Consider the following 57,671-nt stretch of genomic DNA (forward strand, 5'->3'; position numbering starts at 1 on the left):
CTTATCACACGAAAAAGTGGAAATCTCCGGCTCTTAGCGAATTTTTACAGATCGTTGAGCAGCATGTAACACATTGGCGTGCATGAGTTCAAGCCATCGCGGCATATGCTTATACAAATAATATTTTTTCCTTTTCGCCTATTCACTCAACATTCGCCCACAACCTGCATACATATGTATGGAATGATTGATTGTATGGAGGAGGTTCAAGAATGGCATTAAGTCATAAAAATCGTAGAGAGATTATTACCAAAGCGATCTGTGGTAAAGGTCGCAGATTCTCTACCGTAACCCATACCGTAACTCCGCCGAATAATCCGACGAGCATTTTAGGGGCATGGATTATTAACCACCAGTATGAAGCTGTGGCGGCGGGGGACGGCATTGAGGTCGTCGGGACGTATGATATCAATATTTGGTATTCATACGATAAAAACTCGCAGACCGATGTGGCCAAGGAAACGGTGTCGTACGTAGAAAATGTGCCGCTCTCGTATCTTGATCCGAAGCACCGGGCGTCTACAGTGGAAGTATCCGCCGAAGCTACACAGGAGCCGAGTTGTGTCGAGGCCAGTGTGTCTTCTGGAGGTGGCAGCGTAATGATCCGGGTCGAGCGGGAATTTGCGGTGGAGCTGGTGGCGGAAACGAAGATTGTTGTAGAAGTATTCCCGAATGGTAGCAGCGATGATTTTGAAAAAGACTTTGATTTTGGAGCGGAAGAGGGGGACTATGAGGAGCTCGACCCCGACCTCATTGACGACGAGCTCTGACAGAAGTAACCAAAAAGAGGGCCGCTTTACTCTTTGCGCCGGCTGATTCTGCGCAGGGGGCAAAGGCCCTCCTTTTTTGTTGTTGTGGGTTGAAATCCGTACGTAGTCCGTAGGGGGGAATACGATGCAGCAGCCGGGACAGGCGCTCATACGCTTCAGACAGATGCCAAATGATGAAAAAAAGCGTAGACTGGAGCGTTCAGGCATAGCGGTTCAGTGGATGGATAGCAGCCTTGCAGATTTTGCGATAGGCTACGCGGTGCAAATCCATCAACTGCGAGTGTTGGAAATTCGTAGACGTGCCATCGAAGGCCCTTCCAAAGTCCGCGCATACGATCTGTCTGAACTGGATCAACATTCACCGCTCTATGTCCGGATGGAGCGGCTGGCTGTACGTGCGTTGTACACACTGGGTTTGGACAGTGGTGAGGTGGTACTGACGCCGCTGGGGGAGCACAACTGTCAGGTGCGCGAAGTCTTGGCACAGCCATGGCTGAACGATAGACGTTTGGCCACGCTATATGAAATTGCTGCGCGTGAAGGGGATATTGAGGGTGAGAATCTTTCAGTGGAACGAGGGAGAGATCGACTACTCATCGGAATGGACCCCGAATTTCTACTGGTTCGTATGCCAGAGGGGCGGGTCGTTCCGGCCTCAAGATATTTGGGGCGTCTCGGCATAGCCGGCTGCGATGCTGTTACCCGCCGGGGACGAACACTGTATCCAGTCGCTGAGCTTCGTCCTGCGCCAAGTGGAGATCCGGCCCGTCTGCTGAAGCATCTGCGTCTAGCTTTTGCAAACGCAGCCCGGCGCATTGCTGACCGCACACTCATCTGGCAGGCGGGGGGGATGCCGCAACCGGGTTTTCCGCTGGGCGGACATCTGCATTTTAGCGGGGTTTCGCTAAACGGTGCCTTGCTCCGGGCACTGGATAACTATTTGGCACTGCCTTTGGCGCTACTGGAAGACAAGCGTGCGGCCCGGCGCAGACCGCATTATGGCAATTTGGGTGATTTTCGCCGTCAGTCGTACGGAGGTTTTGAATATCGTACACTGCCCAGTTTTCTTATTTCGCCACAGCTGGCGAAAGGTGTGATTGGAATGGCGTTTCTCATTGCTTCTCAATATCCGCGTTTGCAACGTAGGCCGCTGGGTCAGGAGGAGGCTCACAGAGCCTTTTATGAAGGAAATCAATTTGTGCTTAGGGAGTATGTGGAACCTCTTATTTTGGATATGGTTTCACTGGAAATATACTCGCAATATGAAGCTTATGTAGAACCATTGCTGGACAGCCTCCGTAAGGGGAAACAGTGGGATGAATCACGGGATTTGCGCCCGTATTGGAAGCTTACGTAAAATCAAGTGTCGACACCAGAAACGGTTTCATGTTATCGACTGTCATTTTTGATATAATAAGAGATAATTATAAGTTTAAACGGAACAAAGTGTGGGGGTTAGTGAACGGTATGTCCAAATATACACCGATGATTGAGCAGTATTTATCCATAAAAGAGCAGGCTAAAGATGCATTTTTGTTTTTCCGTCTGGGAGATTTTTACGAGATGTTTTTCGATGATGCAATTCTTGCATCCAAGGAGCTGGAAATTACACTTACGGGTCGTGAGGGTGGCGCCACGGAAAAAATTCCGATGTGCGGCGTGCCTTATCATTCAGCTGAAAATTACATACAGCGTCTCATTGAGAAGGGTTATAAGGTGGCCATCTGTGAGCAAATGGAGGAAGCCTCAGCTACGAAGGGGATGGTGCGTCGGGATATTGTCCGCGTTGTGACCCCGGGAACGGTAATGGAAGGCAAGGTGCTGGGTGACAAATCCAACAACTACATGGTATGTGTCACAGAGACGGACGGGATGCTAGCGCTTGCCTCGTGCGACTTGTCAACAGGTGAATTGTATGTGACTTCTGTGCCTGATTCGAAAGAATGGCTACTAGATGAAATTAACATTTATGAGCCTTCCGAAATGTTGGGAGATGGTCATCTGCTGGATTTTGTGACATCCCGTATGTCCCCCGTTGGACGGCGTGTTGTGTATACGGCCTGGGACAAATCCAAGGATGATTTGGTTCGGGATCAATTTGGGGAAGCCATGTGGGCAAGGCTTACGGAGGAACGCAGACGGTGCGTATCGCGCTTGATTTCCTATTTGAATGAAACGCAAAAAAGATCGCTAGGCCAATTGACCCAAATCTCGGTATATGAGCCAAACCATTTTATGATTCTGGATCCATTTACCCGCAGGAACCTGGAACTGGTGGAGACGGTACGGGAACGCTCCAAGAAAGGCTCGCTGCTGTGGCTGTTGGACCGCACAGAGACTTCCATGGGAGCGCGTCTGTTGCGTCGTTGGATTGACAAGCCACTGTTGAGCAGCAGTCTTATTGAGGAACGCTTGGAGGCGGTGGACAAGCTATACCACCAGTTTATTTTCCGAGAGGATGTACGTGCTCAGCTTAAAGAGATTTACGATCTGGAGCGTCTAGTTGGGCGGATCGCCTTTGGTAGTGCTAATGCACGTGATCTGATCGCTCTCAAGCTGTCGCTGGCCCAAATTCCTTCTTTACGCGAGCTGTGCGCTGGATCTCCTTCGAAGACGATGAGACGGATTGCACAAACGCTGGATAGCTGTACAGACCTGTGTGCGTTGATTGAGGAAGCGGTGGCGGATGAACCGCCAATTTCCGTAAGGGATGGAGGTCTTATTAAGGAAGGCTACCATCAGCGTCTGGACGAACTGCGCGAGGCGAGTGTGAACGGTAAACGTTGGATCGCTGAGCTAGAGGCCAAGGAACGTGCAGCAACCGGCATTCGGTCACTTAAAATTGGATACAACAAAGTATTTGGTTATTATATCGAGGTGACCAAATCCAATTTGGCTTCATTACCAGAAGGTCGATATGAACGCAAACAGACGTTGGCGAATGCGGAACGGTATATCACACCTGAGTTGAAGGAAAAGGAATCTCTAATTCTGGAAGCCGAGGATAAAATGGTTGATCTGGAGTACACGCTTTTTACCGAGCTTCGCAGTAAACTGAACGCTGAAATTCCCCGTTTGCAAAAGCTGGCAGAGCAAGTGGCTGAAATTGACGTGTATCAGTCGCTGGCATCGGTTAGTGCGGAACGGGGATTCGTGAAACCTGAGCTGACTACAGGATATGATTTCGTAGTGGAGCAGGGGCGCCATCCCGTGGTGGAAGCCGTAATGAAAGATGGCGGTTTTATCGCCAACAGCACGGTGTTGGAGGAAGGCGATGCGCATATTCTACTTATCACCGGGCCGAACATGGCTGGGAAAAGTACGTATATGCGTCAGGTTGCGCTTATTGCAATTATGGCTCAAATTGGCTGCTTTGTCCCAGCTGCACGTGCCAAGGTGCCGATGCTGGATCGCATTTTCACACGGATCGGCGCGGCGGATGATCTCATCGGCGGGCAGAGTACGTTTATGGTCGAAATGGCAGATATCCAAGTAATGACGGACAAGGCAACTCCGAGAAGCTTGATCATTATTGATGAACTGGGACGAGGTACGTCCACTAGTGAAGGGATGGCAATTGCACAGGCAGTCATCGAATTTGTCCATGACACGATCGGCTGTAAGGCGCTGGTATCCACGCATTTCCATGAGCTGGCGCATTTGGAGCAAGGCCTGTCTTCGCTGCGAAATTACTCTATGGCCGTGCAGGAAAGCGGCGACAAGGTGAATTTCCTCCGCAAGCTCATACCGGGAGCGGCTAGCAGTAGCTATGGCATTTATTGTGCTCGGCTTGCAGGCTTGCCCAATAACATTATTGAGCGAGCGAATGGACTGCTGAATGGTTTTGAACAGGCAGCAGCTCAAGTAACGGCAGGTACCGAGATAGTAGTAGGAGGGAAGGAAGGGACTGAACCTCGTACAGCCTCAGGGACGGAAGATATTTCTTCTTTGACCGAATATAATTCAGGCCAGACATTGCGAGAAAGCGGAGAAACAGCATCATCAACTCAGTCTTTATCACAGCAGGCCACCCTGGTAAAAGAAGATACTCTACAGACTGTGGAGGATTCCAGCAGGTTGGAGCAAGGAGCAACCGAAGTGGTACAGCTGTCCATTTTTGGAGAGCAGGAGCTTGCCGTCTCCAAGCCCCATGCAGAGACAGTAGAGGCTAATCCGATTGTGCGCCAAATTTTGCGCAAGGTGAAAAATGCTGATGTCATGAATATGACTCCTTTACAGGCAATGCAGCTATTAAATGATCTTAAAAACAAGGCCAATGGCCTGTAGTTCAAATAAGTGACATTTATTCCTATTTTTCATCACACTTTGAAGTCAGGAGGAGGTTAAAAGGATGTCTAAAATTCGGGTACTGGATGAACATATTGCGAACCAGATTGCTGCCGGTGAGGTCGTGGAACGTCCAGCCTCCGTCGTGAAGGAGCTGGTGGAAAATGCGATTGATGCAGGCGGTACGCGGGTGGACGTATGGGTAGAAGAGGGCGGTCTGCAAAGTATCCGGGTGACGGATAATGGAAGTGGCATTGAGCCTGAGGATGTGGAGACGGCATTCTATCGGCACGCGACAAGCAAAATTGGACATGGTCGCGACCTGTTTCAGATCACAAGTCTCGGCTTTCGGGGAGAGGCGTTGCCAAGTATAGCGGCTGTATCGAAAGTAGAGTTGCTTACAGCAGCCGGAGATGACGGGCGTGCCCGTAAATTGGTGATTGAGGGCGGTAAGCTGGTGCTTCACGAGGATGCCGCTAGTAGGCAAGGGACGGATTTTACCGTACGGGAGCTGTTCTATAATACACCTGCACGGCTGAAATATATGAAAACAATCCAGACCGAGCTGGGACACATCTCGGATGTATTGTACCGAATGGCGCTTTCGCACCCTGAGGTTGCCTTCACATTGCGGCATAATGGCAATACATTGTTGCAAACGCTGGGTAATGGTGATTTGCTCCAGGTGATTGCCGCTATTTATGGAACTTCTGCGGCGAAGTCCATGCTGCTGCTGGAAGGAGAGAGCCTCGATTACCGAATTAGCGGCTATATCAGCCGCCCAGAGTGGACCAGATCGAATCGGAATGCGATATCGACGGTAGTGAATGGACGTTTTGTGCGTAGCTACGGGCTTAATCAGGCGTTGCTCAAGGCGTATCATACCTTATTGCCTATCAATCGTTTTCCGCTGGCTGTGATCCAACTGGATATGCATCCTTCTTTGGTGGATGTTAACGTTCATCCTGCCAAGCTGGAGGTAAGGTTCAGCAAGGAAGCTGAACTGTTTCAGTTGGTCGAGGATTCGGTAAAAGCTGTTTTAGGGCAGCAAGTGCTGATTCCGAAGGCAGTCAAGCGCGAGATCGGTGGCAAGGACAGTGGCTCGTTTGTGCAGGAGCAGTTTCACTTCTCAAAGGGAAATGCTACGGAAGGGGATGCTCCTTCCGACAAAGACCGAGGGGGAGCACTGCCACTTTCCGTGACCTCGCCGGAGAACCAGGTACCGGGCCAATCCAATTACTTGAACAGAAACGAAGAGAATAACAGAGGTAGCCAGGAGCGTGAGCAACGTCCGAGCAGGGATAGCCTCTCAGCTATTGGACGGGCAAACAACCTTTCAGGTAAAAGTATTAGTGATGATGAACTGGATGCAGATTTTGTGGAAGAAAACAACGGTAGTGAAGTTAGAGGGGACGTGCCGCTCCCTGATGGAGCGACTGTACAGTCGCCTGAAGGAGATAATGCCGCAATAGGCCCATCTTCTTTATACAGTGGAGGGATAAAGGAAACGGCTGCTTCTGCAGCTTACCCATCTTCTGTGCCGCCGATTGCAGGACACGCTACGGATTCCCGTCATTTCGCGGATCAGAAGCCTCGCCAGCAACGTCTGAATGCAGAGCAATTGGCAGCGGTGTCGGGAGAAGTTCCAGAGCTGCCCACTTTTCCTGAACTGAATTTAATCGGTCAGCACCACGGGACATATCTGATTGCACAGAACGACCAGGGCTTGTATTTAATTGATCAACATGCCGCACATGAACGAGTCAATTATGAATTTTATTATGAAAAATTCGGTAATCCCGAGTCAGTATCGCAGGAATTGCTACTGCCAATTACACTGGATTTTACGCCTTCCGAGACAGAAAAGTTGAAAACAAGGCTGCACTGGTTTGAGCAGGCGGGGGTGTATTTGGAGCATTTTGGCGGTCAAACTTTCCGTGTCAGCTCTTACCCGTACTGGCTTCCCCAAGGGGAAGAAGCGGATGTTATTGAGGAAATGGCCGGATGGGTGCTCGAGGAAAGAGCCATTGATCTTGCAAAGCTGCGGGAAGCAGCCTCGATCATGTGCTCCTGCCGGGCTTCGATTAAGGCAAACCAGAAGCTGACTGACCGACAGGCTAGCGTGCTGCTAGAGCGTTTGGCAGCATGCAAACAACCATATACTTGCCCTCATGGGCGACCTATTGTGGTTTCCTTTTCCACATATGATTTAGAGAAGCTGTTTAAAAGAGTAATGTAAGGGAGTATATATATGTTGCAGGATCGGGAAAACCATGAAGAAGAGCGGTCGAGGCTACGGGAGAAGAAAGTCGAATTACTGGTCACGACAGGAGATTCCCCCTCGGCTGAGGTTGTGGAGCGAGCGAAGCTGCTTGCAGCCGAGTTAGGGGTGTTGTATGCCCCTCGTCGTGGCATATCGGTAGCTAAGCTAATCGCGGCTCACAGAGTCAGCCAAGCATTGGTTCTGGTGCAGGGCGGAGTGAGGCTGATTAGTCCAGAACAATCACCGATGGTTTTTCACCCGAGTATGGGCTTCATTCGCGCCAAACGGGTATTAAAGGGTGAACCTGACCCGATGTTGACGGCTGCCCGGCTCGTCCCGGGTGATACTGTACTGGATTGCACCGCAGGACTTGGTACGGATTCTCTTCTATTTTCAATTGGAACGGGAAGCTCTGGACAAGTCACGGCTGTGGAGAGTTCTTTCCCCGTCTATGCTTTAATCAAGGATGGAATGAGGCATTACCGTTCCGGCAACGCTGAAGTAGATCAGGCCTTTTCCAACATTGACGTTCGTTTTGGTCATCATTTAGACTATTTGCGCAGTTTGCCGGATCGCAGTATAGATATTATTTATTTTGACCCTATGTTTCGTGATCCGTTGCTCGATTCCAGCGCAATCGGTCCATTGAGAGGGCTGGCTAATCCAGACGCGTTGAATGAGGAAAGTATTGTTCATGCGAAACGGATTGCACGAAAAACAATTGTATTAAAAGAAAAACGGGGTAGCGGGGAATTTGCCCGCCTCGGCTTCCGTGTAGAGCAGCGGGGCACAACGAAAACAGTGTACGGAGTGATTGATATTGACAGTGGCACCTAAGCCTAAATTACTTGTTCTTGTTGGCCCGACTGCGGTTGGCAAGACGAAACTAAGCATCGAGATGGCTCGACAATTTGACGCGGAAATTATTTCCGGGGATTCCATGCAGGTATACCGTCATATGGACGTTGGAACTGCCAAAATTTCCGAACAGGAAATGGAAGGAATCAAGCACCATTTAATTGATATTCATGAGCCTGAATACCCATATTCAGTAGCCCAATTTCAGGAAGACTGTCGTCGTCTCATACCTGATATTCAATCTAGAGGAAAGCTACCGTTTATCGTAGGCGGAACAGGTTTATATGTAGAATCAGTCTGCTATGAATACCAGTTTTCCGAGGTAGGGGCTGACGAAGCTTTTCGTCAGGAACAGCTTGACTATGCCGAACAGTTTGGAGCAGACGCGCTTCATGCGCGACTACAGGCGGTTGATCCCGAAAGTGCACTTCGTCTGCATCCTAATGATCGTCGTCGTGTCGTTCGGGCACTGGAAATTTACCATGTTAGCGGAACGACACTTAGCTCTCAACTTGCCAGTCAAAAAAAGGAATCTCCCTACCAACTCTGCATCGTAGGTTTGACAATGGATAGGCAAATGCTATATAAACGTATTGAAGACCGAATTGACGGGATGCTCGATCAAGGGCTTGTTGCTGAGGTAACCTCCTTAATGGAACGGGGAGTGCGAAGCGATGCCATCTCCATGCAAGGTCTAGGCTATAAAGAGATATCCTCCTACCTGCGGGGAGAGGTGTCTTTGGAAGAGGCGGTGACTTGGCTAAAACGGGATACGCGTCATTTTGCGAAGCGACAGCTCTCGTGGTTTCGCCATATGAAGGATATCCAGTGGGTAGATGTCACTGATTTCGGAAATTTTTCTGCTCATGCAGCCCGAATACACGAAATTATAGCAGGAAAGTTCCGGACAGACCTTGAATATACTTCAAAACAATCCAAATGATTATTGGGGGTACGGCTAAAATGAACAAGTCCATTAATATCCAAGATACGTTTCTGAATCAATTGCGCAAGGATTCTATACCTGTAACGGTATACCTCATCAATGGATTTCAGGTGCGAGGGACGATTAAAGCATTTGACAATTTTACGATCGTTATCGACTCGGATGGAAAGCAACAGCTGATTTACAAGCATGCCATCTCCACCTTTACACCGCAACGCAATGTATCGCTTGTACAGCAACAGGATAACGCTAGCGATAACTGATTACGGCTTGACGGTCGCCCGGGTTCATGAAACTTTTCAGGCGTCCGTCTCGTCTAACTGTATAGGAATGTGACCGGGAGCAACCTGATCAGGGTTGTTCTTTTCATTCCGTTTACTTTCATGCTGCCGACAGCAAGCTTTAGGCTTATGTTAGGTATCATATGATTATTCGCGAAAGGGAGTCAGGGGAATGCCAAACGATTCATTGTCCAGATCCGGCAATCGCAATAGAACCACATCTAAAGAGAAGCCGAAGGGCAAGAAAAAGAAAATAACAGGTAAGCGAGTGGGGTGGACGCTTTTTATTACAGCGGCGTTAGCCATATTTTGCGCACTTGGCGGGTATTTATTTGTCATGATAAATGGTGAAAAAATTTACGAAGCCAACAAGGACAAAATTACAGTGAACGAGACATCGAAGGTTTATGATCGCAACGGTGTCCTCATGGGTGAGTTGTCTGTGCAAAAAAGCGATCCTGTCAAAAGTGAAGAAATTCCACCATTGCTCAAAAAAGCTTTTATCGCAACAGAGGATAAGCGTTTTATGGAGCATCAAGGGGTTGATATTTGGTCTATCGGTCGGGCGGCCGTAAAGGATATCGTGGCTCGTTCTGCAGTGGAGGGCGGCAGTACGCTGACTCAGCAGTTGGCCAAAAACTTGTTTTTGACACGTGACAAAACCTTTTTCCGTAAAGCGACCGAGGTATCCATCGCAATGGCGCTGGAGCGGAGGTTGACTAAAGATGAGATTATTACCCTTTATCTGAACCGGATTTGGTTTGGACGCTCGTATTCTGGAATTAAGGCAGCGTCGGAAGGCTATTTTGGCGTGTCAGACTTAAACAAATTAAAATTGTGGCAGGTTGCTACACTGGCAGCTATTCCGAAAGGGCCATCCAAGTATAATCCGATCAGTAACCCGGAAAACTCGAAGGCACGACGTGCGGTGGTTCTCCAGCTGATGTTTGAGCAAGGGATGATTGGAAAGCAAGAGATGGAAGAGGCCAAGGCTGTAAATTACAATTACAAACAACCAGAAAAAGTTCAAAAGTATCAAAATTTCATGGAATACGTCATGGATGAGGCAGAGGATGCACTGCCAGGAGTTAGCGGCAATGATTTGATTATTGGTGGTTATAAGATTCATACGACAATGGATGCCCAGGCCCAAAATGCGCTGGATCAGGCGATGGCAGATGATGACATGTTCGAAAAAAGTCCTGACGATCAGCCTGTTCAAGCCTCGATGGTCATTATTAACAACCAAACAGGTGGAATTGCCGCGATGGCACCCGGACGAGATTATAAAAAGGGAACCTTCAATCGTGCGACACAGAGCCGCAGACAGCCAGGATCGGCTTTCAAGCCGATTGTAGCCTATGCGCCAGCTCTTGAATCCGGTAAATTTACGGTGGATACCCCTTTGAGTAACGAACGCCAGAGTTTTAACGGATACAGTCCGAAAAACTTACATGGTTACTCATCAACCATCAGCATGCTCGATGCCATTACGAAGTCTGAAAATATTCCGCCTGTATGGTTGCTGAACCAAATCGGTGTGGAAAAAGGGGTTCAATTTGCCGAGAGCGTAGGCATTCCGATGGACAAAAATGATCACTCACTTGCTATCGCATTGGGTGGATTAAGCAAAGGAACGAATACCCTTGAAATGGCGCAGGCCTACAGCGCTTTTGCCAATAAAGGACAATTCCAAAAGGCTTATTCCATTAAAAAAATTAATAATAGTGATGATCAGGTAGTTTATACTCATGAAGAGGAATCTAAATCTGTAATGAGTGAAAAAACGGCTTATGAAATGACACAAATGATGCAAAATGTAGTCAATAGCGGCACAGGTCGCAAAGCACGTATTGACTGGCCTGTAGCTGGTAAAACGGGTACGACCCAAAGCGGAATTAGCGGTAACAGTGGTAACCGGGACATCTGGTTTGTCGGTTATACGCCAGAATATACCGGAGCAGTATGGATGGGTTATGATAAGCCGGACAGCAAACATATGCTCAGAAACTACAGTGGGCAGTCGGCAGCCTTTTTCGGAAGAGTCATGGGTGAAGCTCTCAAGGGACACCCGGTTACGCAATTCAGCGAGCCGAAGGGATATGAACCACCAGTTGAGCAGAAGCCAGAAGAGCCGGTTCAGGCTACCGCTCCAAGCGGGCTGAGCGGGTCTTATAGTCAGGACACCCAAATTGTATCGTTGTCCTGGACTGCGGCGACGGGGGATAATGTACAATACCGTGTGTATCGCAAAGGGACTTCTGATGCAGGCTTTGCAACAATCATGGAGGCCATGAAGGGCACGAGTGGTGAAGATACGTCTCCTATAGCTGGAAACACGTATGAATATTATGTAGTGGCTTATGGAGCGGATGGTAAAGAATCCGAGGCTTCTAATACGATCCGTGTGGAAATTCCGGCAGAGACTACTCCGGTTGATCCACAACAAGGGACTGATCCAAACGAGAATGGAACCTTACCGGATAATGGCGGGGCTACAGACGGACAAAACGGTACAGATCAGGGAAATACAGATCCTGGCGGTACCAACAACAATAATGGCTCAGGTCAGGTTCCGGCATCTCCTGGAGATACTAGTGGGAATGGTGCTGGAGGCACAGGCAACAATAATAGCAATTCCGGCAATGGAAACGATACAAATCAGGAAAATGGTCAGACTACTACACCGGATGCAGGTATTTCTGATGAAGGTACTATGGTAAATCCAGAAAATACGGATGCATCTACGACTGAAGTCACAACGGATGGAACTCAAGAAGGCAATTCTAACGGTCATTCGAACTCCAATCGTGGACGTCACAATCGGGATTAGCAAGTATTGCTTTATGTAAGTTGAATTTGCTTCAAATCAAAGGTATTTTCGGACCGTTTCACGGTCTGAGAATACCTTTTTTTTCTTTGGTAAAGGGGTTCTTTTTGAGTGTACAGTTTAAATATGGTAAGCTGGTTTTACCAATGTTGGAGAGGAACATCATTTATGAAGCGCAAATTCGGAGACCGGGCCAACTGGCGCAGAATCACCAATCGCAAGTTTGCTTGCCGGTATGTAGAAAGTGACGCGTTTACAGGATATGTGACCCTGTATACAATTTTGAGTCTCAAGGAGCCGTTATGGAAAAGTTACGGTGGTCATACGTTTTGCATAGCCGATAAAGGATATTCCTGGCTACAATATTATCCAAAAGGTGAGCATTATGTGGTGACTGCTATGTTCGACAACCGGGAGCAAATCGTTGAATGGTACATTGATACCTGCCGAAATCAGGGTGTGACCGATCAAGGAGTCCCATGGTTTGACGATTTGTATTTGGATGTTGTGGTGCTTAAAAACGGTGAAATCTTCCTAGTGGATGAGGATGAATTGGAGGAGGCGTTACAACGGGGGCATATCTCAACGCAAGAGGCAGAATTGGCCAACCGTACAGCGGCTGATGTGTTACATCAGATAGATGTCCACGTGTTCCCCTATTTTAAAATGTCGCTGAAACACCGGGCAGAATGGTTTCACAACGGTGATTTCAAGAGAGAACGGTGAAAGTTTTGCAGTGGATTAAAGACACTGGACCCAAACGCCCTGAGTTTAATAGCGGGCAGAGTCGCCTTAAGAAGATATCTATGGTATCCAAGCGTCTTGTACTTTGTTTGATGATTTTCATTTTGGTCGGATTGGTATGGGCAGGTATCCGAGTGTGGGACATGAATACAGCCGCCTCTACCACTCCGCTCAAGCAAGTGCAAATTGGTATCGTACTAGGTGCTTCTATGTGGGGGGCTGAGCCCAGTCCTGGATTGAAGGAAAGGCTTGAAGAAGCATTGCGCTTATACCGCAACGGGACGGTACAGCGTCTAATTGTAAGTGGGGGACTGGATAAACCAGATTTTCCGTATACGGAGGCTGAGGGCATGCAACGCTATTTAGTAGATAGGGGGGTCCCTGTACAGCATATTGTGTTGGAAAACCATGCGACCAGTACTTACGAAAATCTGCTCTATAGCCAGCGCATCATGAATGAATATGGATGGACCTCCACCGTGATCATCACACATAGCTATCATGGCCCTCGGGCGATGGAGATTGCTCAATTCTTGAAATTTGATCATCCTCAGATGGCACTGACGGAATCCAAAGTGCTGAATATGCCAATTCATCAATCAAGAGAAGTATTGGCATACGCTAAATGGACGCTGCAACGGTGGTGGATCAGCGCTCAAACTTGGGTTGCCTGAATTAAAGAAAAGGCTTTGTGCACGTTCCCGGTGCTTTTATGCTAATAAGGACATGCCAGACCGAATACATTAATAGGGTAAGCTGTGCCTGAAGAAATGTTGAGGTGATGGATGCATGAACGGACGGGGAATCGCCGCGGGCAAGCGGTCGGAGGAGAGACCTTCCAGACAAATTAATGTCGTGCTGCGTAGCCCGGAGCCGATAGCTTCGGTGACTGTGGACGAGACGGAAGCAGTGGCTTCAACCAAGTCACAGGCGCTACCGCAGTATCTCAGTCTTTATCAGGAAATTCAGAAAGAACTCGATCATCTCGTCGGCTTGGATAACATCAAAGACCTGGTATTTGAGGTATATGCCTTTTTGCAAATCGCCCATATGCGTACGGATGCGGGATTATTGAGCAATGCACACGTATATCACATGATTTTCAAAGGAAATCCAGGTACAGGGAAAACGACAGTAGCCCGCATTATCGCTAAAATGCTGCAAAAAATGGGTGTACTGAGCAAAGGTCATCTGATTGAGGTAGAGAGGGCTGATCTGGTCGGTGAGTATATTGGCCATACGGCACAAAAAACGCGAGATCTGGTAAAGAAATCTCTTGGCGGCGTGTTGTTCATTGATGAGGCTTACAGTTTGGCACGCGGAGGGGAAAAGGATTTTGGAAAAGAAGCGATTGATACCTTGGTAAAGTCCATGGAAGACCAAAAAAATCAATTTATTTTGATTCTCGCTGGATACTCGGGGGAAATGGACTTTTTTCTACGAACAAATCCTGGCCTTCCTTCTCGCTTTCCGATCCAGTTGGATTTTCCTGATTATACTGTGGATCAGCTTATCCAAATTTCCGAGATGATGGCCAAGGAGCGGGATTATATTCTCATGCCTCAGTCCATAATTAAAATGAAGGAGCATTTGCTAAACGAGCGTAATGACAGTCTTCATGCATTTAGTAATGCACGATATGTTCGTAACGTGATTGAAAAAGCGATTCGGCACCAAGCTGTCAGGTTGCTCAATCAGTACCGGAGCGGGCAACCTGGCAAACAGGAATTGATGACGCTGCGTCCAGAAGATTTGAAAATGGACAAAAGATAGGCGATAATAGGAATCTGAATCACATCGAATGGTATGACATCGAGCGGGGGCCGGCCTGAACATCAGGTCGGTCTCTGTTCGAGAGTTGACATGAAAATAAAGGAGCAAACAATATGGCGAACTCCACTCATGATACACAAACCGAAATGCAGGACAAGGCGGTACTGGTTAGTCTAATTACGGATGAAGTTAAACGATCTGGCATCAATACGGAATACTCGTTGGATGAGCTGGTGAAACTGGCTGAGACAGCGGGAGTTGAAGTGTTGAGCGTCCTGACACAGAATAAGGAAGCTAAGGATTCAAAATGGTTTATTGGCAAAGGAAAAGTAGAGGAACTGCGCGCAGTTGCTGAAGAATTGGGAGCGAATACAGCTATTTTTGATCAGGAGCTCTCGGGGGCCCAAGTACGCAATCTGGAAGAAAGTCTGGATCTCAAAATTATTGACCGGACACAATTGATTCTGGACATTTTTGCACAACGTGCAAAAACACGGGAAGGTATTATTCAGGTTGAACTGGCGCAGTTGTCATATTTACTCCCACGTTTGTCTGGACATGGAAAAAATCTCTCGCGTCTCGGTGGTGGAATCGGGACACGTGGTCCTGGTGAAAGCAAGCTGGAGACAGACCGCCGTCATATTCGTGATCGAATCAGTGATCTGAAACGCCAACTGGAGGAAGTGACCCGCCACCGGTATTTGCACAGGGAGCGCAGACAAAAGAGCGGCATTGTTCAGATTGCACTTGTTGGCTATACCAATGCGGGCAAATCGACGCTGTTGAAGCAACTGACAGCAGCCGATGTATATATTGAGAATCAACTGTTTGCGACGCTGGATCCTACCTCCAGAACAATGGAGCTACCGAGTGGAAAAGAAGTTATTCTTACGGATACGGTCGGTTTTATTCAAAATCTCCCTCATGATTTGGTCGCTTCCTTCCGTGCTACTTTGGAGGAGGCGAATGAGGCTCATCTCATTTTGCATGTCGTAGACGCGTCTTCGGATATGCGAGACGAACAGATGAAAGTTGTAGAGACGATCTTACAACAGCTAGGGGCTGCGGACAAGCCTCAGATCGTATTATTTAACAAAAAAGATGCCTGTACCCCTGAGCAACTGGAAATGCTTCCTTCTGGGGAGGGCTATTTGAAAATTAGCGCTTTTGATGAAGGCGATTTGCTGCGCATTCGTGAACTGATTCAAGAGCATCTGAGCGGTGATACGCTGAGATTCCGCATTCCTGCGGAACGTGGGGATTTAACCTCGGTGCTTTATCGAATCGGAGATGTACTGCTGACAGAGTATGATGGAAATGATGTCATTTATGAGGTTGAAATTCAAAGAGGCGAGTACGAAAAGTATGGTCATGCACTCAGCGAGTTCACAGAAGGTTAACATGTAATGATGTTTTTGGGTCAATAAAATGATAATGCTCATCGTTAAAACTGAACAATAATATAACATGAATAGCCTAAGGCTGCGTAAGAGAGAGGGTCAAGAAGGTAAATGGTAGTTTTTAGTCCAGAAATTCAGCAAATTCAGGAAACGGCAGAACATAAAATACAAGAACGTATACAGCACATAGATCATATTGTAGATTCAAATCAGTGGAAGGTAATTCAGGCATTCCAGCGGAAGCAAGTGAGTGATTTTCATTTTGCAGGTTCTACGGGATATGCTTACAATGACCGGGGACGTGAGGTGCTGGAAGAAGTCTATGCGGATGTGTTCGGTGCGGAGGCAGCGTTGGTGCGTCCGCATTTTGCCTCGGGTACTCATACAATTGCCACTGCTTTATTTGGTGTGCTGCGTCCAGGGGATGAACTGTTATACATTACCGGGAGGCCTTATGATACCCTGCACAAAGTGATTGGTAAGCCCGGCGACGGGACAGGATCATTGCAAGATTTTGGAGTTACTTATGGAGAAACCGCACTGACAGCGGAAGGTAAAGTGGACTGGGAAGCGGTGGAGGCTGCTATCCATGCCAATACCAAAGTGATCGGTATTCAGCGTTCACGCGGTTATGATTGGAGAGCTTCGTTTAGTGTAGCAGATATTGAAGAAATGACAGCACGTGTGAAGGAAATAAAACCTGACGTCATTGTCTTTGTTGACAATTGCTATGGTGAATTTACCGAGAAGTTGGAACCTACTCAGGTCGGTGTCGATTTGATGGCAGGTTCGTTGATTAAAAATCCCGGTGGTGGCATTGCAGAAACGGGTGGATATATCTGCGGCAAACAAAAGTATGTAGAACTGGCATCCTACCGATTAACTGCACCTGGAATCGGTGGAGAAGTAGGTGCCATGTTAGGTACTACACGAGGCATATTTCAGGGACTATTCCTTGCTCCAACACTGGTTGGGCAAGCGGTTAAAGGGAGTGTATTCGCAGCTGCGGTCTTTGAGGAGATGGGATTTGAGACCAAACCTGCCTGGCATGAAGAGCGTACGGATTTGATTCAGGCTATTTCTTTTAGCGGACCAGAACATCTAATTGCTTTTGTACAGGGTATTCAGCGTGCGGCTGCCGTGGATAGCCATGTGGTGCCGGAGCCGTGGGATATGCCGGGTTATGAGCATCCAGTTATCATGGCAGCAGGTACGTTTATACAAGGGGGAAGTTTGGAACTATCTGCAGATGCTCCGATTCGTGAGCCTTATATTGGTTACATGCAAGGGGGCTTAACCTACTCTCATGTTAAATTTGGAGTGCTTATGGCTCTGCAAACGATGAAAGAACGTAAATTATTGTGAGTTTTTCTAACATGTCATTGACACTTTGCATCAGCTAAATGTACAATAAGGTGAATAATAGATCACTGGAAGGTTGATGACAAATGGGCGACGAAATTCGCAGAAATATGGCCTTATTTCCAATAGGTATTGTCATGAAGCTAACGGACTTGTCAGCACGTCAGATTCGTTATTATGAACAGCATAACTTGATAGTTCCTGCCCGTACATCGGGAAACCAACGTCTTTTTTCTTTTAATGACGTAGAGCGTCTACTTGAAATTAAGGCATTGATCGAGAAGGGTGTTAACATTGCGGGAATTAAACAAGTCATGAATCCGGTTACCAAGGAATCGGAGGAAGCTACGGTTATTACTGCAGATACGGAAGTCAAACGCCGTGAAATGTCCGATACTCAGCTTCACCGCTTACTGAAACAACAACTTGTTGCAGGCAAAAGACCAGGACAGGTATCCCTAATCCAAGGCGAATTATCACGGTTTTTCAATAAGAGATAATGCTTTGACCTACCTCTTGGTACAAGGTCGCCTTACTTTAAAATCAGGTCTCATCATTTAAGTATTTATAGAACAACTGATTCGTATATAGTCGTTGCAGAAAGGGAGAGGTTAGAGTGAGTTATAGCAGAGAAGATATTCTTCGGATTGCGAAAGAAGAAAATGTACGTTTTATTCGTTTGCAATTTACAGATTTGCTGGGCACTATTAAGAACGTTGAAATTCCGGTTAGTCAACTGGAAAAGGCATTGGATAATAAAATGATGTTTGACGGTTCTTCCATAGAAGGTTATGTGCGTATTGAAGAATCTGATATGTATTTATATCCGGATTTGGACACTTGGGTGGTATTCCCTTGGGTAACCTCGGATCGTGTAGCTCGTTTGATCTGCGATATTTACAAGCCGGATGGAGTTCCGTTTGCAGGTGACCCGCGGGGCATCTTGAAACGTGTACTTAAGGAAGCAGAAGAGTTGGGATACACTTCGATGAATGTCGGACCAGAGCCTGAATTCTTCTTGTTCAAAACGGATGAAAAAGGCGAGCCAACTACAGAACTGAATGACCAAGGCGGGTATTTTGACCTGGCTCCGATGGATCTGGGTGAAAACTGCCGTCGTGAAATTGTACTCAAGCTTGAAGAGATGGGCTTCGAAATTGAAGCATCTCATCATGAAGTTGCACCTGGTCAGCATGAAATTGACTTTAAATATGCAGATGCGATTAAAGCTGCCGACCAGATTCAAACGTTCAAGCTCGTTGTTAAGACGATTGCTCGTCAGCATGGTTTGCATGCTACCTTTATGCCAAAACCTTTGTTTGGTGTAAATGGTTCCGGTATGCACTGCAATCAATCGTTGTTTAAGGACAATGAAAACGTATTTTATGATGAAACGGACGAACTCGGATTAAGCCAGACGGCCCGCCATTATATGGCTGGTATTCTTAAACATGCACGTGCAATGGCAGCGATCACGAATCCAACGGTAAATTCCTACAAACGTCTCGTACCAGGTTATGAAGCGCCTTGTTATGTGGCTTGGTCTGCAAGCAATCGCAGTCCAATGATTCGGATTCCTGCGTCCCGTGGTCTGAGCACTCGCGTTGAAGTTCGTAACCCTGACCCGGCAGCGAATCCTTATTTGGCCTTGGCAGTGATGCTGAGAGCAGGTTTGGATGGTATCAAACGTCAGTTGGCTCTGCCAGCTCCGATTGATCGTAACATTTACGTGATGTCTGAGGAAGAGCGGATTGAAGAAGGCATTCCAAGTCTGCCAGCAGACTTGAAAGAAGCTTTGTCTGAGCTTATTCGGAGCGAAGTTATCTCTGACGCACTGGGCGACCATGCTCTGGCCTACTTCTATGAGCTTAAGGAAATTGAATGGGATATGTATCGCACCCAAGTACATCAATGGGAACGCGATCAATATCTGACTCTTTACTAAAATGGGAAATCCCTTGGCGCTCTAAGCGTTGAGGGATTTTTTTATTTGTGGTAGGTAAAAAAAATTATTAAGTTTTTTTATAATTGCCCCCTAATTGCCCCCAAAAATTTTATTATCAGAATAAATTTTCAGTAACAGACTCATAGTTCTCCATGCTATTCATCTCTATTTTTTGGAGATGTGTGCATAAACGTTGGCTGTTATTTGGATGCTACTATGTCCAAGTCTCTCCTGTACATACTTCATTGTAGCCCTAGCTTCAAGTAGCAATAGCGCATGATGCTATATATGCGTTTGCCCGAACAGAAAACATAACGCCAATCGCTTTCAAGGGGAAAATTTTTAAACTAATGTTGAATGCAAAATATGTGTTGGATGTCTTGAAAGTCTTAGAAAACGAAGTAACTACACTCGGGTATACTGGCTCTTCTAAACCATTCACTCTCGAGAGTGACGAGTCGAGTTTCTGCATTGTTCTTCCTTATAGGGTGACTGGTTAGATGAGTAAATACAATGGGAGAAAATGATCTTTACTACTTATTACAACGGCAGGCCGGTCTAAGATTAAGGAAGTTCGATTGCTGGAAGCTATGGATAAGAGACAGATTTCTGTTTTTGAAAATATGCTAAATAATATTTTAGGAGCTTCAGCTAAACAGCAAGTGTCTTTTGGATAAGGGTATTTTGAGGATTGAAAACAGATAGTAGAATTTACAGGAATATAACTAAAAGTCCACATGTTAAAAAGAAGAACCCAAAGAGTATCGAAACAGAGCCTCTAAATTTCATGTCATCAATGTAAGCATCACTCGGTTCAGAGTCACCTTTGATCTTCCAGGCTTCGTTTGCACGCCATCCCCAAGTGGGATTTCGTTTACTTAAAATACCAAGCGAGAAAAAAATAATCGCAATAAAAATAAGCATGAATCCCATTTGATCAGCCCCTTTAAGTAAACTATACCAAAAAAGAACGACAGATGGAAAGTATCGTCTCTCAAGGACAGATAGAAGAAAATAAGAGGGCTTTGCCCTCCATGTGATGGTTCAATTTTAATCTGAGTAGGCAACAGCATTAAAACTTTCTATTCCTATTCGGGTAGCATCTGCTGTGCAAAATAGATATAAGGTATACACCAATTCATTTGAAGGTGGTAGAGGGATATTGTAATCGGAAGCATTTATGGTGACGACCTGTACAGCGTTTGGGTTTGCTTCGGAGACACTTACAGAGTAAAGGGCGTAAGCAACAAGCGAATCGAAATTGCCTCTAACAATGGAAAAAGAAATAACGGAGTCAAATGGTGGAGGGGTAGGAAATGCAAGCTCAGCTATCCCGGATAATTGTACACGCATGTTTTCCCCTGCGCCCGTTACATCTAAGCCAAGCTCAGCAATGGCAACGGGTGTATTGGCTGGCAAGGGAATAGAGATTGTATTACCGTAACTTGCGTTTTGTGATGTTTGAGCATCTAACAATCTAGTCATTATCTCATCTCCCTTTTTGGGTAAAGGATTTGCAAGCTGGAAATATAAAAATACAGACAGTGTAGGATTTGGACCGGTTGATTGAACTAGATATTAAGCTTCAGAAGAATGAGCTGTAATAATGCTAACACGATAGGGTCAGACCTATGCCTATTTTCCCGAAATGAAGTCAACAGCCCAATCTTTTTGGTTAATTGCACAATATGCTACTTTGACTAGACTTTGGAGGTGACCATTAATTATGTTTCGACATTATTGTTGGCAGAAGAATATGCATCGGAGAAAATTTAGAAGATGTGTAGTTAAAAAAGTCAAAGTGTTACCGAAAGTTATTGTTAAAGGGATCCGAGGACCTCAAGGACCTCAAGGACCTCAGGGACCGCAGGGACTGCCGGGTCCACAGGGAGTTCCAGGCGCTCAAGGCCAGCAAGGGCTACAAGGTTTTCAAGGTTTTCAAGGAATTCTCGGACCAACAGGACCAGCAGGAGCAGTAGGACCAGCAGGAGCAGTAGGACCAGCAGGAGCAGTAGGGCCAGCAGGACCAGTGGGGCCGGCAGGAGCGGTAGGCCCAGCAGGTCCAGCGGGGGCGGTAGGACCAGCAGGAGCAACGGGGGCAGCAGGGCCTGCAGGCGCCGGGATAACAGACTTCTTAAGTGTTTTCCGAGCAGATCCTGGCACGGGAACTGACACAGTTCCGGGTAACTCACCAATTACCTTTACAGGAGTTTTAGCTAATGTTGGTGGTGCATTTACTTTCACTCCTCCATCTACAACGATAACAATCAACGAAACGGGGAGCTATCTAATAGATTTTACAATTCATAACCAAGGTAATGCTGACTTTAACCTTACCGTAAATGGAATCCCTGTTACCCCTGTTCCCTTCACGGGTAACGGTGGCGGACCAATTTCGGCAGAAGTCATTATTACTGTAGGGGTCGTTCCTACAACTATTCAATTGGTAAATGCAAATGCAACCCCGGCCCAACTTCATAACTTTACCAATACCACTCTTACTATATTAAAGTTGACTGTTTAAGCCATTCTTAATGATATATAGAACATTATATGTAGCCGCCTTAGAAAAGACTGTACGATTTCCATCGTCAGTTTGTCTAATTACACTCATAGTAAGCAGACGCATTTATGAGGGGATTGTGTAGCATGGCAAGAGAACGTAGTGGCAGTAATAAGATCCATTAAACACTACCACTACTCCAAAGCCTATCTTCAAAAATGAAATGGATAACTTTGTAAAAAGATGATATTATTCAGACATAGAAATATGAATGCTAAGAAGGTCGGGAAACTTCTCCCACCTTCTTTTTGTTGTGACAAATCGGAACTATTGCTTTGATCCGTCAGGTACGACAACTCATGAGCGGCAATCAATATAAATTTTCTTTTTTGATTAGTCGCGAAAAATGGAAGCTACAGAAGAACGGGCCGAGGTCGTTTGGCCTAAAGTTGAGCATTGCATAAGGAAGCCTTTAACCTTGTGTTGGTAGAAGGACTGACGGAGGAAGAATACAAGAATGTAGACGAAGAGGGCATTTAGGAGTTGGATGGCCTCACATGAAGTGACCCCTGCAAAGTAAACAGCTATCAAAAAGCAATAATTAAGTAGCCTGAGAAGGAGTCAGGTTGTTTAGTTTCTCTTGAAAGCGTTCATGGTTGTAGAAATGGATATACTTTTGAACGGCATGCTCCCCTGACCCATCGGCGAACCAGCGAGGGGTCAATCTCCATTTCTCGTGCCACGGTTTTATATCCGATTCCCTTTTTGAGGTACAGATCTACTGTCTTATTCTTGAAGCTCACATCGTAAGTTTTTCTTATTTCTCCCATAGAAAAATCCCCTCCATAATAGACAGATTAGATGGCTTGCTCTTTTCTGTCTACTATGAGGGGAACTTATCACACTTGATAGAGTCTTTTGTATGAATTGTATAAGTACTTGTTTTTATGATGGAAAGAGAGTTTCGGAATCTGGTTCTCCGCCGGCACCAAGCCAACGGTCAGGGCCTGCAAATGAGAAAGTCTTTCCGTTCCCGGTTACTTTGATATTAGCGAGTCTCCAACCTGATTTATTTCCAGATCCATCAGTCCTAATGGTAACTTTTCTGATGTCACCAAGGTTGCTGGTACTGATTCTTGTAGTATCAGAATCTCCTTTTTCAAAGCTGCCAGTGAGTGCGGCGGTAACATAGTCGCCATTAGAACCATACAGAGTTATAGAAATATTTGAGTCTGTACCTGAATCCGCAATACTGCCTGTGTTTACGGTAACAACATATTCAACATTAGCAAAAGGTGTAACAGACTCTATGCTTCTATTAGAGTCTTGTAATGAGCTATAAGTGTCGCTTGTGACCTGATCCGCGAAAGAAGGTGCTGCGAAAGCTACAGATGATATGAGCATTGCTGATGCTAATAAAGATACTTTTTTCATTAATTAGTTACCACCTTTCTAGTATTTGTATTTAATGTTATACATGTGTAATATGTTTGTACATAGTTCTTTGGTTGTGAAGAAAACTTTTTTCCTTGTCTTTGTTTGTTGTATTTCATATTTATGTGTCGAATATTCTTATTTTTAATGAATCACGGAATGGTATGAATATTTATTTATAGAAGGTTTTTTTGTGATTTAGCCAGAATAGCTTAATTCGAGGCGATCAGCATGAACCACGCTAATCAAATGTGTATTTTTCATGTCAGACAAAGCTCCCCTTACTTTGACAGTCATTAAGCTGTATGTTTATTGACGAAGATTAAAAGAAGGAGAGGAGTTATTGCTCCGTTGTCAGCTTCTGCAGATGCAGCAACTGTAACGCTTGACACTTACAAAAATTTTTCAAATCAAGAAATAGTTTTATCACAATCAGTAATATTTAAAGATGACACGGCATATACAGATGTATCTGATACAGTGAAAAGAGTGAAATTTTCAATTAATGGTTTGGAAAATCTTTTTAATGCTAATTATTATAATCGGTTGGTCTGGACAAGTGATGAAAATACACCGAGTATAGAAAATACGTTATCAGTAAAAATTGCTCCAAAAATAGGGAGTCTTTACGGTTCCAGTAGTTATGAGAACCTTTCTCTGATAAAACAAAAGATCAACTCCGATTCAAAAGTATATGGATGGATTCAATTAGAATCAAAAGAGTGGACTAAAGCAGGATCAGCTAAAAGCTCTACTAACCTTAATTGGTCGGCAGAGCTTTTAACTGTTCACGGCTTTTAGAATATATCCAGGTATTCTTTCTGGAATTTGATGAAATCTTGCACACTGTCGTGATAGGTAAATCTACCGCCATTTTTATCAATAATCCAGTTGATCTTCTCGTCATTTAACAAGATTCCATACATACAGTGATGAAGCAGCTCAATTTGCTTTTCATCTCTAATTCGGATCAAATGTTTTTCTTCTTCGACAATGAGGTACCATTTCGTTTCTGTTTCATCTACATCTACGTCTACATCAGCATCTACATACAGTATTGATACCGACAAGGGGAATGGCCAGTCAAACCAATGTCCTCGTTTGTCTTCTCTATAACCTTCAAATGACATGGTTATTTCCCCCTACTTGGATAATTTCCTGATTAGTTTAAATGTATCTAACATGCTGCGATTGTACGCTTAATTGGAAACTGTTTTACGGAAGTGGCAGCTATCCTCAGCCTTTGGCATCTTGGCACCAATCTGGTGAATGACCTGCTGTTTGAGGCTGGTACTAGCTGGGATACGTCTGTTTAGGCTGGGCTAACGGAGTGTGAACTCCGGATTTTATTGTAAATTTCTCATTTGCTCAAGTTTTTAAAGACAATGCTGGTTCAAGGAAACATTTGCGGCAGCCCTTTTTGACATTGGACGACACAGGCTTTTAGGAATACACACATTAAGTTTACTGCTAGTTCTTGTCTTATCCTACTGGCTCAGGAATATCGCCCCCATATTCTTTCCATGGCTTCACGTACACCATCGTAAGCTTCTGAAAAAGTTCAGTATCACTTGGGCAACCGTCTAATCCGCTATTGTTGCGCAATAGCTGTATCCTCTTTTATCGTTCCTTGTTCTGATCTGTATAGTATACGGAAAACGACAGGTAACAAAGAAGTTGAGCGCTTTGTTACCCGATATCAAAACGCTACTACCAATACTCTACAGTTATTCTACTGAGCAATGACGTGGGCCCAACATGAAGGAACTGGAGTTGAAAACAGGTAGCAGTGTAGTGGACATAAAGGCGCGTCTGCTGGCTTTGGAAGAGGGGGACAACAAGAGCGATATACGCTCTATATTGTAATCATAGAGGGCTGGAATGGTGACCCAAAGATCATTACATTTTCTCGTATGGAAATACGCGCTGTATTAAACCTCCAATGATATGGAGCTTATTTTTTGTACTCGGAATATAATTTGCTTATAACACATCAGGGGGCTGCACTCATGTCTTGAATGTATTTTATTTCTGGAGTGGTTTGTTTCTTATATTTAAAATAAATGGATGGAAAAGATCGGATGTATATTGCTACATCGTTACTTACTTCATTAACTTTAAAGGGGATCTGAAAAAAGTTTAAAATTGTAATTCATGGATTGTTGCATTTGTATATATAATTACATCTTTTCCCATTCTAGATAAGGTGGTAGAATGAAAAAAATAGGTATGGAAGGCGTTTTATTTGAAGTGTGATAAATATAATTGGGGGCAATTTAAAGAGGGAGCGTATCATTGGCCCTATAAACTACGTTAACCCTCATTTCTGGAGGGTCAAAATTGAAAACCCCTTATTCACAGTCTGTTTTACACCATAACCAAATTTTAATGTGGCTTTGTGTTCTTTCGTTTTTTAGTGTGTTAAATGAAATGGTTCTTAATATCTCTTTACCTGATATTGCTGATGAATTCAATAAAACACCAGCCGTTACAAATTGGGTAAATACTGCCTTTATGCTAAGTTTTTCTATAGGAACCGCTGTATACGGAAAGCTATCTGATCAGTTAGGTATTAAAAGGTTGCTCCTGTTTGGAATCATAGTGAATTGCATAGGATCATTAATTGGATTTATGGGACATACTTTTTTTCCAACACTTATCTTGGGGCGATTTATACAAGGGATTGGTGCAGCTGCATTTCCTTCACTTGTGATGGTCGTAGTTGCTCGCTATATCCCAAAAGAAAACAGGGGCAAGGCATATGGCCTCATCGGGTCTATCGTAGCAATCGGTGAAGGGATAGGACCGGCTATTGGTGGGATGATTGCTCATTATATTCATTGGTCTCATTTACTGCTTCTTCCTGTTCTAACGTTTGTCACTGTTCCCTTTCTGATAAAATTATTGAAAAAGGAAGTCATATCAAACGGTTCACTTGACATTGCAGGAATCGTGCTTATATCTCTAGTCATTGTAATGTTTATGTTGTATACAACGTCTTACAGAATTTCTTTTCTGGTGATAAGTATTCTTTTTTTCTTGATCTTTTTAAAACATATCAGACAAGTAACCAATCCTTTTGTTGATCCTTCATTGGGGAAAAATACTGCATTTATGATAGGAATCTTTTGTGGCGGACTTATGTTTGGTACCGTAGCTGGATTTGTTTCTATGGTCCCTTATATGATGAAAGACGTTCATCACTTAAGTACCGCAATGATTGGCAGTGGAATTATTTTTCCTGGAACGATGAGTGTTATTTTCTTTGGTTTCCTTGGAGGAGCACTTGTTGATAAGAAAGGTTCCTTACATGTGCTAGCAGTCGGCGTTGCATTTCTTGCCGTCAGCTTTTTGATAGCTGCTTTCTTTATTGAAATGACACCTTGGCTGATGTCTATTATTCTAGTCTTTGTTTTCGGTGGTCTTTCTTTTATTAAAACAGTAATATCCACTATTGTTTCAAGTAGTTTAAGACAAGAAGAAGCTGGCGCAGGAATGAGCTTGCTTAATTTTATAAGCTTTTTATCAGAAGGAACAGGGATTTCAGTTGTAGGAGGCTTATTATCAATACGTTTTATTCATCAAAAATTTATACCAATCATTAATTTTCCATCTGCTTATTTATATAGCAATATGTTATTGATTTTTACAGTGGTCATTATAATTAGCGGGATTTTAACTGTTATTGTATATAGACGTTCAGTTTCAGATTCCTGATAAGAGCAGAAAAGGTTTACATGCTGAAAATGATCGCATCCTCACGTTTGAAGTAAGTGGATACTCTAAATAATTCAAAAGCTCTGCTAACCTTAATTGGTTGGCAGAGCTTTGTTTGCTGATCAGTTTGATTTTAGGCTAATTTGAATGCTTAAACTTATAATACCAAAAAATTGCTTTTTCATGGGCTGTGGAAAAGTTAGAATATAGCATAGTATCAACTCCGCCGATTACAAAGTTATTTTTAGCATAGAATCGACAAGCTAAAACATTCACATCCTGTGTTTCAAGCATAAGACCAACAAGGTTATTCTGCTTAGCCCACTCGGTTGCTTTACTCAATAAGGCTGCTCCGATTCCCTTGTGTCTCCAGTCTTTAGCGACGGCAATATCCTCAATTAGAGCATAGCCATTCCAATTAGTACAAAGTTTAATTTGCCCAACACAGTCGTTCTCATCATAATATAAAAAAATAGATTTTCCTTGTTCATCAATATAACTGATGTCAACGTCATCATCCTCATACTGTTTAAAATATGGTTCGGGGAAACTTTCTTCTATATATGTCCAATTATCGTTCTCGTATTTAGGTATAATCCTTCCTGACACAATAAAGCCGTTATTCTCATTTGACTTCTTAAAATCTCCCATATTCGAAAGTGACATTTTAATTATCATGGCTTGTCTCCTCCTGGTTTAATTTCTCTACGTACACTATTCTAAAAGAGAGCCACCATTTCCTGTCTGTTAGATTTATAATAAGAGCAAAATTGTAGCGACTGTTCAACTATGTCTGATATTCTACGATCTCGTCCGCTTGCTTCAACGATTCATAGCAGTAGTTAGGTGTACCGTTTAACACAAAAAAAGCAGGAAGAATCCTTCCTGCTTTTGCTTGAAAACGATTATTAACGTCTGCGTTGTCTATCATTCACGCTAAACAGATTAACAGCCAGTGCGTTACCTCTTGCACGCGCAACGGCTCTTTGATTCGAACGGATGTTTGATCTTCTTCTTCTCAAATCACGTCTGCAATGTCTTCTGCTCATATGATCACCTCCCTTCAAGGAAATGAAGGTACGGATGAATCTTAGTGGTGTTTATGCTTACGCTTGGAAATTTTGATATTCAAGGCATTGGTTGCTAGTGCATTTCCGCTTCCTGTTTTAGCAGCTGCGGCTTGAAAGACTTTAACGACCAGATATCTGTTTTTCCCGATGCGATGCTTATACGTTTTAACTCTATTTCTGATCATCTGCATATCTCCTTTGCTTAGGTCTGCTATATACTATGTCAATTGTGATAGTAATGTATCAGCATAAATCTATTAAAAGCAAAAAGAAGCTGGTACCTATATTCCTAATGGTTAACAAAAAAACTCATGCGAACCTGTCTTCGCCATTTCAACTTTACGTTGCAGGAGAATGTTACAGGCAGGTCGGCATGAGTCTAATAGTGTAGATAAAGATAATAAGGAGTTAGTATGAAAATTATTTACTATTAAGAGTGTTAAGTTTTTTCTCGTAGTACGCCTCTTGAGCAAGAATATGATTCAGTTGTTCAGAGAGCAGTTTATATTCTTGGCTGTCTTCTGGGTAATTGTTTCTTTCGGAAATTACAGCTTCGAGTTGCTTTTCTAAATACCTGAAATGGATAAGTATTTGTATGTACTGAATACGATCGTAGGTTGTTATGTGTGATTTCCCTTTTGCATATAAATGATCCATTGTTGGTATTACACAGCTTATGGCGATAAATATCACAACAAACGCTGAAATTATAATTTTTTTCATTTAATTCCTCCTACAGAGCTATGAGTAATTAATATACCATATTTATCTAAAACAAAGAAAGATCTATTAGTTTTGCCCATAACAGTATAGCTGCTCAAGATCAGTGGGTGATTATTTGAGATGAGGAGGCTGATTTTATAGTAGAAACAATAGGAATAGGTTGCTGAAATGAAAAAATAGTTGTGAGATACATAATAACAATACAAAACCGGCTTGCCCTAGGCAGCCGGTTTTGTATTAGTGGTTAGAATAACGGGGAAGAAAGAACGAGAAATCAGTGGAAGTCCCGGAAGAGTCCTACAACCTTGCCCAAAATGCTGACGTGTGTCAGGCGAAGCGGTTCAAAGGCTGGGTTTTCAGGTTGAAGCCGGATATGATCTTTTTCTTTGTAGAAGGTTTTAACTGTAGCTTCGTCTTCATCTGTCATAGCTACAACAATATCGCCATTATCAGCGGTCTGCTGCTGACGTACGATTACATAGTCTCCGTTAGCAATCCCAGCCTCAATCATGCTTTCGCCTACAACAGATAACATGAATATTTTATCCTCACCAACAAAGTGTTGGGGAAGAGGAAAGTAATCTTCAATATTTTCTGTCGCCGTAATAGGAAGACCAGCGGTTACTTTGCCGACGACGGGAACACGACTAATGGAGTAATTAATCAAGTTGCTGTTATCCGATTCGTCTTGACCGAGTAACTCAATAGCCCGTGGTTTTGTAGGATCGCGTCGAATGAGTCCTTTTTTCTCTAAACGATCCAAATGACCGTGAACCGTAGAACTGGAGGCTAATCCGACAGCCTCGCCTATTTCGCGTACAGAAGGGGGGTATCCCTTTAGACGCACTTCATTGCGGATAAATTCAAGAATGGCCTGCTGGCGGCTCGAAATCTTAGACATACCGTATCAACCCCATTTAGTAACGTTTGGGAAAATTATAACATAGAACCCCCGTTCGTACAAACATAAGTTCTAAATAATCCCTAAAAATAATCACGAACTTTTGTTCTCTTTTCTATTGAACAAAACAAATGTTCGTGTTATATTGTGAAAACATAAGAACAAACGTTTGGAGGTCGCAGCCAATGATGAAATATAGCACTTATCAAAGTATTTTTCCGATGAATTCAGAAAATTTGCAGGAGACCCGAAAAGAGGGTAGAGCGCGTTTTATGCAAATTATTACTAATACTCTTTTACCTAAGCTTCTTATTTTAGTGATTATTGCTTGGATTGCAGGGGCAGGTGTACTTACGGTTTTCGCGGCACCTTCAGCTTCCAAGGAAGAAGTGACTAAACTGACCGTACAACCTGGAGATACGTTGTGGGAGATTGCCGCAAATCATAAACCGGAACGAATGGATACACGGGTATATATAGAAGGAATTGTGCGGATTAACGGTTTGGAGGATCGGGGAGTGCAGGCAGGTCAGGTACTCAAGCTTCCTAACTTCTGATCTATAGACTATTAGAGCTTGTCAGGGAGCGTAATGCGGGAGCCTTGACAAGCTCTTTTCTACATGTCAAAGTGTATTATATCTTTGCTTTTATGGAGGGGACACAATTTGGATATAGACAGCTTGGTACAGCGCATCAATGAATTAGCGCGCAAAGCAAAATCCGAGGGATTGACGGAAGAGGAAGCCACAGAGCGCGCCAATCTTCGGGAAATTTATTTAGGTAACATTCGTCGTAATTTTCGGCAGCAGCTTGAAACGATTGAATTTGTGGACGATGATACATCGAAGGGAAATGATGGGCTGAAGCATTAAAGTTGTTAAAGCGCCCAAGCCTGCAATTTGCCTTTTGTTTTAGGTACCGTTTTCGGTATCTATATAGATCAGCTTTGAGGCAATTGTTTTATTGTAATATATCTGGGAAGGAATTGAGAGATGGCCAGATCATTTGAAAGAAAAGTACGCAAAAACACAGCGCATTTAAATAAATCGCGCAAAAAGCAAGGCATTCAAACCATTAACGGCGCAGGTTCTGCAATGGATATTTTCCGTGGCCGTAACATTACTGTGCCAATTATGCTGGCTGGTCTTTCTGTATTGTACATGCTTATGAGTTACTTTTTGACTAAGACTGGCATGCGAGGAATGGATTGGCTTGTATTCGGCCTGTACTTGATGCTGGCTGTTATCTTTTTCATCCGTCGTCCTTATCTGAAAGTGGGAAAGGATACTCTCTATATGCTGAAAGGTGGTAGAGAACGTCCAATGACGGCAGGGGATATGAAAGCCATCAAGATTGAAAAGGGTTACGTAACCGTTGAAAGAAAAGGTAAGGGTGGTAATTTCATTTTCACAAAATCATTAGGTCGCTATGACACGGATGCCATTGCAGAGCGACTTGAGAAGTTTGCGCTATCCAATCAGATACAGGTGGACAAGAAATAACTGATTTAACCTGTAGCTCTGTAACAAAGGCCGTATGATGTTATTTCATATAACATGCTGCGGCCGCTTGCTTAATATGGGCACACATAACGATTCAAATACTTAACCAAGCAAATAGGTGTACATATACTGTGGAAAGAGAGTGGATAATTCAGATGACGATTCAGGCGGTAATGTTTGATCTTGATGATACCCTTTTATGGGATGAACGTAGTGTAGAAGAGGCATTTGATGCAGCGTGCCAAACAGGCTCCCGTGAAGCAGGCGTTGATCCTAAAATTCTGGAGGAAGCCGTACGTAAGGAAGCACGCGCTTTGTATGAATCCTATGAAACCTTTAGTTTTACTCAAATGATCGGCATTAACCCGTTTGAAGGATTGTGGGCGAATTTTACAGCAGGTGAGCAACCTGAATTCCGCCAATTGGAACAGTTGGCCCCTGTTTATCGAAAGGAATCATGGCGCAGAGGACTCCAGCAACTAGGGATAGATAATGAGAAGTTGGCGGAAAAGCTGGCTACCCAATTTGCTTCGGAAAGACGCGCGCGTCCACATGTATATGAAGAAACGTTTGAGATTCTAGAACAATTGAAGGGACATTACAAGCTGTTATTGCTGACAAATGGCTCCCCTGATCTACAACAGGAGAAACTGGATGGAGTTCCTCAATTAGCTCCTTTTTTTGATCATGTTGTCATTTCAGGTTCATTTGGTCGAGGCAAGCCTGATCCGTCTATATTTCAGCATGCTTTGGGGCTTCTTGGTATTGAGCCTGAACATGCTTTAATGGTAGGAGATAAGCTGACGACTGATATTCAAGGAGCGTTGGCAGCAGGTATACACTCGGTATGGGTGAACCGAAACGCTAAAACCAATACCACAGAGATCAAGCCGAAGTTCGAAATCAAGCATCTGTCTGAATTGGACGGAATTATTCAATCGTTAAAGTAAGAATTCTATAGTCTTTAGAAACGAGTATTAAAAGAACTCCCTTCGCTCGATTGTTATAGAGCAGAGGGAGTTCTTTTTATTCACACAAGGATAAATTCGTAATTATGCTTTAATGAAGGTTGGATCTTCATACGGTTCGGCAATCCAGCCATTTTCTTCGATGAACAATCGGATTGCGACGATCTTTTGATTCTCCATTAAAGTGAAGAAGTGAGGTATATTTTCAGGTACGGAGATAACGTCCCCCGGTGAAAGCTCTATGTTAAAATAGCCGATCTCTTCAGGGCCTTTAATGATGAAGATGCCTTTACCAGCGACAATGGCACGGATTTCATCCTCGGTGTGGGTGTGAATTTGCTCAAACTTGGCCAGCAGCTCGTCCAAATTCGGCGTTGCTTCAGATAAAGTGATAACGTCCCATATTTTATATCCGCGACGTGCGGCTAAATCCTTGATTTCGGGTTCAAATGTTTGGAGAACAGCGGTCTTTTGATCATCTGTTAAGGTAAAGTTCTCTTGCAGCTCCCCGGACAATTTGGAAGCATCCCAATGTTCATACAATATCTCGTGACTCTCCAGAAATTCACGTACTTGTTCTTCACCGCTAATTCGTTCGTTCGTATTACGTATTAAGATTTCGGCCATATATTTATTCCCTCTTTTCCACTTGGATTAATGTTGTATAAAGAATACCATGTCTTGAAACGTTGTACAATACAGGATTTCAACATTTTATAATGTAAATGACTATAGCTAAAGGGTCAGGGTTAAGTACGTTTTATAATGCTACAAACTATAAAAATGGATTAGAGAAGTCGTTTTTACAAAGAACAACCTGTATAAAACGTATGTTTTTACTTCAATCTATCTAAATGATACGGTTTCTGCTAAACTAGGATTTAACGTTTTGCGGGGGTGAAGAAATTTGGATAAAGTTAGCTTGCAGGATGCATTACAACGAAGAATACTCCTTCTTGATGGGGCCATGGGCACCATGATTCAACAGGAAGACCTTTCCCCCGATGATTTTGGTGGGGAAGAGCTAGAGGGCTGTAATGAAATGCTGGTCTTAACGAGACCAGATGTCATTCAAGGGATTCATGAAGCTTACTTGGAGGCTGGGGCAGACCTAATTGAAACGAATACATTTGGAGCAACATCCGTCGTTTTGGCGGATTACGATATACCAGAACGTGCCCGTGAAATTAATCTGGTGGCAGCCAAACTGGCGCGTAACGCGGTGGATAAATACAGCACTGCGGACAAGCCTCGTTTTGTAGTAGGAGCTATGGGTCCAACCACGAAAACCTTGTCTGTCACAGGTGGTGTTACATTTGCTGAGCTGATTGACAGCTATCAAGAGCAGGCCTTGGCGCTTATTGAAGGCGGCGTGGATGTGCTCCTTTTGGAGACCTCACAGGATACGCTTAACGTCAAGGCTGGAAGTATCGGAATTCGGCAGGCCTTTGAGCAGACAGGTATCGAGCTTCCGCTAATGATTTCAGGCACGATTGAGCCTATGGGAACAACGTTGGCCGGACAAAATATTGAATCCTTTTGCATATCGCTGGAACATTTACATCCAATTTCGATTGGGTTGAATTGTGCTACAGGTCCAGAGTTTATGCGTGATCATATTCGCTCTCTGTCTGAAATGTCCTCTGCAGCTATTAGCTGTTATCCAAATGCGGGCTTGCCCGATGAAAATGGCCAATACCATGAATCGCCTGATTCATTAGCACGTAAAATGGCTGCTTTCGCTGAAAAAGGCTGGCTGAATATTGCTGGGGGTTGTTGTGGTACCACGCCTGAGCATATACGAGTTATGAGTGAAAGTATGGCGCAGTTTGAGCCGCGTCCGCTGGTAGGTCATCATCCTCCTGCCGTATCAGGCATTGAGCCTGTATATATTGAACAGGACAATCGTCCGTATATGGTTGGTGAGCGAACGAATGTTCTAGGCTCCCGCAAATTCAAGCGTTTGATCGTGGAAGGCAAATATGAAGAGGCATCTGAAATTGCCCGCGCTCAGGTAAAAAGCGGAGCGCATGTCATTGATATTTGTGTGCAGGACCCGGATCGCGATGAAATGACAGATATGGAAGCGTTTTTGAAACTGGTTGTAAACAAGGTAAAAGTACCTTTGGTGATTGATACCACGGATATTAAAGTCATTGATAAAGCACTTCAATATTCGCAAGGTAAGGCGATTATTAACTCCATTAATTTGGAGGATGGTGAAGAGAAATTTGAGAAAATGGCTCCTCTTATTCATAAGTACGGCGCCGCTGTTGTTGTTGGAACCATTGATGAACGAGGACAGGCTATTTCACGTGAGGATAAGCTTGAGGTAGCTAAACGTTCTTATGATCTGTTGGTGAACCGTTACGGTTTGGCAGCAGAGGATCTAATTTTTGATACGCTCGTATTTCCAGTAGGAACAGGTGATGAGCAATATATTGGTTCAGCTAAGGAAACGATTGAGGGCATTCGCATTATTAAAGAAGCCCTTCCCGGGGTTCATACCATCCTGGGCATCAGTAACGTATCTTTTGGTTTGCCGGAAGCGGGTCGTGAAGTGCTCAATTCCGTCTATTTATATGAATGCACCAAAGCAGGTCTGGACTATGCGATTGTAAACACTGAGAAGCTTGAACGCTATGCATCCATTCCAGAGCATGAGCGGAAACTTGCGGAAGACTTGATCTATAAAACAAATGACGATACTTTATCCGCTTTTGTAGCAGCTTTCCGTAACAAGAAAGTGGAGAAAAAAGAAAAGATATCAAACCTTTCGCTCGAAGAACGACTGGCTTCCTATGTAGTCGAGGGAAGTAAGGAGGGACTCATTCCGGATCTGGAGCAGGCGCTCGTGAAATATTCTTCGCTGGAGATTATTAATGGCCCGCTGATGAAGGGGATGGAGGAAGTAGGACGACTGTTTAACAATAACGAACTGATTGTTGCAGAGGTGCTGCAAAGCGCTGAAGTGATGAAGGCGTCCGTGGCCTATTTAGAGCCGTTCATGGAGAAGAATGAATCCTCAATAAAAGGTAAGATTTTGTTGGCTACAGTCAAAGGTGATGTGCATGACATTGGTAAGAATCTGGTGGAGATTATTCTATCCAACAATGGTTACCATATCGTGAATCTGGGTATAAAAGTACCACCAGAACGCATTATTGAAGCTTACCGTGAAGAAAAGGCCGATATGATTGGCTTATCCGGACTGCTTGTTAAATCGGCACAACAAATGGTGCTGACCGCACAAGATTTAAAAAATGCGAATATTGATATTCCAATAATGGTGGGTGGAGCTGCTTTAACACGTAAGTTCACTAAAAATCGTATCCGTCCTGAGTATGATGGTCTGGTCGCCTATGCAAAGGATGCTATGGATGGTCTGGATATTGCCAATAAGCTTATGAATCCTGAGTCCCGCAAAAAAATGGCTGAGGACATGGAGGCTGAGCGGGAGGCGGAAGCGGCAATCGTCGTGGAAGCCAAGCCGCTCCCTAAGCTCACTCGAGCTGTGCGCTCTAATATTGCTCAGGATTTGCCCGTTTATATTCCACCAGATACGGATCGCCATGTACTGCGCAACTATCCACTGAATTATATTTTGCCTTACGTGAATATGCAGATGCTAATGGGGCATCATCTTGGTTTAAAAGGCAATGTTGAACAGCTGCTGGCTTCGGAAGATCCGAAAGCGATTCAGTTGAAGGAAACCGTGGACAGCATCATGTTTGAAGCTGTGACAGACGGAATCATCCAGGCACATGCTATGTATCGTTTCTTTCCAGCGCAGTCCCAAGGAGATCAAATTCTGATCTATGATCCCTCGGATGTGAGCAAGGTACTGCACACATTTACATTCCCGCGCCAGCAGGTAGAGCCTTATCTATGTCTGGCTGATTTCTTGAAATCAGTGGAATCCGGAGTTATGGACTATGTAGGTTTCATGGTCGTTACAGCTGGTCATGGGATTCAGCAGATATCTACCCAGTGGAAAGATAAAGGAGATTATCTGCGCTCGCATGCACTTCAAGCGGTAGCACTCGAAGTAGCAGAAGGGTTAGCGGAACGTCTTCACCATATTATCAGGGATAGCTGGGGGTTCCCGGACCCTGCCGATATGACAATGAAACAGCGACACGGTGCCAGATATCAAGGCATTCGGGTATCCTTTGGCTATCCGGCATGTCCAGATCTAGAGGATCAGGGGCCGTTGTTCCAGTTGTTAAAACCTGAGGATATTGGCGTTGAGCTGACGGAAGGGTTTATGATGGAACCGGAGGCTTCTGTATCAGCCATGGTGTTCAGCCACCCTCAGGCGCAGTATTTTAACGTCGAAAAGGTTTAACACCTTTATCAGATGGGATAGCAAATACCCTCCGAGCTTCGGAGGTTTTTTGCTGGTCAGCAGGAAGAAGGTTAAAGTTATGGAATTTTATTTTCTCGGTACAAATGCAGGGGTGCCTACGATTCAGCGAAATGTAACGTCCATCGCTCTTCGTTTGCTGGAAGAACGAAGAAGCATGTGGCTGTTCGACTGCGGCGAAGGCACTCAACAAGAGGTATTGCGTTCGCCGCTCAAACTAAGCAGACTTGAAAAAATATTTATCACCCATTTGCATGGGGATCATCTTTTTGGTCTGCCGGGACTGCTGTCGAGCAGAGCGTATCAAGGAGGAACGACACCACTGACGGTATATGGACCGCCTGGAATCCAGCAATATATCGAGCTATCTTTAGGGATCAGCCAATCGCGTATCAATTACCAACTACATATTGTGGAGCATACGGGCGGGGTTCTGTTTGATGACGGACAATTCCGGGTAGAGTCAGCTTTGCTGGATCATCGGATTGACAGCTATGGCTACCGAGTTGTAGAGATGGATAAGCCCGGTAAGCTTAACCAAGAGCTGTTGGAGCGATATGGTATTAAGCCTGGCCCGGTGTACGGTAAGTTAAAGCGTGGGGAAAGCGTGGAGGTAGAGGGTGGAGTTATTTTGCATCCTCAGGATGTACTGGGTTCGCCGAAAAAAGGGCGTATCATCACGATTTTAGGGGATACGAGACCTTGTCCGAATACGGTAGTGCTGGCTCAAGATGCAACTGTCGTCGTTCATGAAGCCACTTTTCTGCATGAACTGGCAGATACAGCTTACGAGTATCATCATAGTACAGCGCTTCAGGCAGCGGAAGCTGCAAAAGCCGCAGGTGCGGGTCAGTTAATCATGACGCATTTTAGTTCTAGGTATAAAGATCAGGAGCAGCTTCAGCCATTGCTGGAGGAAGCGCAAAGCATATTTCCTAATTCATTGCTTGCGGAGCAGCATGTGTTGTTACCGGTACCCGATATCGGTTAATAAACGATTGCAGAAGATATGTGCATGGGTGCCGGGGCTTGCCTCGGTGCCTTTGTTTTTCACCGAAATTATTTTCCGGGAAAGCGCAGGATGCGACAAGAGATGAGAACCCGTGCTGGGTGGTGGGGGATGAATTTGTTCTACCACATATGGAGGCGTGTCATATTCGAGTTTCTATATATCGAATTTAAAGGATTATATTTCTTGAGCATGACCAGGAAATACAGGAGATTTCCTTTGAGGAAATAGCGCCTTCGATGGATTTCGACGAAGAAGTGAACTTATGTCATGGGAAAGCGACGGCTTTTAGCGAGGAATGGCGCTATTTTGGACGGTTTACCAGCAATTCATGGACTTCATAAGCATTTTTGACTTAAGATAGATGATATGAATAGAGACGGCCGATTATTTTATGACCTGAATAATTAAGGTGGTTAAATAAGAAGGAGAACATCGTTCATGGGATGAATTATAGTTTTTAATGCTATGATGTGAATGGATTTGAAGTAGGGGAGGGGATTGCGATAAAATCGTTACTAATTGATCTGGATGGAACACTTTATCATGGAAATCGGATGATCAAGGGTGCGGATCTGTTCATATCCCGATTGCGTACAGACCAGATACCTTATGCTTATGTTACAAACAATGCTTCACGTACACCCGATTCGGTGGCTGAGCATTTGGTTGGTATGGGAATTGAAGCGGCCAGCCATGAAGTATATACTTCGGCGTTAGCAGCTGCACAATATGTTGCACAGCAAAGTCCTGGAGCTCGTGTATTTTGTATTGGTGAAACAGGATTACGCGATGCACTCACAGGAGCCGATTTGCAGCTTGTTGAGAACCATCCTGATTATGTGGTGCAGGGGATAGATCGTCAATTTACATATGATGCGCTGGCCGCTGCCATGCGCTGGATTCGGGAAGGAGCAACTTTTATTTTGACAAACCCAGATCTCCAATTGCCTTCACATGATGGGCTAACGCCAGGTGCAGGTACGATTGGAGCTGCAATTGAAGCGGCTTCACAGGTAAAGCCTATTGTCATCGGCAAGCCTTCAAGCGTATTGATGAACTATGCGCTGAACCGCTTAAACATTAGGGCGGATGAAGCTCTGGTTGTGGGCGATAATATGCTTACAGATATTGCGGCAGGTGCAGCAGCAGGTTGTAAAACAGCTCTGATCCTGTCGGGCGTGACGACCCGCGCTAATATGGACGAGCATGTGCGTACCGTTGGAGTGAAACCTGACCTGATGTTTGACAATCTCGCTGAACTGCAGGACTGGATGAAAGAAGAGCTGAAATAATAGAAAGTATATGTCTTACAAAACTTGCGAGAATTAAAAGCTATGTAGCTACGAAAGGAAAGATGTTGTTATGCCGGAACTTCCTGAAATGGAAAACTACAGAATCTTATTATCGAAACAAATTTTGGACATTCCGATTACTGGAGTTACGGTTAGCCGTGAAAAGTCCATTAATACTGAAGTGGAAACGTTTGAAAAGCAATTGCTGGGAACGACCGTTGTATATTTAGAGCGTCGAGGCAAGCATTTGATTTTTCATTTAAACACGGGCGGGCGGCTCGTACTTCATCTGATGCTCGGAGGACTGTTATATCTGGGAACGGAGGAGCAACGTCCAGATCGTACAGTTCAGATCGAATTAGATTTTAGTGGAGTAAAGCTTTATTTTATCGGACTGCGCTTAGGTTATCTGCACCTGCTAACGGCTAAAGAAACAGAAGAAGCTTTGTCAGACCTGGGACCTGATCCGTTAGACCGTCGCATGACGTTGGAAAAGTTTACAGCACGGCTGAAGGGACGCCGGGGGATTTTGAAAACAACGCTGGTGAATCAGCAGATTTTTTCGGGTATTGGCAATTGTTATTCAGACGAAATTGCTTATATCGCCGGATTTACACCGGGTTCCAAAGTACAGAACATTGTGCAGTCGCTAGAAAAAGTGGAAAAGCTATATCATGCCACTCAATCCGTACTACGTGAAGCTACAGCGGAAGGCGGGTACATGGAAATGCCCCTAATGGAGGGGGACACGCTAACAGGTGGATTTGATCATCAGTGTCGAGTATATGACCGCGAAGGAGAAGAATCTCCAAGTGGCGGGAAAATTGTAAGGGTTGAACTGGCGGGGAAAAAAGCATTTTATTGCCCGGTACAGCAGCATGATGCCTAAATTGCTCATCGGCTCCCATGTGAGTACGCGTGGTGGCTTTTCCAAAGCTGCTATGCGTGCGCGAGAGCAGGGGGGACGTTCATTTCAATATTTCCCGAAAAATCCTCGTAGTCTTAGGCTGAAGGAATGGAGTGCTACTGATGCTGCTGCTTGCAACGCTTACTGTTTAGAGCACCAGCTTCAATCCATTGCTCATTCACCATATCCCGTTAATCCGGCTCATGGGTCCGAGCGTGGTCAGGAACTTTATGAGCTGACGATTGCTTCATTACGCAATGATCTGGATATTGCTGAAGCCTGTGGGTCAAAAGGGATTGTCGTTCATTTTGGTCATATGCATTCGTTAGACCCTCTAGAGGGCTACCGTAATATCATTAACTGTTTTAATGATGTGCTGGAAGGCTGGCAGGGAAATGCTAAAATATTGATCGAAAATCAGGCAGGAGATCATGGACCCATGGGAACCACGCTTGAGGAAATGGTGCAGATCCGTCAGTTGTGCCGGTATCCTGACAGTATCGGCTTTTGCTTAGACACTTGTCATGCATATGCAGCGGGATTGTGGAACGGTGGAATGGACGAGGCTTTGATCGAAAAAGGGAATCGTCTCGGCTATTGGTCAGCTCTGTGTGGAGTTCATTTGAACGATTCTAAATACCCATATGGCTCTAAAAAAGACAGACATGCCCGTGTGGGACAAGGCTACATTGGTACTGAGGGCATGCGTTGGATGACAGATCAGGAGGCTGTAAGAGGTATTCCTATCGTTTTGGAGAGTGAGACGGGACCTGATGGGACACATCAGGAGGATATTCAAATGATTCTAAGCTGGGAGTAAATTGGTCTGATTGATAATAACTATCTTTGAGGATTGTGAGCTTGCATATATGGAAAAAGGAGGAGAAGTTGATGTATTTGTTTATGGACGATTATCGGCCTTGTCCTCCGGGCTTTAAGCTGGCAAGAGATGCGGATGAGTGTCTGCTGCTGCTTCATGAATACCCTATTTCGATACTATCGCTAGATTATGATTTGGGTCCAGATCAGCCTACGGTAAAGGATGTGGCTGCTGCTATCGCAGAGAAACGGTTATATCCACGTGAAATTTACTTGCATTCGTCCAGTCCAGAGGGGCGGCGAGCCATGTATGAGCTACTCTATGCGAATAAGCCAAAGGGAGTCACCGTACATAACGGGCCCATACCCGAAGAGCGTATGCGAGAGATCAGAAAAGGGTCTGAACGATGAAAGAGATCGGACAAAAAGAGGCGCGCCGTGCCATATGGGAGGGATGCAAGCTGGCTTTGTTTGTGTATACTCCCATGTGCGGAACATGCGCGGCTGCCCGTAAAATGCTGGAGGTAGCAGAGCATTTGCTCCCTGAAGAAGCGGTGGTGCAGAGCAACATTAACTATATTCCTGAACTGGTACAGGAGTACCGGATATCCAGCGTTCCCGCGCTACTTATATATAATGGTGAAAACAAAAATCCTGAAATCATCTACAAAATGGAATCTGTAGAACACTTGCTGAGCAAAATAAGGAGCGTGATGGAATGATATCCATGAAGAGCATTACGTTGCAGCGGGAAGAAAGACGGATTTTGGACGATGTAAGCCTGGACATACGAGAAGGTGAACATTGGGCTATTCTGGGTCGCAATGGTTCCGGTAAAACAACATTGCTGGAAATGATGACAGGATATATGTTTCCAAGTCATGGAACGGTTGAAGTGCTTGGGCAAAGGTTTGGTCAATGTGATGTACGGGAAGTTCGCAAACAAATCGGATACATCAGCCAGACCTTGTTGGAAAAGCTGGCGCTAAAAGATCCCGTTTGGGAAGTGGTCGCTACAGGTGCGTATGCTTTTTTGCGCTTTTATCAGGAAATTCCGACAGAGGCAAAAGAAAAGGCCATATCTTTGCTGGAGGGTATGAATTTAGGCGACTTGATTCATCACCCACTGGGGACGTTATCTCAAGGAGAACGTAAAAAGGTGATGCTGGCCCGCTCACTGATGGCAGAACCTCGTCTGCTAATTATGGACGAGCCTTGTGCCGGGTTGGATCTATTTGAGCGGGAAAAAATGCTGGTCGAGATTGATCGGCTCCGCAAGCGAGACTTATCAGTGGTTTATGTGACTCACCACATTGAGGAGATTGTCCCCCTCTTTACGCATGTTGCATTGATTCGTGATGGTAAGGTCGCAGCAGCTGGACCGAAAGAAGAAGTTTTAACGAAAGAATTGATTATGCACACATATGAAGTTCCGGTTGAGCTGGATTGGGATGGAGAACGTCCCTGGATTCGGGTGTGCACTGGAGGGTAATGTTATTTTGGAGGAACTATATATGAGTACAGATGAACAAAGTGAATCTACTTTGTCATCATCAAGATTTGTTTGTACGGCCAATCATGGTTTTGCACCCTATGCTCAAGAGGAGCTTAGAAGATTATTTGGCTCTGTAAAAAGCACGATGCTTTTACCTGGTGAAATTTTTCTGGCTACATTACCTGCGGAAGAAATTGAGGCAGTGAGGACAATTACAGCTCAGCCGCCGATGTTTTTACGTCACTTGTTTCCTGTTCATTTTCAGGAAGAAGGAACGGACCTGGTTCAGGTGCAGGAACGGCTGGTTGCATTCATCCGTAACCGCAAGGAATTGATGAATCAACGTGTTTCTTTACAAGTGCGCAAAGGATCTAATAGCAGTTGGACTGAAAGCGCAGGTGCGCTCAAGCAGGCTTTGAGTGAACAAATAAGTGATCTACCTATGGAGCAGACAGTACAAGGCGCCGATCTTATTGTGTCCGTTTTTGCAGATACAGATACGTGGTATGCAGGTGTATCACGTCCTGAGGATAACCTATCGGATTGGAGCGGAGGCGCGGTTCGTTTTCAAAAAGAAGATGGACAAATTTCTCGTGCCAAATTCAAGCTATTGGAAGCGGAAGCAACGTTCGGCATAGATTTTGCTGCTTTCCGTCAGGGACTGGATATTGGGGCAGCACCGGGTGGTTGGACTTCCTTCTTACTGGAGCGGGGACTGAAAGTTACAGCGGTTGATCCGGCAAAGATGGAGCCATCACTGATGAAGTACGCCAATCTGACTTTTTTGCGTAAAAATGCAAGTGAAGTCAAATTTAAAGAGAATTCGTTCGATCTGCTGGTTTGTGATATGAGCTGGAGTCCTAAGCAAATGGCAAGGCTCGTTACTGATTTACTATATAGTTTGCGAAGTGGTGGTACTGCTATCGTTACGGTCAAGCTAATGCATAAAAAGCCCTTGGCGCTCATTCATGATGTAATTGCTTCATTTGAGGAGTCCGGCATGCAGATTCAGCGAGCTAAGCAACTATTCCATAACCGAGATGAAATTACCCTGTACATGATCAAGTATGGAAAATAATACTTTACAATAGATACAGGTGTGCTATATAATAAATCCAAATTGTTCCTTAAAAATAATAATCATGTTTAAATCAAGGGAAAGCATCCCGCGAAAACGGTTTTCATGGCGACATGGAAATTTGATTTTGCGGCAGCTTTCCCTTTTTTGCGTTGTCTGCTTTAGAAAGGAGGTAGGAGAATAATGAAGCAACCATCACAGTTGGAATTCGGATCCATTGTCGGTGAGCGTTACCGTATTGTCCGCACATTGGGTTCGGGAGGAATGAGCCGCGTGTTCATGGCAGAGGATTTAAAACTGCCAGGCAAGCAATGGGCGGTGAAGGAGTCGGTTGCCGGGCCACAAGTGATGAAGCTTGTACGTACGGAGGCAGAGATGCTGATTTCGCTGAGTCATCCACGTTTACCGAGAATTGTTGATTTTTTTGAGCATCCTCGATCTGGTGCGGTATACCTGGTCATGGATTACATCGAAGGAATTACGCTGGAAGCATACATGAAGGGCTATCAAGGCTATATTCCACAGGAGCAAATCGTACCATTCGCTTTGCAGGTACTGGATGTGTTGGATTATTTGCATACCCGTCAACCGCCAGTCATTTACCGAGATCTGAAACCGACGAATATTATGCTGACACCGGAAATGGAATTTATACTGATTGATTTTGGAATAGCGAGGAGCTATAAGGCTGAACTGGATCAAGATACGGTAAAGCTGGGAACGGTGGGCTTCGCTGCCCCGGAGCAATATGGAGCAGGTCAGACGGATGCTCGTTCAGACTTATACAGTTTGGGAGCGCTGCTATTGTATCTATGTACAGGAGGCAAATATAGCGAGTGGACTGCGGGAGTAGAAGGGTATATTCGCGGAGAATTGCCCCGCCAATTGATCCCGGTGATTCGAAAACTGCTGCGTCAGCATCCTGAGGAACGATTTCAATCTGCCGGGGAGGTCATTGGAGAACTGCGGCACAGTGCGGATTTTCAGCCTGTTCAACAAGGAATATCCGTTAATGATGCCTCAATGGATTATGCAGGTACAAGGGTAGTGGCTGTATTGGGTGTCTCTGCCGGCTCCGGTGCTACTCATACAGCAATTGCGGTGAGCCACTATCTGGCTCGAAGGACCCGCTCCGTAGCTTTGGTTGAGCTGCACAGCACAGCCAAAGCATTTGCCCGACTTCAAGAAGTCGTAGAAGGCACATCCGTTGGACAATCGAGTTCAAGTCGGCGTTTTGAAGTTGATGGAGTACACTACTGGCGGCAAACATCTCGTGCGGATGTCATTTCTTTGTTGGGTGGTTCCTATAGATTTATCGTACTGGACCTGGGGAGTGGGCAGGACAATGAACGACTGGAAGAATTCTTGAGAGCCGATTATCCGCTTGTCGTTGGCTCAGGGGCCGAATGGAGAGTTCAGGATATAGCAGGGCTAGCCCGATCTCTTCAGCGCCACCCACAGCATAAATGGAATTACTGCTTGCCATTGGCAACCTCGGAGGCGGTTCGCAGGCTTCGTAAGGAGCTGGATCACGATAAAGTATTTGCTTTACCGTTCCACTCAGACCCCTTCGAACGAGATGATGAGGTGGATCAGGTGCTGGACGAGCTGTTTCGCGGAGTCATTCCAGATACCCGGAAAAAACGCTTCGGATTCCTTAAACGACAGCGCTAAATAGAACGGTATATATCAAAAAGAGGCAGGGGAGAAGTTGTGTGTCCAAGCTAAGAAAAAGCAGTAAACAAAAGCTATACGCCGGTTGTATTGGCGCAGGGATTATTGGCACTATCTTTGCTGGCTACCTTATGATTAATATCCACAAAATGGATGAGGTCAGGAAACAGGCTGAAGTAGAGGCAGAGCAGAAATGGAAAGTGTATGAACAAGAGCAACGAACCGCGAAAAAAGGTTGGGCGGTTGTCCGTGACATTTCCCCAGGCGAACAGATTGCATCTAATGATTTGAAGGGAATTAAAGTTCCCGGTTCTCAGGCCCCATCAAATTTGCTGACAGATAAAAGTGAAGTTTCCGGTACCACAGCCAAGATTGAGCTAAAAAAGGGATCTGTGCTTACATCGGCCATGGTTACTGCTGATGAGCCCACACCTAAAGATTTACGCAACCGTGAGCTAAAGGTGGTAGTATTGCCCAACAGCCTCAAGTCGGGTGACGAAGTGGATATCCGCATTCAATTTCCAACAGGGCAGGATTACATTCTATTATCTAAGAAGAAGATTTCTCGACTGGAAGGTCCAATTGTCTGGGTCACTTTGAATGAGCAGGAAATATTATCGCTTTCGAGTGCGATTGTTGATGCTTATCTGCATAAAGCATCTATCTATGCCCTGACATATGTCGATCCCCAATTTCAGCCCAAGGCAATCCCGACCTATCCGCCTAATGCGCAGGTGTTAGCGTTAATGAATAGTGATCCGAATTTGATACGCGTGGCTGAACAAAAGCTGTCCAAGCAGCTGCGGGATTCGCTTGAAAATGCAATTAATGCGTCAAACAATGTGATTTCAACACCCGTGGAAAGAAGTTTGAGTGAGGAAATTGTAGCCCAGCATGCGGGTGCTACTATAGAAAACCCAGCAAGCGGGATAGATGATACAAGAAATGAATATGAGAACGAGCAGGATCATCAAGAACAAACAAAGATTCTGACGCAGGGCGAAAGCTCTGATCCGTATGCCAAATAAATGAGAGAAAAGGAACGGAAGTATGAAAACATGGATATTTGCCGGGCTTTGTGACAAAAGCGATACCTTGTTATATATCAGCAGTATATTAGCAACTTCCGGCCAACAGGTACTGCTTGTGGATGCTACGCTGCGGGGACAGTATCGGTATAGCATAGGGATGCTCGACAAACCACTTCCCATTACGCAGTTTAGTGGTTTTGATGTAGCAATTGGATTTACAGCATGGGAAGACCTGCATACCGTTATGATGACTGATCAAAAGGCGGAGCAGGCTTATGACATTGTTATTTTGGATGTAGAGTTACCTGATTTTTGTCCAATTTCTGTTTGGAAAGGGGCAGAACTGCGAGTTTGGGTCAGTGATTATAGCCGTATGCTAATGCACAACGGACAGAATTGGCTTGAGCATTTATTCAGTCAACCCGAATTCCCCAAAGATCTTGTATTTCACAAGCTATTTTTACAGGCTGTGGATTGTGGTGTGGAGGAGCCGTATCTGTGGGAATACATGAACCATTTCCCGGCTTCTTGGCAGCAAGAGCCATATGTTCTGCCATGGGATGAGGGGCTGCTTGCTCTGAAACTGGAAAATGAGCATAAAAAACAGCTACTACTAAAACCGCTATCCAGAATGTATAAGAAAGAATTATGCCGTTGTATTGGGGAATGGATGAGTTGGGAATTAAAAGTGAGTCGTCGTGCGCTAAAGCGTGCGGAAAGGAGTAGGGCATGAGTACCATTTTGTTTTGGAGCCCCATTAAGGGGGCTAGTGGAAGTAGCTCTTTGGCGGCAGCAATAGCAATTACCATAGGGAATCTATATAGAGGAAGACTATTATTGACACATTTAGGTCGTAGATATACCGGTATTGAATCAGGATTACCTATACAAGAGTATGGTATGGACGATCCAACCCTACAGCTTCAGGAAGGGGGCTGGGATGCTGCCGCACGTTTGGTTCTGCGAGGGACACTGTCTAAAGAAAATATTCGTAATTATACGACACCTGTACTCGAACATACTTTGGATGTACTTGAGGGAACCTCCACCTTTGGAGCTGCACCGCCGTTACTATCTCCAGGGCTTGTACGGGCAGTAATAGATACAGCGAATCAATATTATGATTTAACGCTGATTGATGCAGGAAGTGGAGCAGGGTGGGGGGCTGTACAGCATGAAGCATGTGCACGAGCCAAACTGGCCGTTCTTTCACTCACTCAGAATATGCGAGAATTAGATGCTTATTTTGAATCCGTGTCTCCGTTATCTACCTACTCATCATTGCCCTTATTAATAGTACTTGGGAAATATGATGTGCATTCTCAAGTGAATGAAACGAATATTCGCAGGAGATATGGCTACAAAGGTGCTTTGTATACAGTCCCTTATAGCACCGGATTTATGGACGCATGGAACCGCAGGGATGTGATCGGCCATGTGCAACGTGAGGTACGAAGTGGAAAAGAGCAGCATCGCAAGCTTTTTATGCCCGTAGGATGGGCGCAGAGTATACGACATATCAGCAAAGCTATTCTGGAGGCGGCAGAGTCCGATCTTCGACTCAAGGCTTTGGAGAGGGGCGCTTAAATGCTGTCCGCTCAAATGATCAACGGATTGATTCTTACCTGCATAGTACTGATGTGCATCGTACTGATTATTGTTAAATATCGAGGGAATCTTCACTCGCGACATTCAACCCTTCGGGTAGAAAAAAAGAACGAAGATGCCACATTCGAAACATTAATAGAGTATATCAAAAATGCACTTCATGAACTGAGTCATAGCCAGATGGCGGATGCCGGATTGCATGAAGAGGAATATAGACGGCGTATCCATCAAAGGGCGGAACTACGCAGGGCGTTAAAGGACTGTGCCAATGGCAGCATTGGAGATAAACGTTTTGTTAAAAATCTGATGGCTGAGCTTCTGATTAACGGTTACGGCTTGAACGAGAAAATCGTCGATACTGTTATGCCATTCTCCAGACCTGAGTTGTTTAGCATACAGGATCAATTCGAAATTATATTTTACCAATACCAGCAGAAGTTTGGCGCTGATGCACTATCACGTTTATTGGATACTTATGACTTGGCCGAAATGAGGTATTCACAGCAAGGTGAAGAAGATGGAAGTTATCTCGTTACCGCAGAGGATATTCGTTATATCTATGACTGTGAGTACCGCCCTCTTTCCTTTTTGGAGAAAGTGGATATTATTGTCCAGCGCATTTATCAGCATTACAAAGGCTTTTCCGTCATTGATGATATTCGTGACCAGCGGATCGACGGTGTAAGTGGGGGTGTCAGTGGTATGCCGGAAGGTGGGATTCCTGCATCATCAGACTGGCCTTCGGATGGGTATGCATTTGAACAAACATCTGCGTCTACTGCCAATGGTTATGAGAGCGTGTGGATTTTTTATAAAGGTAAAACGATCCATCTTTCGTTCCTTTCCTTCGGATCTGAGCGTGAACTTAAAAGGGTGTGCCAAAATATTTACAAATACAATTACCCGGGCCAGCTTTCCGAAGCGAATGGTTATAAGGTCAACGAAATGAAGGATGGGTCACGGGTAGTGGTGGTGCGCCCTCCTTTCTCAGAATCGTGGGCTTTCTTTGTTCGTAAATTCGATATTCAAAGCGCATCGCTGGAACAGTTAATTAAGGGACAGAATGCTGATTTTCCAATCCAACTACTTTCTTATTTAATGAAAGGCAGCCGGATTACTGCTATTACAGGCGCGCAGGGTTCAGGTAAGACGACGTTGTTAATGGCGATGGTCAAGCATATTTATGCTTCGTATACGCTTCGTGTTCAGGAAATGGCCTTTGAACTGCATCTGCGCAGCATTTACAGTCGCCGTAACATTCTTACCTTTCGAGAAACGGACCATATTTCAGGACAACAAGGGCTTGACTTGCAGAAAAAAACAGATGGAACCGTCAATATCCTAGGCGAAGTAGCAAGTGATGAAGTAGCTGCTTGGATGATTCAAATGTCGCAGGTTGCCAGTCTGTTCACCATTTTTACTCATCATGCCAAAACATTTCGTGATCTCGTGTTTTCACTTCGTAATTCATTGCTCAAAACAGGAGTATTTCAGCATGAAGGCATCGCTGAGGAACAGGTAGTTCATGTCATTAACTTTGATGTGCATCTCAAACGTGATGCGGAGGGGCGACGCTACATCGAACGGATCACAGAATGTGTGCCGTGTGACCCGGATCGTACGGATGCAGGCTCCAATGCTTCATTGAGCTACAGTTATCGCCACGTTATGGAATATCGGAACGGAAGCTATATACCGATGGATCCCTTAACAGCCAAAAGTGCAAAAGAAATGTGTGAGCAGATGAATGTAAAGGATGCCAGAGATTTCCGCAGTTTTTTGACCCGCTATTGGGAGGAAGACTATGAGTCTTAAAGAAATTTCATTATGGATTTTACTTATATCAGGTGGAAGCTTTGCGCTTCTATATATAGTTTTGTGGGGGTTGCATAAGCGTAGTAGTCATGCAGTTCGCAGAGGACGAATTTATTCTGTGCAGGAAGGACGTAAGGGAAAAGCGGTACTGCAACGTGAGCTGCAAGCCTTACTGCATAAGTTGTACACGCTATGTATGAAGGTCCCTTTCTTATCTGGCTACATCACGAGTGTACGTAAGCGACTAGCTGGTCAGCATGCCTACGATGAGTACAAGCTTCGCCTACAGACTATGAAGATGACACTGTTCATCTGGGGGGCTTTTGCTTGCAGTGGCGTTGTACTGGTCATGATGAAGCCAGGAATAGAGTTTGCTATATTGGCCGTTTTATGCGGAGTGGTAATCAACAGTCTTATTTTGGATATGGCCATTAGCCGGATGGAAAAAAGGCTACTTGCACAGATGATCGAATTATTCGCCAATGTACGTCATTATTACCATCAGCACGGTATGGTGGAGGAAGCCATATCCGAAGCGGCCGATTTGGCGGAGGCAGAGGCTGGGAGACACGCACGACTCATCCATGAGGCGCTAACAGATGTTGATCCGCACGAAGCATTGGAAAGATACTATGAGTCGGCTCCTAATCGATTTTTAAAAGCATTTGCCGGTATCTCGTATATGGTAATGGAGTTTGGTGATCGGATTGAGGAGGGGGGCTCCATTTATTTGAAGGGGCTCGGCAGTCTCTCACGCGAAATCCAGTTGGAGTTGCTGCGAAGAAATAAACTGGACTATCTATTAAAAAGTCTAAACGTGATCGCACTGGCACCTGTTTTCTTTACCACCCCAATCGAGACATGGGCGAGATCCAGCTTTCCATCCATGGATGAGTTTTATCAGGGAAAATTGGGTTATATCACGAAATTGTCCGTTTATATTGTGATAATCGTATCTTATTTTCTGTTACAGAAGCTTCAACAGACCGATGAAACAGGATATCGTGCGGGTAGAGGACGGAGGGTTTGGGAACAGAAGCTATACCGTTTTCCCATCATCCGTAATGTGGTGGATTCTTTAATTCCGCGTCAGCATATATCTTCTTATTTCCAGATAACCCGTCTATTAAAAGAAAGTGGTGCGGAGATAAAGCTGGAGTGGCTCTACATACGCAGAATAGCTCTTTTTATCGTAGGTTTGGTGCTCAGTATTAGTACGATATTTTTTTTACATGAAGCTGAGAAAACGCATATCCTTCACGCCCCGGTACAATCGGGTCAAATGTTTGGACATTTAAGTCCGATGGAGCAAAAAGAAGCTTTGAAGCAGAGTGGGATTGATCGCAAAATCATGCATTTGCTGAACATGAGAGCGGACAGCACATACGAACGTACGTACGCTGCTTTAGAACATAATGCCAATGGAACTGTTACTCCTGAACAGCTATCCACAATTACTCGGCGTATTCTCCAGAAGCTGAAAGATTGGAATGATGAATACATCAAGTGGTGGGAAGTGCTGATTAGTTTGATTGTTGGGTATGTAGCCTATCAAATGCCTATGCTTTTATTATATTTGCAACGAAAAATGCGTCGGTTGGACATGAGGCACGAGGTGTATCAATTTCAAACAGTTATTTCCATTTTACGGGTTATGGAACGAATGTCTGTCGAGGAAATATTGGAGTGGCTGAACAGATTTTCAGTTATATTCAAAAGACCTCTGCAAAAATGTTTGCTTCATTATGAACATGGGCCAGAGGCAGCTCTTGACTTATTAAAAGAAGAGGCACCTTTGCCGGAGTTTGAGCGTCTAGTGGACAAGCTCCATTTGTCTTTGGGTAAAATTACGATTCGAGAGGCTTTTGATGATTTGGAATCCCATATGTCCTACTATTTCGAACAAAGAAAACAGGAGTATGAAAAAATAATAGACAGCAAGGCTATCTGGGGAAGGATGATTGGTTTTGCCCCGATGTATGGTCTTATCTTTTTATATTTGGTGATTCCGTTGATCGGCATGAGTTTTGTTCAAATGGATAACTATTATGAGCAAATACAAAAAATTCAGTAAGTAAGTTCTAATATGACTAATACAAAATAACAAGCTGAGGAGAGAAAAATATGAATAACGCATCAACAGCTTTAAAGGTAGCCGCTGGGATATTTTTGACCATCGCTCTAATTACGATTGTAGTTATACTGTTTATTTCAGCCCAGGAGGCGACTAAAACGGCACAAAACAATTTTGCTGATATCCAGACCGAATTGTCTCAAGCCTCTTTTACGGTATATGACGGCACAACGATTAGCGGTTCCCAGGTGACCAACGCGCTACGGAAGTTTCAGGGGAAGGACCAATTCGGCATTCAGATTAAAACCGGTAAAAATATGGCAGGCCAGTGGTACGGTAATGCTCTGAACATTAGCCCAGACAGTGAACAGTATGGCGCAGTGAATGGTGGCAGTGATAAGACTGGGAAAATCACGAATACGCTTAATGAGAAAGAGAATGAATACGTAAATCCAAGTGGCAAATTCAAGGCTGAAATCGTAAAGGACAAATCGAACGTTGTCCGTGGGTTGTTGTTTACCCAGTCCTAAGCACTACAGCAAAGATAATAATCATAAGGGGGATGAGAGTATGTCTGATCACGCTTCAAGTATGCTGCGGCTTGGTGTGTCAGTTATTCTGTTCATAACCGCATGTGTAACGGCAGCAGACTTGTCCAGCCAGCTGGATGGTGCACTGGAATTAAGATCACAGCAAGAGGAGCATTCTGAAGGGCGAATAGCCCGTACTGCTGGGGTGGGATTGCCGGAACGGATTAAAGGAACTCAGGTCATACAGGCTATTCGCATGAACTTACAGGAGGGGATTTCGGTTCAAGTCGACGGGACAGAGTACGATGTGTATTCTGGACCATTTGAGCCTGATGTATCTGCCTTGGATGCTTCCTCTTTATATTCCATGTACCCACAGCGTAATGGGGATGGGGACATAACATCTGTACGTTTTGAGAAATTGGGGGAAGACTGAAGTGGTTCAAACAATATCCAAGTTGTTGGGGACGCTGCTCGCTGTATTGCTTTTGTACATCGTACCCGCAGTTCAAGCTGCTGAACGGCAGGATGATATATCCGGGTTAAATACATATCATTCAACTGTACGTTTTGTTGATATGGTAAGAACCAAAGGTTACATTACACCGACGATGTATAACGATTTTATGCGTGATCTGGAATTGACAGGCAATACGTACGAAGTTGACTTGGAGCATATGCACAAAAAGTATGTACCGGACTATGCAGATGCCGCGAAGCCAGACAGTTTTCTGGGCAACTATGAAACTGTATATGATGGGTACTATAATCCGCAAATCTTGCCTGTACTGTTTCCTGACAATCAGCAGCCAAAATCAGATCAGACACGTCGGTATACCTTGATGGTCGGGGATTATTTTACGGTCCGGTTACATAATACGAATCGGACTCCTGCGAACTTGTACAAATCATGGCTTCTCGGTGGGGCAGATAGCGGCAAGCCGGCAGTTACAGCTTCTTACGGGGGCATGGTTCTGAATGAAGATTACTGATTTTGCAGTCATATTTATACTTTTGTTTTTGCCCTTTGGTGTAGTTAGTGACTTACGGGTGCAGAATCAGCGTGAAGTGCAGCAGCTAGAAATGAAATATACGTCGGCTCTTCGTACCGCAGTTCAGGATGCAGGGGTCGTGCTCTCACAGAATGAACGTCAGGAACGCGAGGCCGGATACGGATCGGATAAGTTTTTTCGTGTAGATAAAGAAGCAGCGCTGAACACGTTCCTGCATACCCTTTTTCTTAATGTAGGCATTGATGAGGATATAGTAGCACAACGTGCATTATTGGATTATATACCAGCCATTGTAATTCTGGATTATGACGGTTATTATGCGTTCACTACAGAAGCCTATACAGACGAGCGTGGACAAGCTGCTATTGCCCACAAATGGAGCGAAAAAAAGCCATATGCTTATGTTGATTCAGTAGGTAACAGTGTGGGGTTCAGCTTGGATAATTATGTGCACGCATACGATGCGCGGAATCACAGGTGGGTGGAGGGCTTTCAAAAGGAACTTCAGGATCAGACTCCTATATCTTTACTGAATAATTCAGAAACTTTTGAGCAAATACGTCGTTCCACTATTGTTGGCAGCGTTCAAGAGGACCTGGCGCGAATTATTAATGTCCATAACGAAAAAGCTGCACGTAACGGCATATCCTATACATTCACACTACCGATCATTCCGCAAGAGGAGTGGTACAACACGATAGATGATGTGGGTCTGATCGCGTTTATCCAAGGCATTCCGGTCGGAGACAGGTATTACAATAACTATGGATTTGGTGGTGGGAGAGTCGTCAGAAAGCAAGACATTATCGGTGGCATAGAACCAGAAACTAGAATGAGATATTTTTATAGAGATTCATGTCCAGCTCCCTTTAAAGCGAGTGAACGTTTTACGGATGAAAAATCTGCAGCAGCTGCGGGATACTTTGAGTACAAATGTTATAATGGCTTAAAATAATCACCCTCATGGGTGGTTTTTGTTTTTTTAGGCAGATCCATACCAAAAAACCTTAAAATTCACTGTTTTCAATATTCCGATATGGTTGTAGAATGTGCTACAATAAAGCTTTGAAAGAAACGAAATGCATATGAAATAAGAACAGTCGGCAGCGCCGATGACAATAAGGAGCCAAAAACAGCTTATGAGTTTATTGACTGTAGAAAATGTATCCCACAACTTTGGGGACCGCGCATTATTTAAAAATGTTTCCTTTCGATTGCTTGCGGGGGAACGTGTAGGTTTGGTAGGAGCTAACGGTGTTGGTAAATCGACACTCATGAACATTCTCACTGGAAAATTGCTTAAGGATGAGGGTAAAGTGGAATGGACTCCACGTGTACGTTACGGTTATCTGGATCAGCACACCAAGCTGACACCGGGCAAAACGGTACGTGATGTATTAAAAGACGCTTTTCTTCCTTTGTTGGAATTGGAAAAGGAAATGATGCAGATTACTGACAAAATGGGGGATGCTTCTCCTGAAGAGTTGGAAGTGTTGCTGGAACAGATGGGTGAAATTCAGGAGCAACTGGATATGGGGGATTTTTACCTCATTGATGTGAAGGTTGAAGAAATGGCGAATGGACTAGGTCTGTCGGCCATAGGACTGGATCGGGATGTATCTGCACTTAGCGGCGGGCAACGGACAAAGGTGCTTCTTGCTAAGTTGCTGTTGGAAAAGCCGAATGTCCTGCTGCTGGATGAGCCTACCAACTACTTGGATGTAGAGCATATTGAATGGCTTACGCGCTATTTGAAGGATTATCCCTATGCTTTTATCCTTATTTCACATGATACTGAGTTTATGAACCAGGTCGTTAATGTTATTTACCATCTTGAATTTGCCAAGATGACCCGTTATTCAGCTAACTATGAAAAGTTTCTTGAAATGGCGGATCTGAACAAAGCTCAGCATATTGATGCTTATGAGAAGCAACAGGACTTTATAAAGAAACAGGAAGATTTTATTCAGCGCAATAAAGCGCGTGCTTCTACCTCAGGCCGAGCAAAGAGCCGTGAAAAGCAGCTTGATCGGATCGAACGTATTGATAAGCCTGAAGAAGCCGCAAAACCAACCTTTCAATTCAAAGAGGCACGTGCAAGCGGAAAGACGGTATTTGAGGGTATTGATTTTGAGATTGGTTATACACATGCCCTTTTGCCTAAGATGTCCATGACGATTGAACGTGGCGAAAAAATTGCAATTGTCGGCTACAACGGTGTCGGTAAATCGACATTGCTCAAAACCATATTGGGAAAAATTCCGCCAATCAGTGGAAAAACCTATCAAGGTGATTTTTTGCAGCCCGCTTATTTTGAGCAGGAAGTAAAGGCAGAGAAAATTACACCGATTGACGATGTGTGGAATGAATTTCCGCATTTGAACCAGCATGAAGTACGAGCGCATTTGGCGCGCTGCGGTTTGAAAAATGAGCATATCACACGTCCGCTATCTGCGCTTAGTGGTGGAGAACAGGCTAAAGTCCGTCTTTGCAAACTGTTAATGCGTGAAAGCAACTGGGTATTGTTCGATGAGCCTACCAACCACTTGGATGTTAAAGCAAAGGATGAGCTGAAACGTGCCTTGAAGGAATACAAAGGGACGGTATTGCTTGTATCTCACGAACCGGACTTTTACGAGGATTGGGTAACCAAAACGTGGAATGTGGAAGAGTGGTCAAGTAAAGTTAACTAAAATCAGTTAAATCCAGTTCTGCATATTTCACACGAAGTGGGGTTTGCAGAATTAGGAAAATATGCTAAGCTATCTTTAGCTTATACAATAAAATAGTCACACTAGGGGAGCCGCCCATGCGGCTGAGACGGAATAAATGGATTTCGGACCCTTTGCACCTGATCTGGGTTATGCCAGCGTAGGGAAGTGAGCGCCGTACAAACAAGGCAACACCATCTTATTTTGTTTGTGCGTGGGACGATACACGTATACGGATATCATGGTCCGTTCGATTATTGGACGTTCGTTAAACCACTTCCTTGGGGAAGTGGTTTTTTTGCGTTTCGTTCATTTTAAGTTGTTCGAGCTTCCGTAGACGGATTCACATACAATCCCCTTTCATTACTGCTGGTAGACGTGGCTGCTAAGCTTAGATCCTTTAATCCAATGTGAGGTGAAGACAAAATCGAATTACACGCAATTTCGATGGAAAAGGGCACTTTTGCACAAGCCGCCCGAGTGGCTGCTATGATTTGTCCGTATGTTCATTATGTACACGCACGTTTAAAACAGAATGGTGCCTCTGCATTGCTTTCTTTGACTCGCAGCATGGTGGAGCAGGAAGTTCCTTTGCAACAAATTGTAGTAAATGATCGTGTGGATGTAGCTTTACTTACTTTGGTTGGAACCGTCCAGCTACCAGCTAATGGATTACCTGTTGTGGATGTGAAAAGCCTACTTTCAAAGAGTACACGCTGTGGAGTGTCTGTGCATTCCTTGGAGGAGGCGCAGACTGCCGAGCAGGCAGGAGCAGACTATGTACTTTATGGTCACGTATATGAGACCCATTGTAAGCCCGGTATTGTACCGCGGGGTTTAGCTCAGCTTGAACATATTTGCAGGCTGTCGAACATTCCGGTGATCGCGCTGGGCGGCATACAACCGCACCATATCCCTGAGCTTTATATGGCCGGAGCAAGCGGAATTGCGGTGATGTCTGGTATATGGGAGGCTGAGTCGCCCGTTGCAGCTGCGATGGAATATAGGCGAATGGCAGATCTTGTAGTTCACAGCTTGTAGCGAGAAAACGAGAGTAGAGGCAAGCTGAAAGCAGAATGGTTTATGGAGAGGAGACACGGAACAAATGCTAAAGATACACACAGAGGCAAGAGCGATAGGACATGCTGAATGCTTGGTCATAGGTGGAGGTGTCATCGGCAGTTCCATTGCTTATCATGTGGCCAAGGAGGGAAGAAGTACGATCATGCTGGAACGATTGATCCCGGGTGAGGGAGCCTCAGGAGCAGCGGTTGGAATGCTGGCAGCGGAAAGTGAAGAGTTCACCGACTCTGAGCTAGCACGATTTGCTCGCAGAAGTCGAGATGCATTCCCTGAGCTTGTCTGTGATCTGGAGCGTTTGTCGGGTATTTCGGTGGAATTCCGTACAGAAGGATTTGTGACCCCTTTCCGTACGGAAACTGAAGGCCAAAAACGCTGGAAAGCTGCTAAAACGCGAGAGGATGATTGTCCTATCTGGTGGGATGCGAGGGAATTGGCCCGACGAATTCCAGGTTTGGATGAACAAGCGATCGGAGCAATATATCGTTCAAAGGAGACACAAGTGGCTCCTGTCCAGCTTTGTCGTGCTTATGCAGGTGCTGCTACGGTGCTGGGAGCAACGGTATGGTCTGGTACACGGGCAGAGCAACTGGTCATACAGGATGGTCGAGTTTGCGGTGTCCGAACAGATAGCGGCTTTTTTTCCTGCGATCAGGTCATTATTGCTGGAGGCTTGGATAGCATGAAATTACTGGCGCAGGTTGGATTTGAATATCCACTTTATTCGGTCAAGGGCGAAGCGGTAGCGGTCTCCTTGAAGGATCACCCATTAGAATACACCATTTATGCTGATGATATTTACCTCGTGCCTAAACAGAATAACGAGCTTTGGATTGGGGCAACGAGCCTTCCGCATCAATATGACGAAGAAGTGACCGTAGGAGGCTTG

General features: G+C 44.7%; 58 protein-coding genes, 1 pseudogene and 1 riboswitch (2 of these 60 cut by a window edge). Of the genes and pseudogenes, 46 read left to right on the top strand and 13 right to left on the bottom strand.

The genetic code is table 11. From position 1 onward, the window contains the following. From NLX74_RS08790 to glnA, 16 genes are all read left to right on the top strand, one after another. Positions 1-86 carry the 3' portion of a LysR family transcriptional regulator gene (locus NLX74_RS08790; RefSeq protein ID WP_028540705.1) on the top strand. It extends 811 nt beyond the left edge of the window, so 86 of the gene's 897 nt are visible here — the last part of the coding sequence; the start codon falls outside the window, past its left edge; it ends in the stop codon at positions 84-86. Between the two features lie 126 nt (positions 87-212). Further along, on the top strand, positions 213-770 hold the full coding sequence (locus NLX74_RS08795) for an outer spore coat protein CotE (protein ID WP_061831597.1): 558 nt from the start codon (positions 213-215) through the stop codon (positions 768-770). Positions 771-894: 124 nt separating this feature from the next. Beyond that, entirely contained in the window at positions 895-2,127 is a 1,233-nt protein-coding gene (locus NLX74_RS08800) for a putative amidoligase domain-containing protein (protein WP_254328465.1), read from the top strand. A 110-nt stretch (positions 2,128-2,237) separates the two neighbouring features. Further along, positions 2,238-5,057, top strand: coding sequence for a DNA mismatch repair protein MutS (gene mutS / locus NLX74_RS08805; RefSeq protein WP_254328466.1), 2,820 nt, complete (start codon positions 2,238-2,240; stop codon positions 5,055-5,057). A gap of 64 nt (positions 5,058-5,121) precedes the next feature. Further along, on the top strand, positions 5,122-7,296 hold the full coding sequence (gene mutL / locus NLX74_RS08810) for a DNA mismatch repair endonuclease MutL (RefSeq protein ID WP_254328467.1): 2,175 nt from the start codon (positions 5,122-5,124) through the stop codon (positions 7,294-7,296). Between the two features lie 12 nt (positions 7,297-7,308). Then, complete coding sequence (locus NLX74_RS08815) at positions 7,309-8,157, top strand: class I SAM-dependent methyltransferase (RefSeq protein ID WP_254328468.1); 849 nt, start codon at positions 7,309-7,311, stop codon at positions 8,155-8,157. Further along, positions 8,141-9,121, top strand: coding sequence for a tRNA (adenosine(37)-N6)-dimethylallyltransferase MiaA (miaA, locus tag NLX74_RS08820; RefSeq protein ID WP_069289755.1), 981 nt, complete (start codon positions 8,141-8,143; stop codon positions 9,119-9,121). The genes NLX74_RS08815 and miaA overlap by 17 nt, the downstream gene beginning before the upstream one ends. Before the next feature lie 20 nt (positions 9,122-9,141). Then, the gene (gene hfq, locus NLX74_RS08825) at positions 9,142-9,387 is read left to right on the top strand and encodes an RNA chaperone Hfq (RefSeq protein WP_023989043.1); all 246 of its coding nucleotides are present in this window, start codon (positions 9,142-9,144) and stop codon (positions 9,385-9,387) included. A gap of 190 nt (positions 9,388-9,577) precedes the next feature. Further along, positions 9,578-12,238, top strand: coding sequence for a PBP1A family penicillin-binding protein (locus NLX74_RS08830; RefSeq protein ID WP_254328469.1), 2,661 nt, complete (start codon positions 9,578-9,580; stop codon positions 12,236-12,238). Between the two features lie 165 nt (positions 12,239-12,403). Next, positions 12,404-12,961, top strand: coding sequence for a ribonuclease FAU-1 family protein (locus NLX74_RS08835; protein WP_254328470.1), 558 nt, complete (start codon positions 12,404-12,406; stop codon positions 12,959-12,961). Continuing rightward, positions 12,958-13,653, top strand: coding sequence for a YdcF family protein (locus tag NLX74_RS08840; RefSeq protein ID WP_235309652.1), 696 nt, complete (start codon positions 12,958-12,960; stop codon positions 13,651-13,653). The genes NLX74_RS08835 and NLX74_RS08840 overlap by 4 nt, the downstream gene beginning before the upstream one ends. A 115-nt stretch (positions 13,654-13,768) precedes the next feature. Further along, a complete protein-coding gene (locus tag NLX74_RS08845) occupies positions 13,769-14,752 on the top strand; it encodes an AAA family ATPase (protein ID WP_025718768.1) in 984 nt (327 codons plus the stop codon). 113 nt (positions 14,753-14,865) lie between these two features. Next, a complete protein-coding gene (gene hflX, locus NLX74_RS08850; protein ID WP_254328471.1) occupies positions 14,866-16,152 on the top strand; it encodes a GTPase HflX in 1,287 nt (428 codons plus the stop codon). Positions 16,153-16,263: 111 nt separating this feature from the next. Then, entirely contained in the window at positions 16,264-17,517 is a 1,254-nt protein-coding gene (locus NLX74_RS08855; protein WP_013310576.1) for a methionine gamma-lyase family protein, read from the top strand. 83 nt (positions 17,518-17,600) lie between these two features. Next, positions 17,601-18,014, top strand: a complete 414-nt coding sequence (locus NLX74_RS08860; protein ID WP_007430683.1) for a MerR family transcriptional regulator — start codon at positions 17,601-17,603, stop codon at positions 18,012-18,014. Positions 18,015-18,130: 116 nt separating this feature from the next. After that, on the top strand, positions 18,131-19,459 hold the full coding sequence (gene glnA / locus NLX74_RS08865; protein ID WP_013310575.1) for a type I glutamate--ammonia ligase: 1,329 nt from the start codon (positions 18,131-18,133) through the stop codon (positions 19,457-19,459). A 115-nt stretch (positions 19,460-19,574) separates the two neighbouring features. On the opposite strand, the pseudogene NLX74_RS25620 reads toward glnA, so the two are convergent. Beyond that, positions 19,575-19,738: pseudogene (locus NLX74_RS25620) on the bottom strand (site-specific integrase); the annotation flags it as partial. Positions 19,739-19,770: 32 nt separating this feature from the next. Here NLX74_RS25620 and NLX74_RS08870 point away from each other — a divergent pair. Next, positions 19,771-19,959, top strand: a complete 189-nt coding sequence (locus tag NLX74_RS08870) for a hypothetical protein (protein ID WP_322160099.1) — start codon at positions 19,771-19,773, stop codon at positions 19,957-19,959. Between the two features lie 211 nt (positions 19,960-20,170). Here the strand turns inward: NLX74_RS08870 and NLX74_RS08875 are convergent, their stop codons facing one another. Continuing rightward, on the bottom strand, positions 20,171-20,392 hold the full coding sequence (locus tag NLX74_RS08875; protein ID WP_043882525.1) for a DUF6199 family natural product biosynthesis protein: 222 nt from the start codon (positions 20,390-20,392) through the stop codon (positions 20,171-20,173). A gap of 117 nt (positions 20,393-20,509) precedes the next feature. Next, complete coding sequence (locus tag NLX74_RS08880) at positions 20,510-20,944, bottom strand: hypothetical protein (protein ID WP_254328473.1); 435 nt, start codon at positions 20,942-20,944, stop codon at positions 20,510-20,512. Between the two features lie 241 nt (positions 20,945-21,185). On the opposite strand from NLX74_RS08880, the gene NLX74_RS08885 reads away from it, so the two are divergent. After that, the gene (locus NLX74_RS08885; RefSeq protein ID WP_254328474.1) at positions 21,186-21,983 is read left to right on the top strand and encodes a BclA C-terminal domain-containing protein; all 798 of its coding nucleotides are present in this window, start codon (positions 21,186-21,188) and stop codon (positions 21,981-21,983) included. Positions 21,984-22,612: 629 nt separating this feature from the next. Here the strand turns inward: NLX74_RS08885 and NLX74_RS08890 are convergent. Next, on the bottom strand, positions 22,613-22,792 hold the full coding sequence (locus NLX74_RS08890) for a transposase (RefSeq protein ID WP_235309657.1): 180 nt from the start codon (positions 22,790-22,792) through the stop codon (positions 22,613-22,615). Between the two features lie 115 nt (positions 22,793-22,907). Continuing rightward, positions 22,908-23,396, bottom strand: coding sequence for a PLAT/LH2 domain-containing protein (locus NLX74_RS08895; RefSeq protein ID WP_235309658.1), 489 nt, complete (start codon positions 23,394-23,396; stop codon positions 22,908-22,910). A gap of 351 nt (positions 23,397-23,747) precedes the next feature. Here NLX74_RS08895 and NLX74_RS08900 point away from each other — a divergent pair, with 351 nt between their 5' ends. Then, a complete protein-coding gene (locus NLX74_RS08900; RefSeq protein WP_254328475.1) occupies positions 23,748-24,197 on the top strand; it encodes a hypothetical protein in 450 nt (149 codons plus the stop codon). Here NLX74_RS08900 and NLX74_RS08905 read toward each other — a convergent pair. Further along, a complete protein-coding gene (locus tag NLX74_RS08905) occupies positions 24,194-24,526 on the bottom strand; it encodes a hypothetical protein (RefSeq protein WP_254328476.1) in 333 nt (110 codons plus the stop codon). The two genes, NLX74_RS08900 and NLX74_RS08905, sit on opposite strands and share 4 nt — an antisense overlap. A gap of 352 nt (positions 24,527-24,878) precedes the next feature. Continuing rightward, positions 24,879-25,001, bottom strand: a complete 123-nt coding sequence (locus NLX74_RS25625) for a hypothetical protein (RefSeq protein ID WP_268820031.1) — start codon at positions 24,999-25,001, stop codon at positions 24,879-24,881. Positions 25,002-25,736: 735 nt separating this feature from the next. On the opposite strand from NLX74_RS25625, the gene tet reads away from it, so the two are divergent. Beyond that, entirely contained in the window at positions 25,737-27,113 is a 1,377-nt protein-coding gene (tet, locus tag NLX74_RS08910; RefSeq protein WP_254328477.1) for a Tet(L)/Tet(K)/Tet(45) family tetracycline efflux MFS transporter, read from the top strand. 138 nt (positions 27,114-27,251) lie between these two features. Here tet and NLX74_RS08915 read toward each other — a convergent pair whose 3' ends face one another. From NLX74_RS08915 to lexA, 5 genes are all read right to left on the bottom strand, one after another. Then, positions 27,252-27,791 (bottom strand): GNAT family N-acetyltransferase, encoded by a 540-nt coding sequence (locus NLX74_RS08915; RefSeq protein WP_069289681.1) that lies wholly within the window; start codon positions 27,789-27,791, stop codon positions 27,252-27,254. Between the two features lie 230 nt (positions 27,792-28,021). Further along, a complete protein-coding gene (locus NLX74_RS08920) occupies positions 28,022-28,162 on the bottom strand; it encodes a hypothetical protein (protein ID WP_165177052.1) in 141 nt (46 codons plus the stop codon). Positions 28,163-28,203: 41 nt separating this feature from the next. Continuing rightward, positions 28,204-28,368 carry a hypothetical protein gene (locus tag NLX74_RS08925; protein ID WP_016821950.1) on the bottom strand — a complete coding sequence of 55 codons (165 nt, stop codon included), beginning with the start codon at positions 28,366-28,368 and terminating at the stop codon, positions 28,204-28,206. A gap of 235 nt (positions 28,369-28,603) precedes the next feature. Next, the gene (locus NLX74_RS08930) at positions 28,604-28,906 is read right to left on the bottom strand and encodes a hypothetical protein (protein ID WP_235309663.1); all 303 of its coding nucleotides are present in this window, start codon (positions 28,904-28,906) and stop codon (positions 28,604-28,606) included. A gap of 274 nt (positions 28,907-29,180) precedes the next feature. Further along, positions 29,181-29,807: a transcriptional repressor LexA gene (gene lexA / locus NLX74_RS08935; RefSeq protein ID WP_013310545.1), complete on the bottom strand. Its 627-nt coding sequence runs from the start codon at positions 29,805-29,807 to the stop codon at positions 29,181-29,183. A 188-nt stretch (positions 29,808-29,995) separates the two neighbouring features. Between lexA and NLX74_RS08940 the strand changes: the two genes are divergently transcribed. The 4 genes from NLX74_RS08940 to NLX74_RS08955 all read left to right on the top strand — a co-directional run bounded on the left by NLX74_RS08940 (position 29,996) and on the right by NLX74_RS08955 (position 32,259). Continuing rightward, complete coding sequence (locus tag NLX74_RS08940) at positions 29,996-30,364, top strand: LysM peptidoglycan-binding domain-containing protein (RefSeq protein WP_134904495.1); 369 nt, start codon at positions 29,996-29,998, stop codon at positions 30,362-30,364. A 108-nt stretch (positions 30,365-30,472) separates the two neighbouring features. After that, positions 30,473-30,679 (top strand): DUF896 domain-containing protein, encoded by a 207-nt coding sequence (locus tag NLX74_RS08945; protein ID WP_013310543.1) that lies wholly within the window; start codon positions 30,473-30,475, stop codon positions 30,677-30,679. Positions 30,680-30,799: 120 nt separating this feature from the next. Further along, on the top strand, positions 30,800-31,309 hold the full coding sequence (locus tag NLX74_RS08950; protein WP_061831521.1) for a hypothetical protein: 510 nt from the start codon (positions 30,800-30,802) through the stop codon (positions 31,307-31,309). 155 nt (positions 31,310-31,464) lie between these two features. Continuing rightward, complete coding sequence (locus NLX74_RS08955) at positions 31,465-32,259, top strand: HAD family hydrolase (RefSeq protein ID WP_254328601.1); 795 nt, start codon at positions 31,465-31,467, stop codon at positions 32,257-32,259. 102 nt (positions 32,260-32,361) lie between these two features. Here NLX74_RS08955 and NLX74_RS08960 read toward each other — a convergent pair whose 3' ends face one another. Next, entirely contained in the window at positions 32,362-32,904 is a 543-nt protein-coding gene (locus NLX74_RS08960; RefSeq protein WP_254328478.1) for a 1,2-dihydroxy-3-keto-5-methylthiopentene dioxygenase, read from the bottom strand. Between the two features lie 280 nt (positions 32,905-33,184). Here NLX74_RS08960 and metH point away from each other — a divergent pair, with 280 nt between their 5' ends. The 22 genes from metH to thiO form a co-directional block, all read left to right on the top strand. Beyond that, entirely contained in the window at positions 33,185-36,625 is a 3,441-nt protein-coding gene (metH, locus tag NLX74_RS08965; protein ID WP_254328479.1) for a methionine synthase, read from the top strand. Between the two features lie 79 nt (positions 36,626-36,704). Further along, positions 36,705-37,634, top strand: coding sequence for a ribonuclease Z (gene rnz, locus NLX74_RS08970; RefSeq protein WP_103049124.1), 930 nt, complete (start codon positions 36,705-36,707; stop codon positions 37,632-37,634). Positions 37,635-38,125: 491 nt separating this feature from the next. Continuing rightward, positions 38,126-38,947, top strand: coding sequence for a TIGR01457 family HAD-type hydrolase (locus NLX74_RS08975; RefSeq protein ID WP_254328480.1), 822 nt, complete (start codon positions 38,126-38,128; stop codon positions 38,945-38,947). Between the two features lie 70 nt (positions 38,948-39,017). After that, entirely contained in the window at positions 39,018-39,836 is an 819-nt protein-coding gene (locus NLX74_RS08980; protein ID WP_254328481.1) for an Fpg/Nei family DNA glycosylase, read from the top strand. Continuing rightward, a complete protein-coding gene (locus tag NLX74_RS08985; RefSeq protein ID WP_250261192.1) occupies positions 39,826-40,674 on the top strand; it encodes a deoxyribonuclease IV in 849 nt (282 codons plus the stop codon). The genes NLX74_RS08980 and NLX74_RS08985 overlap by 11 nt, the downstream gene beginning before the upstream one ends. Positions 40,675-40,745: 71 nt before the next feature. Further along, complete coding sequence (locus NLX74_RS08990; RefSeq protein ID WP_254328482.1) at positions 40,746-41,084, top strand: cyclic-phosphate processing receiver domain-containing protein; 339 nt, start codon at positions 40,746-40,748, stop codon at positions 41,082-41,084. After that, entirely contained in the window at positions 41,081-41,395 is a 315-nt protein-coding gene (locus NLX74_RS08995; protein WP_061831513.1) for a thioredoxin family protein, read from the top strand. The genes NLX74_RS08990 and NLX74_RS08995 overlap by 4 nt, the downstream gene beginning before the upstream one ends. Beyond that, positions 41,392-42,165 carry an ABC transporter ATP-binding protein gene (locus NLX74_RS09000; protein WP_254328483.1) on the top strand — a complete coding sequence of 258 codons (774 nt, stop codon included), beginning with the start codon at positions 41,392-41,394 and terminating at the stop codon, positions 42,163-42,165. The genes NLX74_RS08995 and NLX74_RS09000 overlap by 4 nt, the downstream gene beginning before the upstream one ends. Positions 42,166-42,187: 22 nt before the next feature. Next, positions 42,188-43,246 carry a 23S rRNA (cytidine(2498)-2'-O)-methyltransferase RlmM gene (locus tag NLX74_RS09005; protein WP_235309669.1) on the top strand — a complete coding sequence of 353 codons (1,059 nt, stop codon included), beginning with the start codon at positions 42,188-42,190 and terminating at the stop codon, positions 43,244-43,246. A 180-nt stretch (positions 43,247-43,426) separates the two neighbouring features. After that, a complete protein-coding gene (locus tag NLX74_RS09010; RefSeq protein ID WP_254328602.1) occupies positions 43,427-44,920 on the top strand; it encodes a protein kinase domain-containing protein in 1,494 nt (497 codons plus the stop codon). Positions 44,921-44,961: 41 nt separating this feature from the next. Then, positions 44,962-45,948: an SAF domain-containing protein gene (locus NLX74_RS09015; RefSeq protein ID WP_254328484.1), complete on the top strand. Its 987-nt coding sequence runs from the start codon at positions 44,962-44,964 to the stop codon at positions 45,946-45,948. A gap of 22 nt (positions 45,949-45,970) precedes the next feature. Next, the gene (locus NLX74_RS09020) at positions 45,971-46,684 is read left to right on the top strand and encodes a hypothetical protein (protein ID WP_254328485.1); all 714 of its coding nucleotides are present in this window, start codon (positions 45,971-45,973) and stop codon (positions 46,682-46,684) included. Then, on the top strand, positions 46,681-47,538 hold the full coding sequence (locus tag NLX74_RS09025; protein WP_250261197.1) for a hypothetical protein: 858 nt from the start codon (positions 46,681-46,683) through the stop codon (positions 47,536-47,538). Before NLX74_RS09020 ends, NLX74_RS09025 begins: the two co-directional genes overlap by 4 nt. Further along, positions 47,539-49,374, top strand: coding sequence for an ATPase, T2SS/T4P/T4SS family (locus NLX74_RS09030; RefSeq protein WP_254328486.1), 1,836 nt, complete (start codon positions 47,539-47,541; stop codon positions 49,372-49,374). It begins immediately after the preceding gene. After that, positions 49,364-51,448, top strand: a complete 2,085-nt coding sequence (locus tag NLX74_RS09035; protein ID WP_254328487.1) for a hypothetical protein — start codon at positions 49,364-49,366, stop codon at positions 51,446-51,448. Before NLX74_RS09030 ends, NLX74_RS09035 begins: the two co-directional genes overlap by 11 nt. Before the next feature lie 50 nt (positions 51,449-51,498). Beyond that, the gene (locus NLX74_RS09040) at positions 51,499-51,978 is read left to right on the top strand and encodes a hypothetical protein (RefSeq protein WP_023988985.1); all 480 of its coding nucleotides are present in this window, start codon (positions 51,499-51,501) and stop codon (positions 51,976-51,978) included. 40 nt (positions 51,979-52,018) lie between these two features. Next, complete coding sequence (locus NLX74_RS09045) at positions 52,019-52,414, top strand: hypothetical protein (protein ID WP_254328488.1); 396 nt, start codon at positions 52,019-52,021, stop codon at positions 52,412-52,414. 1 nt (position 52,415) lies between these two features. Beyond that, positions 52,416-52,970 carry a hypothetical protein gene (locus tag NLX74_RS09050; RefSeq protein WP_254328489.1) on the top strand — a complete coding sequence of 185 codons (555 nt, stop codon included), beginning with the start codon at positions 52,416-52,418 and terminating at the stop codon, positions 52,968-52,970. Next, positions 52,957-53,946, top strand: coding sequence for a hypothetical protein (locus NLX74_RS09055; protein ID WP_254328490.1), 990 nt, complete (start codon positions 52,957-52,959; stop codon positions 53,944-53,946). The genes NLX74_RS09050 and NLX74_RS09055 overlap by 14 nt, the downstream gene beginning before the upstream one ends. Positions 53,947-54,130: 184 nt before the next feature. Next, on the top strand, positions 54,131-55,684 hold the full coding sequence (locus NLX74_RS09060; protein WP_023988981.1) for an ABC-F family ATP-binding cassette domain-containing protein: 1,554 nt from the start codon (positions 54,131-54,133) through the stop codon (positions 55,682-55,684). 93 nt (positions 55,685-55,777) lie between these two features. Further along, positions 55,778-55,886: riboswitch (TPP riboswitch) on the top strand. A 263-nt stretch (positions 55,887-56,149) separates the two neighbouring features. Beyond that, positions 56,150-56,743 carry a thiamine phosphate synthase gene (locus tag NLX74_RS09065; protein WP_061831501.1) on the top strand — a complete coding sequence of 198 codons (594 nt, stop codon included), beginning with the start codon at positions 56,150-56,152 and terminating at the stop codon, positions 56,741-56,743. Between the two features lie 64 nt (positions 56,744-56,807). Beyond that, on the top strand, positions 56,808-57,671 hold the 5' portion of the coding sequence (gene thiO, locus NLX74_RS09070; protein ID WP_254328491.1) for a glycine oxidase ThiO. 285 nt of this gene lie beyond the right edge of the window; only the first 864 of its 1,149 coding nucleotides appear in the window; its start codon is at positions 56,808-56,810; its stop codon lies off the right edge, out of view.

The organism is Paenibacillus sp. MZ03-122A (assembly GCF_024213325.1).
In the GTDB taxonomy this organism is placed as follows: Bacteria; Bacillota; Bacilli; order Paenibacillales; family Paenibacillaceae; genus Paenibacillus; species Paenibacillus polymyxa_B.

Coding starts and splice junctions, on each gene's coding strand:
- NLX74_RS08795 (WP_061831597.1), top strand. CDS start 213: ATGGCATTAAGTCATAAAAATCGTAGAGAGATTATTACCAAAGCGATC.
- NLX74_RS08800 (WP_254328465.1), top strand. CDS start 895: ATGCAGCAGCCGGGACAGGCGCTCATACGCTTCAGACAGATGCCAAAT.
- mutS (WP_254328466.1), top strand. CDS start 2,238: ATGTCCAAATATACACCGATGATTGAGCAGTATTTATCCATAAAAGAG.
- mutL (WP_254328467.1), top strand. CDS start 5,122: ATGTCTAAAATTCGGGTACTGGATGAACATATTGCGAACCAGATTGCT.
- NLX74_RS08815 (WP_254328468.1), top strand. CDS start 7,309: ATGTTGCAGGATCGGGAAAACCATGAAGAAGAGCGGTCGAGGCTACGG.
- hfq (WP_023989043.1), top strand. CDS start 9,142: ATGAACAAGTCCATTAATATCCAAGATACGTTTCTGAATCAATTGCGC.
- NLX74_RS08830 (WP_254328469.1), top strand. CDS start 9,578: ATGCCAAACGATTCATTGTCCAGATCCGGCAATCGCAATAGAACCACA.
- NLX74_RS08835 (WP_254328470.1), top strand. CDS start 12,404: ATGAAGCGCAAATTCGGAGACCGGGCCAACTGGCGCAGAATCACCAAT.
- NLX74_RS08845 (WP_025718768.1), top strand. CDS start 13,769: ATGAACGGACGGGGAATCGCCGCGGGCAAGCGGTCGGAGGAGAGACCT.
- hflX (WP_254328471.1), top strand. CDS start 14,866: ATGGCGAACTCCACTCATGATACACAAACCGAAATGCAGGACAAGGCG.
- NLX74_RS08855 (WP_013310576.1), top strand. CDS start 16,264: ATGGTAGTTTTTAGTCCAGAAATTCAGCAAATTCAGGAAACGGCAGAA.
- NLX74_RS08860 (WP_007430683.1), top strand. CDS start 17,601: ATGGGCGACGAAATTCGCAGAAATATGGCCTTATTTCCAATAGGTATT.
- NLX74_RS08875 (WP_043882525.1), bottom strand. CDS start 20,392: ATGGGATTCATGCTTATTTTTATTGCGATTATTTTTTTCTCGCTTGGT.
- NLX74_RS08880 (WP_254328473.1), bottom strand. CDS start 20,944: ATGACTAGATTGTTAGATGCTCAAACATCACAAAACGCAAGTTACGGT.
- NLX74_RS08885 (WP_254328474.1), top strand. CDS start 21,186: ATGTTTCGACATTATTGTTGGCAGAAGAATATGCATCGGAGAAAATTT.
- NLX74_RS08890 (WP_235309657.1), bottom strand. CDS start 22,792: ATGGGAGAAATAAGAAAAACTTACGATGTGAGCTTCAAGAATAAGACA.
- NLX74_RS08895 (WP_235309658.1), bottom strand. CDS start 23,396: ATGAAAAAAGTATCTTTATTAGCATCAGCAATGCTCATATCATCTGTA.
- NLX74_RS08905 (WP_254328476.1), bottom strand. CDS start 24,526: ATGTCATTTGAAGGTTATAGAGAAGACAAACGAGGACATTGGTTTGAC.
- NLX74_RS08915 (WP_069289681.1), bottom strand. CDS start 27,791: ATGATAATTAAAATGTCACTTTCGAATATGGGAGATTTTAAGAAGTCA.
- NLX74_RS08920 (WP_165177052.1), bottom strand. CDS start 28,162: ATGAGCAGAAGACATTGCAGACGTGATTTGAGAAGAAGAAGATCAAAC.
- NLX74_RS08925 (WP_016821950.1), bottom strand. CDS start 28,368: ATGATCAGAAATAGAGTTAAAACGTATAAGCATCGCATCGGGAAAAAC.
- NLX74_RS08930 (WP_235309663.1), bottom strand. CDS start 28,906: ATGAAAAAAATTATAATTTCAGCGTTTGTTGTGATATTTATCGCCATA.
- lexA (WP_013310545.1), bottom strand. CDS start 29,807: ATGTCTAAGATTTCGAGCCGCCAGCAGGCCATTCTTGAATTTATCCGC.
- NLX74_RS08940 (WP_134904495.1), top strand. CDS start 29,996: ATGAAATATAGCACTTATCAAAGTATTTTTCCGATGAATTCAGAAAAT.
- NLX74_RS08950 (WP_061831521.1), top strand. CDS start 30,800: ATGGCCAGATCATTTGAAAGAAAAGTACGCAAAAACACAGCGCATTTA.
- NLX74_RS08955 (WP_254328601.1), top strand. CDS start 31,465: ATGACGATTCAGGCGGTAATGTTTGATCTTGATGATACCCTTTTATGG.
- NLX74_RS08960 (WP_254328478.1), bottom strand. CDS start 32,904: ATGGCCGAAATCTTAATACGTAATACGAACGAACGAATTAGCGGTGAA.
- rnz (WP_103049124.1), top strand. CDS start 36,705: ATGGAATTTTATTTTCTCGGTACAAATGCAGGGGTGCCTACGATTCAG.
- NLX74_RS08980 (WP_254328481.1), top strand. CDS start 39,018: ATGCCGGAACTTCCTGAAATGGAAAACTACAGAATCTTATTATCGAAA.
- NLX74_RS08985 (WP_250261192.1), top strand. CDS start 39,826: ATGATGCCTAAATTGCTCATCGGCTCCCATGTGAGTACGCGTGGTGGC.
- NLX74_RS08990 (WP_254328482.1), top strand. CDS start 40,746: ATGTATTTGTTTATGGACGATTATCGGCCTTGTCCTCCGGGCTTTAAG.
- NLX74_RS08995 (WP_061831513.1), top strand. CDS start 41,081: ATGAAAGAGATCGGACAAAAAGAGGCGCGCCGTGCCATATGGGAGGGA.
- NLX74_RS09000 (WP_254328483.1), top strand. CDS start 41,392: ATGATATCCATGAAGAGCATTACGTTGCAGCGGGAAGAAAGACGGATT.
- NLX74_RS09005 (WP_235309669.1), top strand. CDS start 42,188: ATGAGTACAGATGAACAAAGTGAATCTACTTTGTCATCATCAAGATTT.
- NLX74_RS09020 (WP_254328485.1), top strand. CDS start 45,971: ATGAAAACATGGATATTTGCCGGGCTTTGTGACAAAAGCGATACCTTG.
- NLX74_RS09025 (WP_250261197.1), top strand. CDS start 46,681: ATGAGTACCATTTTGTTTTGGAGCCCCATTAAGGGGGCTAGTGGAAGT.
- NLX74_RS09030 (WP_254328486.1), top strand. CDS start 47,539: ATGCTGTCCGCTCAAATGATCAACGGATTGATTCTTACCTGCATAGTA.
- NLX74_RS09035 (WP_254328487.1), top strand. CDS start 49,364: ATGAGTCTTAAAGAAATTTCATTATGGATTTTACTTATATCAGGTGGA.
- NLX74_RS09040 (WP_023988985.1), top strand. CDS start 51,499: ATGAATAACGCATCAACAGCTTTAAAGGTAGCCGCTGGGATATTTTTG.
- NLX74_RS09045 (WP_254328488.1), top strand. CDS start 52,019: ATGTCTGATCACGCTTCAAGTATGCTGCGGCTTGGTGTGTCAGTTATT.
- NLX74_RS09055 (WP_254328490.1), top strand. CDS start 52,957: ATGAAGATTACTGATTTTGCAGTCATATTTATACTTTTGTTTTTGCCC.
- NLX74_RS09060 (WP_023988981.1), top strand. CDS start 54,131: ATGAGTTTATTGACTGTAGAAAATGTATCCCACAACTTTGGGGACCGC.
- NLX74_RS09065 (WP_061831501.1), top strand. CDS start 56,150: ATGGAAAAGGGCACTTTTGCACAAGCCGCCCGAGTGGCTGCTATGATT.